Below are 53,828 nucleotides of genomic sequence, written 5' to 3'. Positions count from 1 at the left end.
GATAAGAAAGCATTTTCAGAATCGAGTTCACCAGGATCGCTGCCAACGGATCAAGCACTGATTTACCCGCCGCGGTTGTCTGACAACCAGAAGCTCTTGGCTGATCGCTATCTGGCAATGATCAACCCTGAAGATCGGCAATTGGTGTTGGATGAGTTGCAGGGGCGACTGTCATCGGAGCAGAAGGGCATGAAACCCGTCTATGACGAGCTGCGATTCCTGCACTCACTGTGCAAAGCCGCCCAGAAGGGCGAGTTCGTTCCCAACCTGGGGATCAAGGTCATCGAAGCCCGACAGGAGCGAGCCTCCCATGTGAGGCAGCCGGTAGATGAAGCACAGAAAGCCAAAACCGCCAAAGAGCGGGAACGCTCCCAGGCCTATGGTCGCGAACAGCTGGCCAAGTTGCGGGCCTCGTTGAACCTGGACAAGTGATCCCATCCCCTCGATTGCCATCCTGGCATTCGCGAGACTGCTGCACTGTTTCCAGTGGAACCACTCGATCGTACTCGGCGAAAAAGGAATGCGTTGGCCGGCTGGATATTCCGTGGTTAGGTTCAGCTGTTTGTGGATTCATAGACCCTGGCAAACAACCTCCAGGGGAGCAATATCCATGCAAGCAGATGCTGAACCCTTTCTTCAATCAGCCGATTCGAATCACCGTGAAAGTGGGCCTGGCGCCCTGCAGGGCGAGGTCTGGTTGACGATTCAAACGTATCAGGCGCAGAGCCTCATCCGGGGTCGGCGAGCCGGAGAGGGTAAGGCAGCCATCATCGGTCTGATCGGCTTCGCCGATCGACTGAAGTCACTCTGGCAGGCCATACGCTTTGACGATCCCTACGCGGACTGGTGGCTGCTCAAAGTGGAAGAGGGTATCGCCGATGTCCGCACACAGCTTCGCGAATTACAGCACCGCCTGGATGCATTGATGGCGCCGACCAACAGCGCACTGCAATTTTCGGTAGCGCAATCCAGTCGTCCGCAGCGTGTTTCACTGCAGTTCGCCAACCCCTACGCCTTTCGTGCCGCCCAGTTGCTGGGCGAATACGACCAGCTGATGTGCGCCGAGTTGACGTTGCATCACTTGGGTCTCGACATCGCCAAGGATCTCACCGAACAGCTATCGGGTAGCGGGCGTTGGGTGCGCCGGGTATTTGCGCTGCCCCAGGGGTATCACAGCCTGGATATTCGTCGTGCTGACATCCGACAAGGATCACCGGCAGCGCTCAAAGCCATCGAACGAATGGGCGAGATTCCTCTGGATATTCTGACTGGTGAAAGGCTACCCTCCTTGCGTCCCGTGGCATTTCAACCGACTGAGAAAAGCGTCCCTGTCGTCACAGGTGATGCCTAAACGCCATGGCTCCCAATGCGCTGCAGCAAATCTGCATTTTGCTGGATACGCGTATTCCGCTGGAAGCGATGGTGCTCCAGCGGCTGTACCGGTTACCCAAAGACCGGCAAAGCGAGTGGTTGCGGCAGCTGGTGTTGACTGCGTTTCGCAGCGAATGTCAGGTCCTCAAATCCGAACCACCGTTGTCGGCTCGTGCTTCGCTCAGGCGTTCCCCCGATCTGAACAGTCCGAAGCCAGGCAAACGTGCGTCTGACCAGGCCAGTCAGCAGACCAGTAAAGCCGTTGCCAGCCCGTCCAACGACTCACCCACGCACCGCATGGATCGCAGCTGTTCCACATCGATCGCCGATCCCGCCAAGCCCTTCACGCACCTGAGGCGAGTGATCGGTGAGTAAAAACACAAACCTGGAATAAAACGACATGACCGAATTGACTGACGAAAAATTTACCGATACCGATAGGCCTTCACTGTCGACCCATGCCATTGATGTGGGGCAGGCGGGCTTGGATGATGGCTACGCCTATACCAAAGTGGCTTTACCGGACGGACGGCTCGTCGCGGTCCCGTCACGGGCGCGCATGGGATCGGCTGGCGTTACCTGGATTCGTGACGACGAACAAAAGATTTTCGAGTACGAAACGGGCGGCACCGTCTATTCCGTCGGCGCCGTGGATGGCGAACCCACACAGTTCGATGAATACCCGGGTTCGGCATTGAACCGCGTGATCGTTCAGCATGCATTGCAGCAGGCAGGTTTTTCTGGTCGATCCGTCCATGTGGTGACGGGACTGCCGGTCTCTGCGTTTTACCGCAACGATGGCGAGCAGCGTCGACAGGTGATCCAGGCGAAAACGAATAGTCTGAAACTGACGGTCGAACCCGTTGTGTCTCACAAAGCAGCGCATCATATGCGCAAGGTGAGTATTGCGTTTCACGAAGTCATTCCGGAAGCCCTGGCCGCCTGGTACGACTTCGTCATCGTCATGACCAACGATGGCGTGACCCTGGATGCGGATCGCGTCAACGCGCCCATTGCCATCGTCGATATCGGCGGGCGCACGACCGATTATGTCGTCGTTCAGGATCAGGGCATCGTTCACGGATCCTCGGGCTCGCTCAATTGTGGCATGTTGAATGTCAAACAAAGCGTGGCCAATGGCATACAGCGACGGTTCGAACTCGGCGAACTGGGTGAGCAGAGTATCAGTCGCGCGGTCGAGACAAATCGATTGCGACTGCATGGCAAAGATCACGATGTCTCAACGATGGTGACAGACGCCAAACGCAAGTTGGTCGAGCGCCTCTATACCGAAACCCGCCGTAAGCTCGGTCTCGGGGTGGAGCTCGATCGGGTACTGTTTGTGGGTGGCGGTAGTGCCGCCCTGGCCAGCGATATCGCCAACTGGTTTCCCAACCAAACCATTGCCGACCATGCGGCCTTTGCCAATGCCCGGGGCATGCTCAAGTACCTGCAATTCGTTTGCGACAGCCCGGTAAAGGCGGGTTAACGACTTTGTACGTGGCCACTGCGGTCTCAGTGGCAAAGAAGATGTCTTCGGATTGTGCAATCGACATCGCGGATCGTCCGTCAATCCAACGTCAGGGCTTGCCCTGATTTTACTCACCCTGCCGGGAACACGATCCCGCCAGGGTATCGCAGTCTCCGGCATTTCATTTTGTTCAAGGAGATTGTGTTATGACCAGTAGACAAACTACCCCTGAAAAATCGAAGTATTTCGATCTTGATATCCACGGCATCGGATACCTCAACCGGGTTCGTGAAGTGACGCCTGAGAATGGTTTCCCCTTTCTCAGTGTCACGATCGCGGCGCTACGAGGATCCGCCGATAACGTCCAGCATACCCATTTTGAGTGTGTCGTGGTCGGTGAAGAAGCGAAGGATCTGGTACGCCAGCTGATGCCGGCTGTGGAAGCCGACTTCAAAGTGCTGGTGGGTTTTCACCTCAGTGATTTGCAGGCCGAATCCTTCACCTTCAAAAACGGGGATCGAGCCGGTACGACAGGCATCAGTCTGAAGTCCCGGTTACTCCGGTTCCACTGGATCAAGGTCGAAGGCCAGCCATTTCCGGCGCCCTCGTCTGAGAGCCGCGACGCCGTCGCCTGACGGTAACACCTGACCGCATCCACCGATGCGGTCAATCTTTCAACCCAGCGAGGGACACTTTCCCTTGCCGGGTGGGTTTCCTCGATTCTTTAAGGAGACCGCCCATGGCTTCCAAATCCTCACTGTCAAAAGTGAATCCTAAAAACCGTTTTACGTCGATTCGCGTGGCGTCGTTAAACGATCCTGAAAAACGATCGCTGCTGGAGCTGGCCTTTGCGGTATTGCAGGACCTGCACCAGCCGGGTGTCGAACTGCCAAGTCCCAATCACACGCGTGATTATTTGCGGATGTTGTTGGCTGAACGCAAAGCAGAGGTCTTTGGTTGTTTGTTCCTGGATAACCGGCATCGCGTCATCGAGGCCGCCGAGTTGTTTCAGGGAACCATCGATGGTGCTGCGGTGTACCCCCGTGTGGTGGTGCAACAGGCACTGAGCCTCAACGCAGCCGCGGTGATGTTTTTTCATAATCACCCGAGTGGCGTCGCCGAGCCCAGTCATGCGGACGAAGCGATCACCCGACGGCTGAAAGACGCGTTGGCAACTGTCGACATCCGCGTACTGGACCACTTTGTGGTCACCGTAGGCGAGTCGGTTTCGTTTGCCGAACGTGGATTGCTGTAGAGCTTTTCACTCAACCTATTGGGGAGTCCCTCTTCCCCAATGGGTAGGAGGTGCTCCCCGAACTTTGTTATTCATTTCTCCAGGGAGAACCCTTATGAAAAATTCAGAAACTCAATCGTTGGAAGACGTCTTTGGTCCTGTGATCGCGAGCTACAGCCGTGCGCAGGCGATCGATGACGGTGTGCTGATCGATGTCACCACTATGGCACAAGAAGCCGGATTCAAGTGGCCAGTCGCACTCACGCACACTGCGTGGTGTGATTGTGTTGCCTGGACTGAGCGGGATAACCGCTTTCAGGTCAACCAGGATGAATCCGGCCGCTTGTGGGATGTGCTGTTCATGGCGTTCTACGCCATACGAACAGCGACGACGCCGGGTGATCGGTTGCGATTTTCGTTGTATCGCGTGCCGAAAGACGGGCGGTCCACGGAAGCCCAGGAGGTGAGCTTGAAACTGATGGTCGGCCCCGGTGACGCCGGCGAACCGGTCGTTACTATCATGCTGCCCAATGAAGATTAAACTCGCCGGTGAGAATCGGCTCCTTGCCCTGGCCACTTGGGATAAAGTGGCACCTCCCCCGCATCAGCTTGTCTGTTTCCTTGATCGCGCTTCCCGTTTGAAGTGCCAACGCCTTTCTTACTCCTCCTTTTGGCTATGGTTCCACTGTAACCAAGGCTCGAACCACTTTGTTTCCTCGACGGCCATGACAGGTTGCAGACCTGGCGTGGGCGTTGATGCGTACGTAGCCCTCGTCACTGCTGAGCGCAGCGGAGTAGTGACGAGGGCGGCGGAGCCCCGAATGACAGCGGATGGCGCTCGAATTGATGCGTTCCACGTGAGTTTGGTCTGGTTATACTGCAGCTACGCATTGTAAAAGCTTCATACGCGGCCACGGCGGTAACGTGGATGAGGGGGTCGCCCTTGCCATCATAAATGGCACAAACGGCAATGGCGTCAAAAGAGCTACCCAGACGTCAGGCATTCACTGCCGCTCATCTTCAAGTACAGGACGATCGTCCACTCTCCAATCGGGCTGAGGCCCTCTTCAACCCAGGCTCGCAAGCAGCCAATCTTCAATCGGCCGTCTCGTTGACGGTTTCCTTCAACCCGTGGATCGATGGTTCCGTTCATTCAATAGGAGATCGTGTTCTCACCATCAACAAGCATCAAGCAGGGTGTTCACCCTGACTCAATTGCGGCGTTAGCCGCTTTCAATCCGGCTGGCAAGCAGCCGACCTTAAACATGCCGTCACTGTCTCGGCTTCTTTCAACCCTTGGACCGATGGTTCCAGACATTAAACAGGAGGAGCAGTACCCACCATCAACGCTGGCTCTTCGAGCCACTGGTTTACTTGGCACCATCTTCAACAGAAGAGCAGCCAGGCTGCCTGCGACCAGGCTTATCAGGTCGAACGGGAGTAGTGTCCCTTGACCCCTCCGCCTCGGCGGACCCGGTCAGGCTACGTGCCTGCTGGTTGGTCACAAACACTTACCAGACGGGAAAGTACACGATGAGAGACCTGAACTACCAACTGAAACAACTGTGTCAGCGCAACCGGGATGGGAGCTACAGCACTCAGGCGAATCGGGCGCGGATGCTCAATCAGATCGCCAATCAACTGCAGGACATGGGCTATCGGCGCATGACAACACACTCGCTGAAGCCCAAACATGTGGATGCGCTGGTCAAATACTGGCTGAGTGAGGGGATGGCGGCCGGCACCATCAAGAACCGCATGAACTGTCTGCGGTGGTGGGCCGCCAAAGTGGATCGCCGCAATGTGGTGGCGCGATCCAATGATTTTTACGGCATACCCGATCGCCAATTTGTCAGCAACGAGTCTAAAGCGGTAGCTGTTGATGATCAGACGCTGTCTGCCATTGCGGACGAGCATGTGCGCATGAGCCTGGAATTGCAGCGGTCTTTCGGGTTGCGCCGTGAAGAATCGATCAAATTTGCGCCCGCCTATGCGGATCAGGGCGATCATATTCGATTGAAAGCCGCCTGGACCAAAGGGGGCAAGGCACGGGTGATACCGATACTCACCCAGGAGCAGCGCAATGTGCTAAATCGTGCCCGTCGTTTGGCGGGTACCGAGTCGCTGATTCCAGCGCACAAAAGCTACATTCAGCAACTGCGAACCTATGAGCGCCATACCATTCAGGCGGGATTGTCCAAACTTCACGGTCTGCGCCATGCCTATGCCCAGACACGCTACCTGCATTTGACGGGATGGGCTTGCCCAGCAGCGGGAGGTCCGACAGCAAACCAGTTAAACGTGGAACAACGCAAGCAAGACTATCAGGCGCGACTCACTATCAGTCGCGAGCTGGGCCACGCCCGTGAGCAGATCAGTGCGGTTTATTTGGGGCGGTAGTGAATAGTCGATAAACACGACATCGAAAAGCTCGACAGTCATTGCAAGGATAAACCATTCATCTCAGCCGGTGGCTTGGCGATCATGCAGACACTCTTCATGATCGAGGCCTGCCCATGATCTTTTCCAAGCCCCAACCTATCCCGCGCCTGCTTGCGGCCCTGTTGTGCTGCTCCGGTTTGTCTGCTGTGAGCAATGTGGCCTCAGCGGCAATGCCGCCCGCGAAGAGCATTGGCTCGTTCACACAGATTGGCCGGTACACCGTTATCGCCGCAGGGCCGACCAGTGGGCAGCGAGACCTGTTATCGGTGACCACAGCCATCAACATACCGGGCGACCTGAAAACGGTAGGCGAGGCCTTGCACTGGTTATTGCGTGACTCTGGATATCGCCTGGCGGCTGACTCCGTTTTGTCTGACGAGGTGAAGGCCATGCTCAAGCTGCCGCTGCCGTCAGTACATCGGCGATTTGAGCCTATGCCGATCAAAACTGTAATAGCGATCATCGTCGGTCCTGCGTTTCATTTGGTTCAGGATCCCGTTCACCGTCTGATCGCCTTCGAGCGTTGTGGTGAAACACCGGAGCCTTCTACAAAAGGAGAGACACACTGATGGAAGCCTTTATCTTCGCTGTTGTTTTCGCAGTGGGCTTTATGCTGGGCGCTGAGCACGATTCTGCTGATAGCCAGGCTGATCATGCCGTTGAATTTGCCGATCATACATCCCTAAGGCATCCAGCCTCAAAGAAAGAACCGACGGTTGGACGGAAATTCGTTGTGCCAGTGTGTGATCCCACGCGTACTTCAATTAGCCAACGTGATCTCTCTGAGGCAATTGAGCAAGAGGTCAACCCCGATGATCGCTAAAGACCATCGTGGTCAGGGTCGTGTAAGCGTCTTCAGAATAGCCTTAGCAGTCAGTCTTTGTGTCGCGGCGCCTGTGATGGCTGAGGTCGGTCAGTCAAATGCGCATGGAACCTCCAGCGAACAACCCGTTGAGACGTCGGTGACAGAGCGTGCCGATCACCAGACGTTTCGTACCGAAACATTTCGAGCTAAAGAATGGGGGCTGGATGAACCGGAGTGGCAACGTTACCAATCACTGATGCAGGGAATCCGTGGCAGCGTGAGTCCCGCCACCCTGTCGCCGATTGAGGTACTGGGTATTCACGCGCGCAGTGCTGAAGAACGTCGGCGCTACGCTGAGCAGTGGGCAGTGATGATGCGGGATGATGCCGAGCGCATTCTGGCGTTTCAGCGGGCTTATGACGATGCCCAGCAGCGGTTGTTCCCCAACGTTTTTTTGATCGACCCGGGTGCCGTAGCGTCCACCAAGCAGGATCAAGGTTTAGCTGAAACATTTGTCTGGCAATCGTCTGACCGGGTGTTGTTTTTTACCGATACCCAATGCGCGACCTGCGATGCAGTGCTGGAGCGATTGGTCAGCCGGATCACACAGTTCTCCGGCATCGATCTGTACCTGATCGATGTGTTTGCCGGTGAGGAATCCCGCATACGTGAATGGGCGGCCTCGAAACAGATCGATCCCCACTGGGTGAGCGAGCACAAGATTACCCTGAACATCGATGCCGGTGTGCTCGGTAAGGTCGCCGCACACACGGGTTTACAGGGGCAAGAGTTGCCGGTGCTGATACTGCGGCGGGATGATCGCTTGATGCCCTTGCCGGTATCACGATTCTAGCGAGTGCTGATCATGGGGAGTTGGTCGATCCTACCTTGCGTCATCGGTTTGCTGTGGTGGTCGACGGCTGCGGCGTCGCAATCCATACCAGTGGGGTATCAGCAAGTCGCGAGCGAGTACGGCCTGCCTCCGGGTCTGCTCTACGCGGTGGCCTTGACCGAGAGCGGACAAAGCTCACTCAGCGATGGACAGTTTCGCCCCTGGCCCTGGGCTCTCAATATTGATGGGGAAGGGCACTATTTCCCGTCGCGTCAGGTGGCATGGCGAGCACTGCAGGCGGCGTTGACGGAAACCAAAACCTCGGTGGATATCGGGCTGATGCAAATCAGCTGGCGTTTTCACCGTTCGGCCTTGGGCTCATCCTGGCAGGCGCTGGATCCTTACCACAACCTGCGCGTGGCCGCTGCGATCCTGCGCGACTGCTTCGTCGAGCACGCTCAATGGATTCAAAGCGCCGGCTGCTATCACGCACCTAACGATCCTGCCCGAGCGGATCGCTATGGTCAGCGGGTCCAGGCGCATTGGATGCGGTTGACTGAGATACCACAGGAGGTACGCATTGAGAATCCATAAACAGCAATCGCTGCTAGGCCTCGTGCTGGGAATGGTCATGACCTCTTCTGTATTGGCTGAGTTGGCGGTGGTTTATGATAGTGGCCATACCCGCCCCTTAGCGCCGTTACTCCGCCCACTTTTGCCGAACAAGACTCAAGCAACCGCCCAGGGTGAATCGAGCAATCTGAATCTATCCTCAAAGGCCTTACTGGGTCCAGCGACGCTCAGCAATTTGTTGCCCATACGATCCCCTAGATTGTCCGTCGGCGATATCGCCGACCAGCAGTTGCAACCGGACGTTCTGGCGCGCCTGGCACAAGGCAATCCCCGCCCGTTCTTTTTGATTGGATCGGATGCGGTGTCGTTACAGTGGCTGATGCATCATCGGGACATACTCCAGTCTCTGGGAGCCGTAGGCTTGCTGGTGCAGGCCGACACCGCCGAGGATATCCGGCGGGTGGTGGCAGCGGCACAGGGTTTGTCCATGACGCTTGGCTCCGGTGACGACCTGGCCAGAGCGCTGGGGATTGATCGCTACCCGATCTTGATTACCCGCGATGGCATCCGCCAATGAGCGCGCATCCGATGGAGGCATTGCTGCGACCTCCGGTGGAGTTGTGGTCCACCTGCACGGCGTTTGCCGCTGGCACATTAGCCTGGTTAGCCCCCGGGGCGTTGATGATGCCGCCGGGGATTGCGGTGGCCACCGGTATGACTTTCTTTGGTTTTGGACTGTGGCGTGGCCGGCAGGCCTGGCGTGTGCTGCGCTATCAGCGTCACATGCGGCGCTTGCCCCTCTACCAATTGCGGGCCGAACAGATACCGGTCAGTCATCACAAGTTATTTCTGGGGCGGGGTTTCCGCTGGACCCAGCAACACACTCAACGCCTGCGCGATACGCTGAAACCGGACGTGCAGCGTTACGTGCAACCCGGCGCTCTCTACCAATGGGCCCGGCAGAAAGAGGTCGCCTGGGAAGCCATCCCACTACTAACTGTGTTAGCCAGGGGCCTACGCAGTCGCAGCCGCTGGAATCCGCTGGCACCGTTGCCGGCAGTCGGTGGCAAGCCCGCCCTGCATGCGGTGGAGCCCCATGAGCAATCGGTGTGGATGGATCTTGGTGAACGGGTAGGGCACACCCTGGTTTTGGGCACTACGCGGGTGGGCAAAACCCGTCTGGCCGAACTGCTGATTACTCAGGATATCCGCCGCGGTGACGTGGTTATCGTGTTCGACCCCAAAGGGGATGCCGACCTGTTGCGGCGCATCTACGCGGAGGCCAGGCGCGCTGGCCGCCTGGATGATTTTTACCTCTTTCATCTCGGGTATCCGGAGCTGTCGGCGCGCTATAACGCGATCGGGAATTTTTCCCGCATCACCGAAGTGGCCACCCGCATCGCCAATCAGTTGCCCAATGAAGGCAACTCAGCGGCCTTCAAGGAGTTTGCCTGGCGCTTTGTCAACATCATTGCGCGCGCCCTGGTGGCCCTAAAACGCCGCCCGGATTATCAGCAGGTGCGCAGATACATTAACGACATCGAACCCCTGTTCGTGGAATATGCGGGCCACTGCGCCGATGTCGCCGGTATCGAAAACTGGGCAACGCTGGTGGAAGAGTGCGCCGCAGACATTAAGGAGCGCAATCTGCCCCATGCGCTGCGTGGTCGTTCCATGGAGGCGATTGCCTGTATGCGCCTACTGCAGGAGAAGGCCATTTACGATCCCGTGTTGGACGGGCTGATTTCCGCCTTCAAATACGACAAGACCTATTTCGACAAGATCGTCAGCTCGGTGGGCCCACTGATGGAAAAGCTGACCACCGGCACCATCGCAGGGCTCATCTCGCCGGATTATCAGGACGAGCAGGATGCGCGGCCGATCTTCGAGTGGATGGAGGTGGTGCGTCGCAAAGGTATTGTCTATGTGGGGCTCGATGCCCTGACCGACACCACCGTGGCCAGCGCCGTCGGCAATTCCATGTTTGCGGACCTGGTCTCGGTGGCTGGCCAGATCTACAAGCATGGCGTGGATCCCGGCCAGGACCATGACCAAAGACAGGAAAACAGGGACACCGCCAAACGGCCCTTAACCCCGACCATTTCTCTGCACGCCGATGAGTTCAACGAGCTGATTGGAGATGAATTCGTGCCGCTGCTGAACAAAGCGGGGGGCGCCGGATTTCAGGTGACGGCCTACACCCAGACCTGGTCCGACGTCGAGGCGCGTTTGGGCAACCGGGCGAAAGCCGGGCAGGTGGCGGGTAACTTCAATACGATGTTGATGTTGCGGGTGAAAGAGCTGGATACCGCAGCCATGCTGACCGATCAGTTACCGCGGGTGGAGGTCTTCACCTTAATGAGTGTATCCGGGGTGGATGACTCCTCGGATCCCGGCTCCGGGGTCGACTTCAAATCCCGCAACGAAGACCGGATCAGCGTTTCGGAAGTGCCGATGTTAACGGCCGCCGATATGGTCACGCTGCCCAAAGGGCAGGCGTTCGCCCTGCTGGAGGGCGGCCAGCTCTGGAAAATCCGCATCCCGTTGCCGGACGATCGAGAGGATGCCGCTATGCCGGATAACTTTGAGGCGATAGCCGACGCCATGCGGCGCAGCTATGTCACCAACGATCACTGGTACCGGGTTACTGATCACTGGTGGCATGCCGTCACCGAGGCGGCAAGCCTTGCGCCAGATGCCAGTGAGCAGCCCTGAACATGGCGGAGGTTCGTGATCCGCGGCGCGCGGTAGCAGAGCCGGGCACAGTATCCCGGTTGCTGACAGGAATCGCCCAGTGCCTCAAGTGGCTGTTTCTCTCCCTGATCTTTTCCATTTTAGTGGAGTGGATTGGGATGATGTTCTGGTGGGAGGAGCAGGGGCTCGGCCACAGTCGCCAGATGTTGGTGGCGGAGTTGCGGTTCCTCGGCACTGACTTTCAACATAGCTGGTTAACCACCCAGCCCATGGCGTTCGCCAGCCACTTGTCGGATCGTATCTACCAGGTTGCCTTCGAGTGGACGGGGTTCGTAGATCTGATCCAGTGGATTACTCCGGTACCGGCTGCTGAGGAAACCGGTCTGAGGCCAATGCTCCATCGCCTCTACCGACCCGTGTCTGATTTCATCCTTGCCGCCATGCAAATCACTCAAGTGTTTGCTGTGCGACTGGCCATTCTGGCGCTGGCAACCCCGGTGTTTGGGTTATTCACCGTTGTGGCACTGGTGGATGGGCTGGTGCGGCGGGACCTTAGGCGCTGGGGAGGGGGCCGGGAGAGCTCTTTCGTGTACCACTACGCCAAAAAAGCCGCTATACCGCTTATTATCATGGCCTGGGTGGTGTACCTGGCCTTGCCCTTCAGTCTCCACCCGTCGTGGATCATTCTGCCGTTTGCGTTGGCGTTTTCCTTCGCGGTCACCATCACCGCGAGTACCTTCAAGAAGTATCTCTGATGCGGTTGACTGTAACAATACAGTTTGCTAGGCTGTATTCAATGACTGTAATAGTACAGTTTTTAAGGTAAAGAGATTGAGAGGAGGTAAGCATGATCGCGCAAGCTGAACAGCTGCTGCAACGTGGTTCCAGTGTCACCAGTTCGCTGCTGCCGGCCATTTTCAATATCTTCAGCCAATGGCGTCTGACGGGTGCTCAGCAGATGACCCTGTTGGGGCTCAGTAATGAGAAGACCCTCTACAACTGGAAGAGCCAGCCGGAAAAGGCCAAGTTGACACGGGATCTGTTGGAGCGGGCCAGCTATATCCTGGGGATCTACAAGTCCCTCGAAATTCTGCTGCCAGATCGGGTACTGGCGGACCAGTGGCTGGCAACGCCGAACGACAATCCGCTGTTCAACGGTACAGCACCGCTGGATCGCTTGCTGGCCGGCCAGGTGGTTGACCTAGCGGTGGTGAGGGATTTCCTCGATGCCCAGCGGGGTGGCTGGTGACCGCTATCGATAACTTACCGGTTAGCGAGGTCAACGAACCGGTCTACCGGGTCATCCTATCGCGCTATCCCCAGATCCACCTGTTCGAGCGCGTCTCCAATCCCGAGGATTGGGACGTGCTCTACGCCGTCGAATCGCTAACCAATCCCAGGTTGCGCGATGAAGTTGGCGATATTCGCCTAGTACCCCCGGAGGATCGCGTCTATGGCGATGGCGCCTCCTGGATCATGGCGGCGTTCACCCACCCTCCGGTTGATGGGCGGGGTGGTCGCTTCAACCGGGACTTTGGTATCTATTACTGCGCTGCCGATGAAGCGATTGCCATCGCCGAATCGTCCTACCATCGGGCGCGATTTCTGCGGGAATCCCGCATCGACAATACCACTCAGGAAATGCGCGTCATCCGCGCACAGTTGGGTCCGACAATGTTGCATGATGTCCGTCACCAGGTGGGAAATGGTATCTATGATCCAGAGAATTATGGCGAAGCCCAGCAGCTCGGTTATGCGTTACGTGATGCCAAGAGTTTCGGTGTTCACTACCAAAGCGTAAGGGCAAAAGGCGAGTGCTACGGGGTGATGCGCGCAAGAGCGCTGTCCGATGCGATCCATTGGCGGTATCTTCGCTACCACTATGACCAAGGGATGATCGTCAATGTCGAATCCCTCGATGGCAGTGGCAGGAGGTGAGGGTATGTACAGCGAACTGCTTTGGATCTTCACCCAACTGCCGGACGATTACATCGTTCTCGACACCGAAACCACTGGACTCCCCGATGAGAACGGCCCACCGGATATCGTGACACTTGGCATCACCGTGGTAAGAAATCGAAAGATAGCGGAATCCATCGAGTTTAAAACGCGGCCAAAAAAACACATTTCAGAAGAAGCGCAGTCGATACACGGCATTCGTAACGAACAGGCCGCTGAATTCGAATCCTTCGATTCTCAGTGGTGTCAGATCGCCGAATACCTGCAAGATCAGCTCATCGTCATTCACAATGCCAGTTTTGACTGGCCGATTATGCTGGATCACGTCTCCCGATACGCTTTATCAATGCCGCCAATTCAAGGCGTGTTTTGCAGTCAGAAAGCGACCATTCCTTGGGCGCAGGCAATCAATTTGCCGTGCAGCCACAGAGGTCCATCGTTAGATGCGCTGACGAAAGCGCTTGGCGTTGAAAATCTCAGGACAAAGTTCGGTGGAATACATGGAGCGGCAATAGACAGTCAGCAGACTGCTTTGGTGGTGGAAGCCATTAGAGATCAACAAAGTGTATCCGAATTAAGCGATTGACCCTGTATTAGATAACTCAACTAGAAGAAACAGATAAAGGCTGGATATGGAAGTTAAACTGTGGGAAGGCGGCTTGCAGTCGCAAGAAGTCAAGGCGATTAAATTGGATAATTTTGCTATTCCAGATCGTCTTAACCTAGTCGATAGCTCCAGGAGCCTTAGCGATACAATATCTTTTAGTATCCCGGTAGCCCATACTATTTTTCACAAGATAGGATCGGAGAAACGTCACGGATGGGTATCAGTAGGTCACAGATTTGATTTTCCATCGGCATTATAGAGTCCGAGGATTTGCTGGAAGACTTTGAACAGGTGCTTGGCTGACGTCGAAAGTAGATCAGCTTGATACCGTTGTCGGGTAGTTCGATTGTGAATTTATGCTAACAGAGTATCAGGTTTTGAAGAGAAGATAACCTCCTGTGGCAATCATGGCTCCACCAGCTAGTGGCTTGACCGTCACGTGTAAAGCCCGTGAAGTTCTAACTACTTTCCGAGCGCAAAGTACGTAGATGATTTTGACGCCACCAACAGCAAAAACAGTAATTCCCATGATCATTGTAATGTCAGTCAAGCCAAGAGCTGCGATATCGACATACGCTGGAAACAAACTGGCGTAAAACAGAATGGCCTTGATGTCGCCCAGGGTCAGGGTCAGCCCGGCAATATAACTGGCCATTGTTCCGCCCTCGGCAACCGCCGTGCGCCGAGAACTTGATTGCTTGGCGCTTCGCATCAGTGTGATGCCAAACCAGATCAGGTATCCGGCGGCGATATAGCGAATGATTGCAAAGAGTGCGCCCATGGTCTCTGCGAGGGCGCTGAGGCCCAGAATGGCTGTGAGTGTAAAAATCAAGTCGCCAGTCACAATGCCGCAGGACGCCGCGATACCGTTGCGCACATTCAGTGTGCTGGAACGCACTACCACCAGTGCCACGCTGGAGCTGGGAACCGCAGCAAGGCCTGCCATGATTAAAAAAAGAGATAAAACGTCGTAAACAGTCACTTCGATTTTCCCTCAAACCAGGTCTGCATAAATGCAATGCAGCTTAACAGCTTGGGCTGCACAAATTGGCGATTGGGATAAAGGGCATACAGGGTGAGTTCCGGGCGCTTTGCTTTAGGAAGAATCTCTTTTAGCTTGCCACTGCGCAGACCTTCTCTGGCAACAAAGCTGGGTAGGAAACCAACGCCCAGGCTGTCCTCAATGACCTGGCGCATAAACAAGGTACTGTTGACTTTGAGTGTGCCAGCAATCGAGATGCCGTCGTTCAATGGCCAGTGATTGCCTCCTCGAAAATAGCTGTAGATAAAACAGTTGTGGTGTTGAAGGTCAGCCACTTTGCTGATTCTAGCGTGCGTTGCCAGGTAATCCGGCGAGGCGCAAACCTGGTACTGGAAGCGGGTGAGGGGCTTGCCAATGTAGCTGGAGTCAAAACGCTGGCTCGATGCCCTGAAACCCAGGTCAAAACCGTGCTCGATCAGATCCAGGCTTTCGTCGCCCAGGTGAATATCCAGTTCAATATCCGGGTAGACCTTCATATAGGCCGAAAACATGCGTGGCAGGTCGGTAATGCCGAGTGCCATGGGGGCGTTGATGCGCAGTTTGCCCTTGGGATTTGACTGCATATGTTGGACGTAGGCGTCGGCGTCATCCATGGTGATTAGCAACTCGCGGCAGCGTTGCAGGTAGCCTTCGCCAATGGGGGTTAACTGTTGCCCACGGGTGGAACGGTGCAGCAGGCGGACACCCAGTTCTTCTTCCAGGCGGCGAATCTCTTTGCTGATCATTGACGTGGTGACGTTCAGTTCATCGGCTACGGCGGTAAAACTACCGGCGTCGACCGCCCGAACGAACAGTTTTATGGCGCGAAGCTTGTCCATAGCAGGTTATCCCGGGGTTACCTATACTGTAGTTTCCAATATGTTGATAGTGTATCAACATTATTGCCATTTATTAATATGTATGAACCATCCAAACTGACCTTGCAGTACGCACTTCAACCCAAAATATTGCGAGGCTTATATGTACACACTGTATTTTCTTCCTGGAGCCTGTTCTCTGGCGACACAAGCGATACTCCATGAGTTGGGGCAACCTGTTGAGCTGATCCATAAACAGGATGCCGATCACTACGAAACCCTGAATCCTTCCGGAACGGTACCGGTATTGATTGATCAGAACCGGGTGTTGAACGAAGGCGTGGCGATTTTGCTGCACTTGCTGGACAAGCACGACAATCAACTTATTGCCCGCGATGGAGAACAGCGGCACCGGGCTATCGAGCATATGATGTTTGCCAATGCCTCCATGCACCCGGCCTACGGCAGGCTGTTCTTTATCGAGCGTCATATCAGCCACGCCGAAGGCAAACAGCAGGCGTTCGCTGCCGCCGCCAGCGCCATCAACACGCTTTGGGCGGCGGCAGAGACAAAACTTAAGGGTAAATCCTACCTAGGCGGTGAATCGCCATCGCCTGCGGATTTTCTACTGGCGGTTTATTCCCGTTGGGGTCAGTTCTTTCCGGTGGATATTGTGATTGGCCCGAGTGCGCGGCGAATGATCGACAGCATCATTGCCCGCGATAGTTTCCAGAAAGCCTTGCAGCAGGAAAGTGCCTATAGCAGCGCCGCGGCCTGAAAGAGAGGTTTGCCATGAATGACGAAGCAGAAATACGGTCAATGGTGGATGCCTATTTTGCCGGCTTGCATTACGGCGATGCTGCCAGGTTGGCAACATTGTTTGACGACGATTGCGTATTGAAAGCACCAGGGCTGCGGCGAAGTTGTCAAACCTGGCTTACTGATGTCTCGAACAGGCCTGTCCCTCATGCCATCGGGCACCGCGAGGATTACCAGATCATCTGGCTGGAGCTCGAAGGCGAGCAGGCCATGGTCAAGGTGGATTGCCCGTTACCTCACGGGCATTTTATTGACTACCTGGGATTTTTGAAGGAAGAGGGTGCCTGGAAAGTTGTGAACAAAATGTATGCGCTAAAAGCAGGAGTGAGCAATGCAAACGCTGAAAATTGAAATGATTCATGATGTGGTCTGTTCCTGGTGTCATATTGGTTATCACAATATCAGCAAGGCGCTGGACAGACTTTCACACAGGGTGTCGGTGGACTTTCATTACCTGCCGTTTCAGCTCAACCCTGAGCTGGATCCTCAGGGTGTGGATATCACCGAGCACCTCTGCCAGCGCAACCAGTGGAGCCTGCCCGAGGCCATGGCGTACCGGGAAGATCTGGTGAAAAAGACCAAGGAGGTGGGTGTGATCATCGATTTCAGCAAGCGTACCCGCTACTACAATACGGCCATGGCGCACCGTTTGATACTCGCCGCCGGGAATCTCGGCATACAGCGGCAGATGCACGAGGCCCTGCTGCAGGCATATCATGTAGAAGGTGAAAATATCAGTGACAGGGCTGTGCTGAAAAAGGTCGCCAAATCTATTGGTTTTGCTGGAGAGGCTGTTGATCAGGCATTGCTATCTGATGCGGTTGGCCGACAGTTACTCGATTTGTCGGAGCGTGTTCGTCGCTATCAAGTCGGCTTGGTACCCGCGTTTATTTTTAATGAAAACCATTTGGTCAGAGGATCGAACTCAACGGAATTCTTCGAGCAGCTGATCCGATCAGATTTTCTGGCCGAAGACTCGGCTGGCAAGCCAGTAGAGGAGGCTATCTGATGCCTTATGTGAATATCAAAGTAACCGATGAACATGTCAGCATCGAACAAAAGCGGCAGCTAATTGAAGGCGCGACCCAATTGCTGGTGCAGGTGCTGAATAAAGACCCGGCAACCACCCATGTCGTGATTGATGTGGTGCCAACCGATAACTGGGGTGTGTCGGGTCAGTCGGTGACGACATTGCGTCAGCAGCAGGCACAGGAGTAACAAATGTTGAATATGGATTTCAGTCGACGGGTGGTGATTGATTCACACCAACAGGACTGGATTGCCAGCCCCATGCCCGGCGTATGGCGCAAACCCCTGGCACGGGAAGATACCGAGCGTGGTCACGCTACCAGTATTGTCCGTTATGAGTCCGGGGCCTCATTTTCGGCACACAATCATCCGAAGGGTGAGGAAATTCTGGTGCTGGAAGGTGTGTTTTCCGATGAGACCGGTGACTACCCGGCGGGGACGTATTTTCGCAATCCGGAAGGTTTTCGCCATGCACCGTTCAGCACAGAGGGCTGTGTGATCCTGGTAAAGCTGCACCAGTTTCAGCCGGATGATAATGCGCATGTTTGTATCGATACTAACACTGCACAGTGGTTGCCGGGGCAGGGAAGGCTTGAGGTACTGCCCCTGCATGATTTCAATGGCGAGCATGTGGCACTGGTGCGCTGGCCCGCAGGGGAGAGATTCCAACCTCATGTGCATGTGGGGGGCGAGGAAATCTATGTAATCAGAGGTGAGTTTATCGATGAGCAGGGCCGATACCCGGCAGGCAGCTGGATTCGAAGCCCGCATTTGAGCCGACATAACCCCCACGTTGAGCAGGAAACACTGATTTGGGTCAAGACCGGGCATTTGTGAAGGCGTGGAGACGCTCATCTGTTGGCACTAGCAGAGAGGATGAAAAGAAATGGTTATGAGACTTCAGGATCTGTTGGGTATTGAGCTGCCCGTCATTCAGGCGCCCATGGCGGGTGTGCAGGGCAGTGCATTGGCCATTGCGGTATCCAATGCCGGGGGGTTGGGTTCGCTGCCCTGTGCCATGCTGGATGGTGACAGCATGGCACAGGAAATCACAGCGATCCAATCACAAACATCAAAGCCGTTTAATGTGAATTTTTTCTGTCATACACCGCCGCAACCGGATGCAGGAAGGGAAGCCCGTTGGCGTGAATTGCTTGCCCCGTATTACCGGGAACTGGGGATTGATCAGCAGAGCATTAAATCCGGCGCGGGCCGATCTCCGTTCAGCCAGCAGGCGGTAGAGATTGTAGCTGAGTTGAAACCACCGGTAGTCAGCTTCCACTTTGGCCTGCCGGAACCGGATCTTCTGGGGAGTGTTAAAAGCACCGGCGCGAAAATCCTGGCCAGCGCCACCACGGTTGCGGAGGCGCTTTGGCTTGAGGCGCGCGGTGTCGATGCCATTATTGTCCAAGGTACGGAAGCAGGAGGGCATAGGGGTAGCTTTCTTTCGGACGACCTGAGTCTTCAGATGGGTACCTTTGCCCTGGTGCCGCAGGTCGTCGGCAGAGTGAAGGTGCCGGTAATTGCCGCCGGAGGCATTGCCTCTGCCGACGGCGTGGCGGCTGCCATGAAGCTGGGCGCGGTCGGCGTACAAGTGGGGACGGCCTATTTGTTGTGTCCTGAAGCTTCTACCAGCGCCATACATCGTGCGGCCCTGCGATCGACGCAGGCGCAGTATACCGCCATCACCAATCTGTTTACCGGACGACCGGCGCGGGGGATTGTCAACCGCTTGATTCGGGAGCTCGGACCCATGAATCCCGCTGCGCCACTGTTCCCTTTGGCGGCATCAGCTATTGCGCCACTGTTCCCTTTGGCGGCATCAGCTATTGCGCCATTGCGCGCCAAAGCAGAGAGCCAGGACATTAACGATTTCTCGCCATTATGGGCAGGACAAAACACGACAGGGTGTAAAGAGATTACGGCAGGAGAGTTAACCCGGCAATTGGCAGGGTGATTGAAGAGTGCTTTGTGAGAGATGCGCAATGCCCTGATTGGTGATCACATCAAGCAGGGACTATTGCAAAAATACGATTGCAAAAAGAATGACGCTCAATCCTCAATAAATTTACTGATTATCCCCGGAGCAAAAAGTTACTCCACCGCCAGCGTATATGTCGTGAACCTGTTCCCGAGTAGTTGGCTTTCGTGCACGCTCTGTGCAATTTTTGTGAGGAATTTATATGCCGGTCGGGTATGAAGGAAATGAATGGATATTGTTTGATGCCCCAGCTCCTTTGCCCAGGCCATGAGGTCCCGGAATATTTTTGGTCCCAGTCCCCAGTAGCTGTCATCCAACACAACGGCAATTTCATAGTCGTTATTGTCGTTCTGTATACCGCACCAGCCGATACACTGACCATCAACCACAATGGCCCGTACTCGACAGCCGGGAGTCGTGTCCATTTCGATTTTTGTCTTAATCCATAATTGTAACGATTCTCTGTCAAAGGGTTGGTGATTCATCAGATGAGCCCGGACTCGTTCCTTGTTTAACAGGGATAATAACGGGTCAGGATCGATCTGGTTTAATGTTCTATATTCAATGGGTTTCATATCGCATTCGACGGTTCAGTGGATCAAGTATTTTTGAATATCTTCACGGGTTAACTGAAAAGTGTAATGCAGCGGCGTAGTGCCGCCGATGACCAGATAACGCAAGTTTGCCTTGTATGTCAGGTTGCAGTGTACCTTCCAGTGTTCGACCGCCTTGTTGACGGCATTAACCAGTCGTTTTCTCGCAAGCTCATTTCCGACCAGGCTGACTTTAAGTTGTTGTTGTGCAGCCGAGATCACATGCTCGTATAACTTAGCATACGCTGGATGTTCAAGGACGTCTGGTTTTCCTGAAAGCCACTCGGGTACATTCTCCTCGGCAATTGCGTGGCAGCACAGCACTATCCACAGTACAAATAAAAGCGGTTTTGAAAGCTTATGGGGCATCGCTACACTCCTGTAGTTTTAGCGGGAAATGGTTGATGAAGCTCGGACAGCATTCCCTATCGATTCCCAGCGATAGGGAAGGGCATTGCCAATAACATAGCCCCCTTTTAGTGACAGTCGAATCACTCTGTCCTGGTCTGTGCAAAGGGTTGGGTCTTCCGTTTTCCAAATTACCTCGGCGGTCATGGTCAGGCTGATAATGTTTCCTCCTGAAAAATCTAGAAAGAGCAAGCCGGCCCGGGGGTCTACAGTCAGGTTGCCAATGGTGTTGAAAAACGAATTGCCAGGGTAGTCGGGGATGATCAGTCGATGGTGATCGTCAAAATTAATGAACCCGGGTCGGCCTCCCCGATGGGAAACATCCATGCCGGAGCTTTTGTCGGCGCGCTCGCTTGAATAGGCGCTGGCAATAAAGCAGGTGTCGGCCCTGATGATGAATTCGTGCAACTTGCTGCTCCAGTTGTTGAAGCATTCGGAGGAGGGTTTGCCCTCACGCGGTTTGGCCTGTAGCCGACGTTGCTGAATATATTGGGGGCAATTGCCGAAACTCTGTTGAACATCGATGGCGACCTGATGCTGATCTCTTTTGACAACAATGCCGTTCAGTCGATTGCGGCGACGAGTTTCAAGGTCAATGCCGAGCAATCCCACCTGACAGTTGATGTGCAGGTGCGGAAGAATAGTATCCGAGTGGCTGCCTGATGTATCAATAGTGAGCCGTTGGGGGGAGGGTGACCGGATAAAACCAGGGTTGCCGAATAGCGGGCTGGCCCACAGGTGACTGTGTTTATCTTCACCGCCGACAATCACCATGGGGAGGCTGGCGAAGAATTCCCGGTGCTGATCCGGCATGTAATCACGGATGAGCCGTGGGCCGAGGTCGGCCATTTTTTCCTCAACACCGGCCCGGGCTTGTACCGTGAGTTCTCCACTGTGCCATATGTTCTGGGTATTGGTGGTCATGATACTGCCTCAGCTGGCGGTAATAAACTCGACCCGGATGCCCCCCGGTATAGTACACATCATATGCATGATGTCGGTTTGCCCCAGGGGTTCAGGCTTGAATTCAATGTTGACGCCACCATGCTCTACGAGTTGGCCGTACAGCACTGCAAGCGTCTCGCGAGTCGCTACCTTGAGTGCAAAGTGATGAAGCCCAATATTGTGGTGGCGATCAAACGAGATCGCTGAGCGATCGCCCATGGCCTGCCAGAGAGTCAACATTACCGTGCCGTCGCTGACAAATATTGCCGGGTAATCCGGCTTTTCGCCGACGATTTCAAAGCCTAGTTGATCGCAAAAGAATTGGGATGTTGCGTGGATGTCTTTTACCGTTAGTCCCAGGTGGTGAATGCCTTGAGTAGGTTGGTGCATGGTTGTGCCCTCCAATAATGGGTTCTGGCAAGAGGTGAACAGATCTGTCTATATCTGGGTGAGAGGTTAGGTGAACAGATCTGTTCATGTCAAGCGCTTTTCTGTATCCTGTGGCCAGCTTTGCCATTCAGGTAACCACCGAACATGCAGACACGAAAACAGCACCTCATCGACATCGCCTATAGGCTTTTCAATGAATATGGCTACCATGCCACCGGTATCGACCGGATATTGGCGGAGTCGGGGGTTTCAAAAGCGACGCTGTATAAGCACTTTCGTTCCAAGGACGAGCTGGTCGTTGCCGTATTGCAGCAACGGCATGAGCAGCTGATGCAGTCAGTGGGTGAGGCCATTGAACAGGTGGAGCTGCGAGGAGAGTCGCCGGCGCTGGTGATCTTTGATGTATTGAACGAGTGGTTTCACAGCGATCACTTCTTTGGCTGTAATTTTATCAACGCCAGCGCCGAATATGCTGAAGAAGGGCATGTGATATACATCCTGGCCGCTGAGCACAAAGCCGCGATGCAGGATTTGATTGAACATAGCCTGGTGGAAATTTCTGGCAGACGGAAAAGACAGCAAATGGCGGCGCAGTTGGCACTATTGGTCGATGGCGCCATTGTGCGCGCGCACACCCGAGGTGATCACGATGCCGCGCAGCTGGCCAAAAAAATGGCGACGCAGTTGCTGCATCAACAGTAAACAGAGGATTGTACGGGCATGGTTGCCATCAGTATCCGGCCGTGAGCAGCCGCAGTAGCCGGATACTTTTTCTTGCGCGTAGCGCTGTGGTCATTCAGCCATTCTGGATGATTTACCTATCGCAATGTGTTGGTGGGTAGGGATGGTGGTCGTTAGGCCACCGCATAATTCTGTGGAAACATTGCGCGCAGAGCTTCTTCATCCATCTCTGTTTTGAATATAAGGTCCTTACCCACCTGACGAGCCCTGCTGACTGCCGGGCGGCTATTCACCCTCTGATACCAGCGTTTAAGATTGGGGTAGACCTCCAGTGCATTATCACCAAGCACGCCCGGAGCCCGGTCTATCCAGCCCCAGGCTGCTATATCGGCAATCGTGTATTCATTTCCCGCAAGATAGTCCTGATTGTTTAACTGTTGGTCCAGTACCTGGTAATGTCGCTGGGCCTCCCGTTGATAGCGGTTGATGGCATAGGGCAGTTTTTCTGGTGCGTAGTGCGTGAAGTGCACTGCTTGCCCGGAATAGGGGCCGAGCCCGGTGGCGACAAACATCAACCACGAAAGCAGTTCACCTCGGTTTGCAGTTTGCCCGATGAACTGACCGGTCTTGTCGCCCAGATAGAGCAGAATGGCATTGGAGTCAAAGACGCGTACACCGTCATCTTCGATCGCCGGCATTTTTCCATTGGGGTTTATTGCGCGAAAGGCCGGATCATGTTGTTCGCCTCTGAATACATCGATGGGAACAAGCTGATAGGGCAGTGCGGTTTCCTCAAGAAATAGCGCCACTTTCATGGGGTTCGGGGTGTGATGGAAGTAAAACTTGATCATGGGTTGGTCCTGTGTGGGTGGGTTGAAAAACGTTCTTAGACTGCGGCTGGCGGACATGGCTGGCGTTTCGTGTCTATCAGGTGGGTTTTCGGAAGCGTTTGCGACTACTTTCCACTTTCGCCCGTATGGCACACGCTTCGAGGTGGTCATTCAACAGTCCCATTGCCTGCATGAAGGCATACACCGTGGTGGGGCCGACAAATTTCCATCCGCGCTTTTTCAGTTCTTTTGACAGGGCTATGGATTCTAGGGACGTAGATGCGCTTTGCGGTTCAAGACGTTGCTGGGCATCGGGTTCGTAGCGCCAGATAAAAGCGGCGAGGGAGCCCTCTCGATCAACCAATTCCCTGGCCCGTTTCGCGTTGTTGATGGTGGCTTCTATTTTTCCGCGATGCCGGACGATACCCTCGTCCTTAAGCAGGTGATTGACATCCCGCTGGGTAAAATTAGCCACTTTATAAAAATCAAAGTGATGAAAGGCGCGCCGGAAGTTCTCGCGTTTGGCAAGAATAGTGCGCCAGCTCAACCCTGATTGAAATCCTTCCAGGCACAGTTTTTCAAATAATCGCTGATCGTCACTGACGGGAAAGCCCCATTCCGTATCGTGGTAAGTGAGAAATTCAGGCGCTGCGCTGCACCATCCGCAGCGTGGCCGCCCATCGGGGCCTGTGATTGTTGTTGTCATAAATCAGTACCTTGCTGCCAGGTGTTCATTGCTTAGTTGTCTATGAGAAAAGCGAGGCGATTATCGGCAAGACCTGGTGTGATTTGGATAATCTCCACATTGACTATTTTGTTCACCACGAAAGGGTCTTGATTAACCCGGCTTTGAAGATCCGGCAGGGAAATGTTGTGCGCGAAAACCGCGCCGCCCGCACGGGAATGCAGGCCGCCGGACAGCAAAAAAACACCGTCATCAAAGCCACGCTTGAGCCAGTTGTTATGCGCCTCCATATGCTGGCTGGCTTGCGATGGGTTTCCTGAAAATTTAAGCAGTACAACGAACATTTTTTTATCCTTTCTGGTGGTTTTCCATAGTCTTTATCAAGGCTGTTCAACGGGTAGGGTATCCATCCAGTCGCACATTTTCTTCACTTCCCGCCTGACATATTTAACGTCGTTAAAGGTGTTTCCCATTGTTGCCACGCCTTGGCTCCAGGAGAGAACCTGCATGGCCAGTGCATCGGCATTTTTTTTATGTCCCAGCAAGCTGAACTGTTGTTTTAGCCATATCCGAAAGAGAGCAAATACGTTGCTGGCGTGTTCCCTTGATGGATGATTTAATTTCGCCATTTCAGTACACAGCGTGCCCACGGGGCATCCGTAGTCCTTGATCATGGTCCAGTTGGTCAAAAGGATGTTGATATAGCTTTTGATGCGTTCCCTGGGTGAATCCTGTTCATTCCATCCTTCAAGCATTTGCTCTGTCGTACCTATACGAACGCGTATTACGGCATCAAGAATGTCATCTTTTGTTTTGAAGTGATGATAAAAATTTCCACGGGATATATTGACCGCTTTTGCGATGTCGGCGAATGAGGTGTGCGAGAAACCCTGTCGATAAAACAAGTCATCGGCTGCCTCGATGATCTGGGCTCGGGTAGTGGCATTGTTCATAACGTATTCTCTGAATCAGCGCTTGTTTGGGTTGCTAAATACCAATCGGTATTTTTATCTTTCGGTGTAGGACAAATGTCCTATGTGTTAAAAGTAGGGCAAGTGTCCTAGTGGTGTCAAGTGTTAGATTAATAGCGACCACAATTAGAAACAGTTAAGAAATGGTAAGGTGCTTTCCTTATGGACAGTTCTTTAGCGCTGAAATCACTTTTGAGGAGAATCGGAACCGGTTTGACTCTAGCTGCCAAACCTTACTTTGTACGGAAAGATAAATTCGATAGATCCTGAATCAACTAATACGCAGAGAGATACGTAGTCTTGCTGATTTTCAAAGGGTTTTGGAAATGGATTTACTCAACGATATTCTCAGTACTCTTAACCTGAAAGGCACGCTGTATTTTCGTACCGAGTTTAGTGGTAAATGGGCAGTGACTGTACCCACCCTGGCTGAAGCGGCCAGGTTTCATTTGGTGGTAAAAGGTCGTTGCCATGTCAGGATTGCTGAAGACCAATACCAGGCCTTATCACCTGGGGATATTATTCTGGTGCCGAAGGGACGGTCTCACATCCTTTCAGATGCGCCGCAAAAAACCGCACCACCCCTTGAAAAAATCATCAGCCAGTCAGGTTACAAAGGTGATGGTTTACTGGTTTATGGCTGTAAATCGGCCGGCCTGCAAACCCAAATGGTCTGTGGGCATTTTTCTTTCCGCCCCGGTGCTGACCACCCGATTCTGCGTCACCTGCCGGATTTTATTACTGTGACTGCCGCAGGCCGAAAAAAACTCCCTTTGCTTGATGAGGCATTGCGCCTGATAGCGGAGCGGGTTTTTTCCGAAAGCCTGGGTTCTACAGCAGCGGTAACCCGGTTGTCTGAAATTGTTTTTATGGAAATACTGCAATCGGCCATGAGTACTGGCGAAAAGCACACCTCCATGATGGATGCACTACGGGATACACGGATTGCCAAATCATTACAGTTAATTCACCGCAACCCCGATAAACCCTGGACGGTGGATTCCCTTGCCTGCGAAGTCGCCATGTCGAGAAGCCGGTTTTCAGAAAGGTTCAGGAACCTGGTTGGGGAAACGCCCATGACCTACCTAGCGGAGTGGCGTTTACAAAAATCACTGGAATTACTGGGTGATACCCGGCGTCCTATTCAGCAGGTGGCCACTGAAACCGGCTATCAATCACCTGCAGCATTTACCCGCGCCTTTCAGGGGAAATTCGGTGTTTCGCCAAGGGCTTACCGGACACAAAAACTCGCTTAAATCAGCCTCCCAGGATGCCTGAAGCAAGCTGATTTTGCAGCGCGTACCAAAATGTTTGCACAGGGTTTCAATATCGAGTCTTGCTGTTGTTGATGCGGATGGCTTGCACAAAAATCCTCTACACCAGCCTAGGTTGCTGGTTACCCATTAAACCCAATATATGAGGATTTTTACAATGAAAAAGCAAACCAAATTAGCAACTGTAGTTTCCGCCACCCTGATGATTCTTGGCGCTTCCCAGGCAACACTGGCAGCAGATGAATACAACACCGCAACAGGTCTGACCGCTGCTGGCGCACCCCTGGCTTTCCACGGTGTTGACCCCGTTGCCTTTATTGATATCGAAAACCGCATCACCGGCACTGCAAAATATACTGCCGTACACGATGGTGTTGCTTACTATTTTTCTTCCCAAGAAAACGCCGTCAAGTTTGAGAAAAACCCTTCTCGTTACCAGCCCCAAAACGGCGGCTTCTGCACCTTTGGTGTTTCAGTGGGCAAGAAGTTTGACGGCAATCCCCAGTATGCCGATATCGTCGATGACAAGCTGTATGTCTTCCTGAACGAAGATATTTACAAGGAGTATCTGAAAGACCGCAAGGGCACTATCCGGAAAGCAGAAAAGAACTGGAAAAAGATTCGCCACACCGCAGCGGCTGAACTTTAGTCTCCCTACACCTTTCAAGAATCCAAGGAGTTCCATGATGAATATTATTGACCATTTAAGTGTTGGCGTGCCCTCTATTGCAGAGGGCACCGATTTCTACAACGAGGTGATGGCAGCACTGGGCTATGACCTGATTGTCGCAACCGATGGCTTTGCCGCTTACGGCAAAGGTGCACCGCAGTTTCTGCTAATGACACCTTACGACGGCAAGCCGTACAGCGCGGGGAATGGTGTACACATTGCCTTTACCGCACTGTCAGAGCAGGCCGTGGACAGCTTTCATCAACAGGCCTGTGCGCGGGGCGGACGCTGTGAGGGAAAACCGGGCGATCGCCCATCTTATCCCAAGGCTGGTGTTTACGCGGCCTTTGTGCGAGACCCTTTCGGCAATAAGCTGGAAGCTATCTGCAATGGCTTTTCCGCCTAAATCACGCAGGTACTGATTTTAAGTCATCCTTATGGGTGGCTTTCTTCTCATGCTTTTTGTCATTTGTACTTCAGGTAAAAAAGTTTAGACCTTCCATCATCTGAAGCCCGTTGTTTTTAGTCATTATCACTTTGCAATTTATGGAGTTGGCTGTTGTTTATGGGTTGATAGTGACTTTTAACCCACATGCATCAAGGAGAAAACCATGAAAAAGAAAATGATAGTTTTAATCCTGCTTTTAAGCGGTTTGTCGATTGTCAGCCTGGCGGATGAAATTCAAACGCCTATCGGGGCCGCTGTATTCAATAGCAAAGGCGAATTGCTGCAACCCAGAAACTTCAAGCAATGGGTGTTTATCGGCGCACCCCTCACGCCCAATGGACTTAACAATGGCCAGGCGGCTTTCCCTGAATTTCACCATGTTTATATCAACCCGGGTGCCTATGCCGTGTATCAGCAGACTGGAATATTCCCAGAAGGAACAGTCATAGCCAAGGAGCTGGTGTTGTTGCAAAAACCAGATCACAAAGATGGCTCAAAAAATGCGCCTTCAGGTCGTGGCTTTTTTGCCGGTGAATTCCAGGGAATGGATGTGATGGTGAAGGACTCCACCCGTTTTGCCAAAACCAATGGCTGGGGGTTTTTCAACTTTGGTCACCATGCGCCGCCCTACAAGGCATCTGCAAAGGCCGCTCAGGAAGAAGCCTGTGCAGCCTGTCATACCGCTAATGCCCATGAAGATATGGTGTTCACCCATTTTTACCCGGTTCTGGATTTTTAGAGGAATAACGTTATGAAAAAACTGTTTGGATTTATTGCTGTTGCCCTGCTGTCTGCGGCCCTATCGAGTCATGCGGATACGGTTGTTAAAGAGTTACCCGATGTTAAGCCGGGTCAGTTTTTTGGTGGGGTTTTTGGCTTTATGGTGGGTTCACTTGGTGGGCCTGTTGGAGCACTCGCTGGGGGCAGCATAAGCTGGTTTGCCGGTGGAAAAATACAGGAGGCTTCCGGCGTTACCGGCAGGGCCTATGAAGTGGAAAAAGATGATGGCTCACTAACTGTTGTTAGGTCTCCCAACCAGCAGTGGCAACCTGGCGACAAAGTTCGCATTGAAAACGCTCGGTTGGTGGCAATAGTGCCATGAATTAAGAACTTTCTTTGATGCTTCCCTGATTACCTGTGGGGAAGCTTTTTTCTGATTTCAACTGCGCTCTATATTTTGTTCCCAATTTTTTACTTTAATTTCAACATCCAATTTTTTAGAGATGCTGCAAAATGTCAGCAATAGACTTTACACAACAGCCTTTTACAAACGCACACTGCCTATCTCTTGGCCAGGGTTTGAAGGCCAGTGTATTCAAAGTGGTTTTAGATGATCAGCAAATTATCCTAAAGGATTTTTCTAAGGCTCCTGTCTATCTGAAACCTGTAGTGAAAATACTGATGCGGCGTGAAGTTCGTGTGCTTAAATACCTCCAGGGTTCACCCCATGTACCCGCTTTGGTAAAAGTCATTGATCCTTACCGGTTTGCGATGGAATACATTGAGGGCGCTCATCCGGACAAGGCGCATCCTAGGCCACATTTCGGTTTGTACCAGCAGGCCATGAACTTCCTACTTGCCATGCACAAAGCCGGGGTGATTCATAATGACCTGCGTCGGAAAAACCTGATTCTTCACCCAGAGCGCGGGCTGGTATTTATTGACTTTGGAGCAGCCTTGCTAATGCCTCGATGTCTCGGTGAAAAAAGACTATCCGGCTTCTCTCCCCTTTGTTGGTTAACCACTAAACTACAACTTGCAGATCGGTATCATCTGATCCGTCTTAAACGCCACCTGAGCTGCGAGCCATCAACAGAGCAGGAGCTGAATGTATTGCAGAGGGGCCGCCCCTTTCGCAGGACCACCCTGGTATGGAAATTACTGTTCCGGGATAAAAAGCTGGCTTGCGGGTCAACAAGAGGCTTAGGACCACTTACTACCAGGCCGCCTTCGCCCATGCGCTGGGAGTCTGACCAAAACGCCCGGCAAAAGCACGGGTAAAAGCCGCAGGACTGCTGTAGCCTACCTGATCGGAAACCAGTGATACAGGCCGCCCTTTTTTAAGCAGGGATTTTGCAACGCCCAATCGCCAGTGGCTAAGGTAATCACCGGGTGTCATGCCCAGAGTTTCACGAAATTTCACAGCAAAACTGGCACGGGACATTCCTGCCTTGCTGGCAAGCTGCTCCAGGGTCCATGCCTTTTCCGGCTCTTTGTGAATACTGGTCAATGCCTTGGCCAAACGTTGATCCGCCAGACCTGCCAACAAACCAATATCGTTGCTGTCGTTTTCCATGCTGATTCGCAGCAGTTGAATCACCAGTAATTCACAAATTCTGTTCAATGCAGCCTGTCGCCCACAGGCCGGATTGAAGGCCTCCTCAAACAATAAATTGAGAATAGCCAAGAGATGCGGATTACTATCCAGCTCGACAGGAATCAGCCCCGGCATCACTTGAGTAACCGGGTTTTCCAGACCATCGCCAAAATCGATTTCGCCACATACGGTAATGACCTCGCCTTCTTCGGTCAGGGGCACCAGTCGGTGGGTTACCGGCTTCATATAGAACAGCAGGAAAGGTGCGCGAATCACCTCAGAAGGTTTGGTGGGCGTTTCAACCCGTATAGCACCCTGCTTCAGCACATGGATGTGCCCGCGTCCGGCTTCATGGCGATAGCTGGATGCCCCACACAGTGGTCCGGTATTGAACACATGGGCACGCAGGGAGAACCGTTCAAAAATACTGGCCAGACGATCTAACGTATTAGTAGTCACCAGACACCTATTTTTAGACTAATTGATAAATTATATAAACGAAATGCGTCTTTAAGTCCAATAAAAATACCTATTATTTCCCTGCATTCCAAACAATCCCTGCACAAAGGAGATATTCAATGCCACGTATTAACCCCCTTGAAAAACACGAAGTTGATGCCGCCACAGCCACAACTCTGGATGCCGTTGGCAAAAAACTGGGCATGATCCCCAACCTGTTCGCCACTCTGGCTCATGCACCCGCTGCACTAAACAGCTACCTGGGCCTTAGCGATAACCTGGGTAAAGGCGCATTGACCGCCAAGCAACGGGAGATCGTCGCCCTGGCCGTTGCCCAGTACAACCAGTGCCAGTATTGCCTGAGTGCTCACAACCTGATGGGTAAAGGTGCTGGGCTTTCGGAAGATGACATCACCAAAGCCCGCAACGGCAGTGCGACTGATCCGCTCAACCACACCATTGCTGCCTTTGCCCGCGATGTCACCCAGTCCCGGGGTGTTATTCCGGATGATGCATTTAATGTTTACGTTGGACAGGGACTGGCCCCGAGCATGATGGTGGAAATTGTCGCCAATGTGGCTCTGAATCTGTTAACTAACTATATCAATCACCTGGCAGATACTGAAATCGACTTTCCGGTAGTTGATGTTGTCAACAGAACAGCTGCTTGATTTAAAAATGTAGCCCAACGTTGCCGTTAATCGAATGAGGGGTTAACGGCAACTGCAAACCGGAGTTTTACCATGGTAATCATTTATATCCTGTTAATCCTATTTTCCTTTTCCAGCACTGCCCATGCCGATGAAGTGGAACCCGATGCATACCGGACCATTGTTGATCAATCAGGCAACATCACCCTGCCGCAAAATTATCGTCATCAGTGGAGTCATATTGGCTCATGGTTGATTGAAGACCCAGAAGCTCCGGGACATGGCTTCCACGATGTCTATCTGCAATCAGATGCAGTAACTCACTATCGTAAAACCGGGCAGTTTCCCGATGGTGCAGTGATTGTCAAGGAAGTGCGAAAAATTGAGCAAGGTTCTAAAACCACCGGCCAGGCTCAATGGGCAGGTGATATCAAGATCTGGTTTGTGATGATTAAGGACAGCAAAGGCCGTTTTAAAGGAAACCCACATTGGGCAAACAGCTGGGGTTGGGCATTGTTTGAAGCTAATAGTGGTGATGGAAATACCGCTGAGAAAACACTCCCACAGAAAAATGTTTCCATGGGGTTTGCTCCTTCATGCCAAGGTTGTCACACCCCGGCAATGGCAAAGGATTGGGTGTTTATCGAAGGGTATCCCACGTTGAAATAAAAGGGGAGCATCAGATTTTTTGTATTAACGGCGTCCTCTAATGAGTAGCGTTTCTCCTTGAGTAAACACTATGACGTCCAGCTCTGGTTTTGAGATGTATCCTTAGGACCAAACCGAAAAGTATGCGCAAATAGCGGAGATAGACTACATGAACCCTCAACTGAACCTGGTCAGTCATATCTTATGCCCCTATGTCCAGCGCGTGGCAATAGTGATGGCAGAGAAAGGCATAGCCCATAAGCGCCGTGATGTCGATCTCGCCAACAAGCCGCAATGGTTCTTGGATATTTCCCCGCTCGGAAAAACACCGGTCCTGGATGTAGGTGGGCAGGCGTTGTTTGAATCCACGGTGATTTGTGAATATCTGGAAGAAACATACCCCCCCTCTCTCCACCCGGAAGACCCTTTGGAGCGGGCAAGTCATCGATCCTGGATGGAGTTCAGTTCCAATATTCTCAGTAATATAGCGGGATTTTATTCGGCGAGTAATAGCGAACTGTTGAATCAGAAGCGTGATGCGTTGGCATCGCAATTTCGACGCCTGGAAAGTGAGTTATCTATCGCGCCGTATTTCGCTGGTGAAAGGTTTTCCATGGTCGATGCATTCCTTGGCCCGGTTTTTCGTTATTTCGATGTGTTCGAGCAGATCGATGAATTCGGCTTTTTCGAGCATTGTCCAAAGGTACTTGAATGGAGACGATATTTGTCAGCACGGGAGTCAGTGCGAATGGCTGTCATGCCGGACTATCCAGCTCGGCTGTATGATTTTCTACGGAATAAAAATTCCGCGCTGAGTTTGAAAATAGCAAGTCAAAAAAGATGAGGATGTGGTTGTGATCAATAGTTCCCAAACTAAAGAAATGATACTCAGGAAGTTCAGGTGACTGACATTCGGCTGGTCGACGTCATCAATGACGCACGTAACTGCCAGTTGTGTGCCAGGCATTTGCCGCATTCCCCTCGACCTGTTGTCCGGGCAGCTGAGGGAGCGCGCCTGTTGATTATCGGTCAGGCCCCGGGAGCACGGGTGCATACGAGTGGAATCCCCTGGAATGACCCCAGTGGTGAGCGGCTGAGAGATTGGTTGGGTGTAAGCAGGGAGGTTTTTTACGACGAAAACCAAGTGGCGATTGTGCCTATGGGGTTTTGTTATCCGGGCAAGGGGCGTTCGGGCGACCTGCCGCCGCGCCCGGAATGCGCACCGCGGTGGCATGCCGAATTACTGTCCTGCCTGCCAGAAATCCGGTTGACGTTGCTGATTGGCCGATACGCCCAGCAATATTATTTAGCAGACAAGGACATGACCTTGACTGATACGGTGAAAAACTGGCGCGCTAATCTGCCGCAATATTTCCCACTGCCGCACCCATCGCCGCGCAATTATTCCTGGCTGGCGCGTAACCCCTGGTTTGATGCGGATGTTCTGCCGGACTTGAAGCGTTTGACAAAACAATGCTTGCACAGCTGATCAATTACTCTCTGTGAAAAAATTGATGACAAAGGCTTTTGGTGTGAAGAAGACAAACACAAACACAACCACAAAGTGATAGCGTTTATGAGCCAGTACACGATTGAACCTGCACGTGAAGAAGATATCGAACAACTGGCATTCATCGAGCGTTCCGCCGCTGCACTATTTCCTGATGATGTGATTTCGCCTGAAGAAAGGGCTAGTGTCGTTCCGCTGGAGCAGCTGGTTGAGGCAAGGCTCCAGGGCCGCCTTTGGGTTGCGTTGACACAGCTGAATGAACCTGTTGGATTTATCATTGTGGAGCCGGAGGCCGACGCAGGATTTATTGTCGAAGTAGATGTGTTGCCTGAGCATCAGGGCAGGGGATTGGGGCGTGCGCTGATACAGTGTGTCGTTAGATGGGCCCGAAAAGAAGGTTTGTCTCGAATAACATTGACAACATTTAGCGAAGTTCCCTGGAATGCCTCATTTTATGAGCGTTTGGGGTTTAGCCGGGTAGAGAGAAGCCAAATGACAGAGGGGTTAATCAGAAAACTTGACGACGAAATGCACAGAGGATTGCACGGGCGCGTTGCGATGGAGCTTCTGATTGACTCGATTTCCGTAAAAACGATCTGAAGAGATTGTCATCATCATTCTCTTTTTAAAAATTGCCCGAAAAGGATCCGCCATCGCACTCGTGCGGAGCAAACTTACAACGTGGTCTGCCCTGCTTGCAAAACGTTTTTGTAGTCTCAGGCGAATAGTAAAACCACACCACCCACCGAATAGATTTCCCATCGTTCTTCTCAGCTAATTCTCGCACTATGCCCCGTAACAACTCACGGGAGCAGCAGTGTCATGAAACGCCATCTCTGGCTACCTTCTTTTCTGGTTATCGGGTTATTAAGCCCGCCGATCACATTGGCGGATACCGGTGCCGAGCGCGAAGCGCTGGCAAAAATTGTCCACGATCTGAATACCCTTGAGGCAGCCATAAAACAGGCCGAGGCGAATGCCAATCCGGACTCCCGAATTCACCTTCGTTATGACTGGCTGCGTCAGGACCTGAAGCAAATCAAGGATGGTATTCAGTCACACATCGATTCTCCCCGTGCACAGCCACGCACATTCCCGCCGTTGCGCGGCGATTACCGTCGGTAGGTTTTGCTCATGACCGCTGCACAGCAAGCCGCATTCCAAGCTGGATCTGGCATCACTGCAGCAACCCTGTTAACCGCGGTCGCATCGATCGTTCTGCTACTTGCGTTTGTCTGGGTTATCTGGGTTGCCATCGGCACGTTTCGCGCCTGGCAGGAAGGCCAGGCCACGGTGTTCGACCTGACCTGGAGCACGCTGCGAGCGTGCATCGTGTTGATGGTATTGGGTTTCTATCTGCGGTGAGTCGTTCGAGCCAGGACCGAAAAAAGTCCGCTCAGGGCAGGCGGCGTGCCGCAATAGGAGAGGGGGGCGATCCCCATTTTTATCAGCGTTATACAAGAGGACATTGGCTATGGGTACATCAAATACACAACACGGTTTTAGTCAAAGGAACGGGATTGCCCGGTATCTATTGCTGGCGACCACGGCAGCAATATTCCCGTTACCGCTCTGGGCGGCATTGCCGACACCCGTCGCGCCGAGTACTGCGCCGCCAGCGGGCGACTGGATTGGCTTGATTCAGGGCTACATCAAAGATGGCGGTCTCGTACTGGGGCTGGCGATTGCGGTACTGGGCTTTCTTTGGATTGCTTACCTTGGCTTCGCCAAGTTTAACGAAGCCCGCCAAGGCAAGGCGGAATGGGCTGAAGTGGGTGTGCTGGGCATTGTCGGAGCGATTGTGCTGATCTTTGCCAGTTACCTGCTTACAGAAGCCGCAGGCGTCATCTGAGGTGCTACACACCGAGCGCGGGAGAGGAAAAGCCTATGTCTAACGACCATGAAGTCCTGGCGGATCGGCTCAATGCCGAACCCGCCATTTTTAAGGGTTGCTCATCTTCAGAACTGGGCACGATTGTAGGACTGGCCATTGCCGTGTGGTTGCCCCTCAGTTTGTTGCTGGCTTGGCTGCTCGGTGCCATCACCATGGGTTTTGGCATTGCCGGTGTCGGTGTGGTGGCCACGGTGGTTGCCTTGGCGACGCTGTTTCAGCGCATCAAGCGGGGCCGACCTGAAGGGTATTACCAACAATGGTTACGTATTCGCTTGCAGGCAACGGGATTTTATCGGGCACCCTGGGTACTACGTTCGGGCGCTTGGGACATTGGGAGGACGCAGCATGCGCCGTTACCGTCTCGAAATCGATAATGTCCGTGCGCATCTTCGCTCCCTGTGGATCGTCATTGGTTTGCAAGGGCTGATTATCCTCGCACTCTGGATTGGCTGGAGCCAGGCGCCCAAGCAGTTACGTGTCTACGTGCCGCCAGATCTGCGCTCCGGTGCAGTACTGGCGGCAGAGGAGGTGCCTCCGGCCAATGTCTATGCCTTCGCGTTCTACATCTTTCAGCAGCTCAATCGCTGGCCTGAAAACGGCGCAACGGATTATGGTAGCGCGATTTTCCGTATCTCGCCTTATCTCACACCGCGCTATCGCAATGACCTGATCGCCGATATGGAGCTCAAGGCGCGGCGTGGTGAGTTGGCGTATCGGGTGCGGGGTATGCACGAAGTGCCTGGGCACAGTTTTGAGGAGCGCCGCGTTGATGTGTTGTCCCCCGACGTCTGGGTGGTGTGGCTGGATCTGGACTTGCTGGAATCCGTGAAAGGCATGACCGTCAAACAAACCAGTATTCGCTATCCCATTCGCGTGGTGCGCCAGGCGATTGATCCGGAAACCAATCCCTGGGGCCTGGCGCTGGATGGTTATGGCGCTGATGGCCCCCGACGACTCAGCGAATCCGAGCTGTCGGCGCCGAATACAGCCAGCGCCAAGGTCAACAAGGAGCCTTCCTGATGTCTGCCACGCAACTTTCTACGCTTAAACAATGGGCCACACTGGTTTTGCTTTTGGTTCTCTCTGGCGCCAATGCCCATGCGGCTAATCCAGACGCTGCTACATCAGAAACCCATCCAGCCCACGTCGAGGAAATCGACTCACGTGGCCCTGAGCGCGTGGTGTGGCGCAAAACACCCATTGCCATCCCATTGGTTGTTGGCGAGGAGCGGCTGATCCATTTTCCGGAATCGGTGAGTATTGGCCTACCACAGTCGTTGACCGCGAGGCTGCGAAGCCAAAGCATCAACGGCACACTCTATCTTCTGGCTCGGCAGTCTTTTGAATCTACCCGAGTGATGGTGCGCTCAGAAAATGGCGGGCCGTTGTTTGTCCTTGATCTTTCCGCAGCGTTGAGTAGCGAAAAAAGACCGCCACTCTCCGATGTCCAGGTTGTGCTGGAAACGTCCAAGGTGGCGGCGGGCAGTGATGGCTCAGATACTGATAGTACTGAGACAACCACTGGCAATCGATTCTCACCATGGGGCTACGTTGCGTTAACCCGCTACGCGGCGCAACAGCTGTATGCACCAGAAAGACTTGTACCCAATACGCTGGGCGTGGTCGCCATTCCTGTCCAGGTTGCACCGGTCGGTCTGCTTCGTGGCGGTGGCGTGGAAGCAGTGCCAGTGGCGGCCTGGAAGGCGGGTTTGCACTACGTCACTGCGGTCAGGCTGACTAACCACTCCGCCAAGGCGGTCATTCTGGATCCCCGCGAGCTGCGCGGTGCCTGGTTGGCGGCCACGTTTCAGCACAACCGTCTACTGCCGTCGGGAACAGACGAAGATACCACGGCCGTGTATCTGATCTCCGACCGGCCATTCGATGTGGCATTTTGATGAGCAGAGGTCATTAGCATGTCGATGGTTACCAGCAATCGTTTATTACCCATTCTCGCCGGCACCGTGCTGCTTTTGACGGTGTTTGTGGCGATCAAGTCCTGTTCGCCCGATGAAGCGCAGCCACACCTCTTGGATGCTGTACCACAGGCTCCCAAACCGGATGCCGATACACCCGCTGACACGATCAAAACCTTAACGGCGAATGTCAGCGCCATGACGTCGGAGCTCAATGCTCTGCGAAGAGATAACACCACGCTCAAGCAGGAAAATCGGGATCTGATCGAAGACCGTCAGCAGATTGAAAACAATGTGTTGTCCCGGTTGCAGCAATCGCTTGAATCCAAGCGCACTGATGAGAACTCTCAGGCCTCGACGTCAGCGATCGCTGCATTGACCGCCAGGGTGGACGCTCTGGCAAATCGCTACGGTACACCTGCACAACCGTCGATCGCTGCCGGTTCTGATATTCCGATCGGTCTTGGTCTGGATGGTGTGAGATCTTCGGCCCCGGAATCGGATGCGCTCGTGTGGCTCGGCCCGCTGGAGCTCACCCCATCACCTGACAGCGATAAGGAGACGTTGCTCAACCGTTTCAGTCGCACAGGGCGCACCGCATTAGATCAAGCGAGTCCGTCGGTGCAGTCGCTGGTGGACAAAGGTGGCGCAGCGATCAATAGCTCATTGCCGGTCTATACCGTGCCGCGCAACGCGACGCTAATTGGCTCCATCGGCATGACCGCCCTGGTGGGCCGGGTACCGATTCAGGGACAGGTGCGCGATCCCATGCCTTTCAAGGTCATTACCGGCAAGGAAAACCTGGCCGCCAACGGACTGCGCATACCCGGTATCGAAGGCATGATCTGGAGCGGCACCGCCGTCGGTGACTGGACGCTCTCCTGCGTGACCGGAAAATTGGAGTCGGTGACCTTCGTGTTTGAGGACGGCACCATCCAAACCATTTCGTCTGATGAAAAGTCTGGTGGTAGCAACCAACTGGGTGGTTCCAGTGGAAGCAGTAATAAACCACTGGGCTGGATTTCGGATGCACGGGGTATCCCCTGTATTACCGGCGAGCGCAAGACCAATGCCCCGGCATTCCTCACTCAACGCATTGGCATAATGGCACTTGAAGCCGCCGGCGATGCCGCCGCGCAAGCCGAAACCACCACCTTGATCAGCGATTCGGGTAACGCCACCAGCGTGGTCTCCGGTGAGACCGGCAAATATGTGCTGGGCAAAACCCTGAGTGGCGGCAGCGACGAGGTGGCGAAGTGGTTACGGGAGCGCCAGGCGCAAAGTTTCGATGCGGTCTTTGTACCCGCGGGCGTCGAGCTGGCAATCCATGTCGACCATGAACTTCCCATCGATTTCCATTCCAACGGCAGGAAACTCCATCATGAAACGAATCTATTCCAACACGCGACAACTACCACTGGTTCTGGTCTGGATTAGCCTGGTGATGGTCGGCTGCGCCAGCACCAAAGAGACTGTGTTGCCCCAGGACGGCCCGACCATGAAGTCCATTTACGACCAGCACATGGTGGACGTTCAGAAGCCCGACCATCGGCGCGCAATCGGTGGTCAGCCATTACCGCAATCGGGTATCGAGCACTATCGTGGCTTTGTGCGGGAAGCCGCCAATGAGATCGATACCGTGTTTCCGCGCCTGCCCAACCCCACGCTAGTGATGTACATCTTTCCCCACCTGTCAGTCCGCGAGCGCACACCCGTGCCAGGTTATGTCACCACGTTTCCCTTTTACGAATCAGTGGAGTACGCACTGCCTGGGGAAATGCCCGGGGAAGTGTCCGGGGAGCTGTCCCCAGAGCCGCAATCGGCAGCGGACCGCACTCAGTCAGACCGATAGGAATTCCCGATGCCAGCAAAAAAAACCGATCAGCGCGATGGCGCGCCAATAACCAGCGCTTCGATCAAGCAGCAGTATGAACGACCGCCTTCCTTTACCGATCTGTTGCCCTGGATGGAATACATTCCCGAGAGCAAAGCCTTTCTGTTAGAGGATGGTCTCAGCATGGGGGCGTTGTTCGAGATCACCCCGGTCGGCTGTGAAGCCAGAACACCGGTGTTTATGTCGCAACTGCGAGATGCGATCCAGATCGCGATCAACGAATCCATACCCGAACGTGATGATGCGCCCTGGGTACTGCAGGTCTATGTGCAGGATGAGCCTCGGCTTCATCGCTTCAATGCGTTATTGGAGCACTATCCATCCCAAGCGGTCCGCGATTCTGTCTATTCGCAGCATTACCAGTCGGTGATGGCGGACCACCTGCGGGCGATCTCTCGCCCCGGGGGACTGTTTGATGACACGACCGTCACCGGGTCTCGCTGGCAGGGGCAGCAGCGACGCATTCGTGTGGTGCTCTACCGTCGCCTTAAACACGGTGGTAAAACACCCGATGCCATTGAAATGGAAGAGGCGCTCAACGATGTGGCCATTAAATGGTTAGCCTCGTTGGCCTCGGTAGGTATCAGTGGTAATCGGATCGACGGTCAGGCTTTTTATGAGTGGTTGTTACCCTGGTTCAACCCTCGGCCGGACATGGCACATTGTGATCCGCAAACCTTGTTGCAGATGGCACCTTACCCCGGGGATGAGCACCTGCCGTTCGGCTATGATTTTGCCGAGCAACTGACCCTGTCGATGCCGCGCTCAGACGAGGCTACGGCGAGCTGGCTGTTCGACAACATGCCGCATACCGTGGTGACGGTTCAAAGTTTGCGGCGCACACCGGACATCGGCCATTTCACCGCCGAGCGCCAGGCGGGGGATCAGGTGTTTTCGCTGTTCGATCGCTTGCCTGAGCATACGGTCATGGCCATGACCATCACCATCAAACCCCAAGACACCACCCGCAATCACATTGCCCAGATCAAACGCGCCTCCGTGGGGGATTCGGCGGAAGCCTCCATCACCCGTGAAGACGCTGAACAGGTGGAGCGGGAGATGGCCCAAGGTAACAAACTCTACCCTGTGAACCTGGCGTTCTACGTGCGCGGGGAGGATCAAAAAGCCCTGCGCGCCAACCTGAATCGACTCAATGCGCTGTTGCTGCCCAACGGCCTGCAGCCGATCACCCAGGAAGCGGATTTGTTGGCACTGGACAGTTACATCCGCAACCTGCCCATGGCCTTTGATGTGGAGCTGGACAAGTCGCGGCAGCGATCGCGTCTGATTTTCTCGCGACATATCGCCAATCTGGTGCCGTTCTACGGACGCTCTCGTGGGACAGGACATCCAGGCCTGGTGTTCTATAACCGCGGTGCCGAACCACTGGTGTTTGACCCGCTGCACCGGGATGATCGCAAAAAGAATGCCCACATGCTGATTTTGGGACCGACCGGGGCGGGCAAGTCGGCGCTGCTGGTGTATCTCCTGCAACAGATGATGGCGCGTCACAGACCCCGCATCTTCATTATCGAAGCTGGGGGCTCGTTTTCCCTGTTGGGGCAGCACTTCGCCGGCCACGACTTATCGGTCAATCAGATCACCCTCAACCCCAATGTCGATGTCAGCCTGCCGCCGTTTGCCGATGCCCTGCGCCTGCTGGAGCGACGTCAGGCATTTAGCCCACTGGAGGTTGATGATGCGGCCTTGGAAGCGTCGCTGGACGATGAGGATGTGGAGGATGAGGGAGGCAGTCGGGACATTCTCGGTGAAATGGAGATTGCCGCACGCATCATGATCACCGGCGGCGATGAGCGCGAGGACACCCGCTTGACCCGAGCGGATCGTCTGCTCATCCGCAATGCCATCTTCCTTGCCGCTAAAACGCTGAAGGAGACCAGTCGAACGCAGGTGATTACCCAGGACGTGGTCGATGCTTTTCAGGCCATCGCCACGAACCGGGAGTTGCCCGAGCACCGGCGTAACCGGGCGTTGGAGATGGGAGACGGCATGGCACTGTTCTGCTCGGGCCTGGCTGGGCATTTTTTTAACCGGCCGGGGCAATCCTGGCCGGAAGCCGATGTCACCATCCTCGAAATGGGCATGCTGGCGCGCGAGGGCTACGAGGATCAGCTGACCGTTGCCTACCTGTCCATGATGAGCCATATCAACGACCTGGTGGAACGCCACCAACACGATGATCGTCCCACACTGGTGGTCACCGACGAAGGTCACATCATCACCACCAATCCGCTGCTGGCCCGTTACGTTGTGAAGATCACCAAGATGTGGCGCAAGCTCGGGGCCTGGTTCTGGATCGCCACACAGAATCTGGAAGACTTCCCGGACGCCAGTCGCAAGATGCTCAACATGATGGAGTGGTGGCTGTGTCTGGTGATGCCGAAAGAGGAGGTGGAGCAGATCGCCCGCTTCAAGGATCTGAATGATGAACAGCGCAACCTGCTACTGTCGGCTCGCAAGGAACCGGGGAAATATGTGGAGGGCGTGGTGCTGGCCGACAAGGTCGAAGCCCTGTTTCGCAACGTTCCACCGGCCCTGTCACTGGCGCTGGCCATGACGGAAAAACACGAAAAGGCCGAGCGCGCCGCCATTATGCGTGAAAAGAACTGTTCCGAACTGGAGGCTGTCTACGAGATTGCCCGGCGTATTGAGCAGGCGCGCGCCTAGCGATCAATTGCTCAGGAGTGCTTCACAACACCACGGCAGGCCGGGTAGGTTACGCATCCCCAAAATTGATTGCCGGCATTCTGGCCTTTACGGGCCGTTCTCAGCACCATGTCACTGCCGCAATTGGGGCACTGTATTGGGTGTTGAAATGTCGTTGATGCCGGAGTAGTTGGCGGCGTTGCAGGGGGCACGGGGTTTGATGTGGCAGTTCTACTCCGCAGATGATTGACGTGTTGCCGGTTGGTGGAAAACCCTCGCTGTAATCTCAGCTGTTCGATGTGTGCCGTCACGGTCTCCACGTCGGCCTGACTGAGTATCACTTCGCGCCGCGCCTTGATGTAGCGGATATACCCACCGGCATAAACCACATTGGTCGGCATCTCCGTTTTGAACGTCGAATCACCGACAAACACCACCAGTGAGAAAATGGCAGAAGCCGGAATATCCAGAAGGGCTTCCAGCGTTTTGATGTGTTTATAGTTCTGGTGCAGTGGATTTTGAAACTTATTGGTGTGCTTATAGATCTTCTGCGTCCAGGTTTTCTGGTTAGCTGAGCCGAATATCCATCCCTTCATGTTTTTGGTTTCAATCACGAACACCCCGTAACGTGACACGATGATGTGATCGATCTGTGTGGTACCACCATCGGTCGGTAACGTGACATCCTTGATCAGGTGGTACTCGTCCTTGGGCAGAAATAGCCGCGCGGCGGTATTTACCAGAAATTCACCGGCCAGGCCTTTGAACCACGGTGATTTGAGGATGCCAGCGAGAATGGCTAAGGGTATGAGATACCACAGGGCGCCGAAGACCTGTTGGATGATGGGACTGAAATCCATTCCTGTTTAATTCCGTTATGAATGTCCCGCCATTATAGAAACCTCGTATCCCTCCGGCCAGAAACATCGACACATCGCGTCTGGATTAACCGTATATCCGCCATTGGCCATCCTCCACCATAAGCACCTTTCCACAGCTATTTGGATCTGGATGACCACCCGTGAATATTGTAAAAAGCCATCGTCTATTTCCCATTATTCTCGCCGGCGTACTCTGCGAACCGATATTGGCCGACGAACCACTGACCGCCATCGAAGTATTTACCGATGCCATGAGTCCGGTCGCGGGTAGCGCAGTCATGATAACCGTGTACCACATAGACCGTATTGCCCGACTTCAGCAAGCACTCTCCAAGGATCTGCCCTCTGATCCGGAAGCGGCCAAACAAACGGTGCTGCAGCGCTTTCAGCGCATGGACAGACAGCTCAGCGGCGAACTGGAAAATGCCGCTAACGGATTACTTAAGGCGACGCAGTACGGCATTGATCGCTACCCGGCCATTGTCTTCGATGGTAGAGCGGTGGTGTACGGCATCACCGACATTCAGGCAGCAACTCAATGGTATCGGCAGTGGCAGGCGGGAGCGCCAAGATCATGATGCGCTCCCTCCGCCGTTGTGGACTTCTCCTGCTGATGTTGCTCTCCATTGTGAGCCACGCTGGCACCATCTCCACGACGGAGATTGTCTCCCAGACCACCAGTGCAGCACTCAGCTGCATGCGCTGGATGCCGGTGGGAATGTGTTTTTGGTTACGCTGCTCCATCTACGAATGCGATGTCGAGACCTCCATCAAAGTCGGTCATTACCAGCCGGATGCGGTGGTGAGCAGCTACAACGAACTTGGTGCTAATCCCTGGGCAGAGATCCGCAGCATTCTCGGCGCCGCTCAAAGTTCCGCGGCGAACGGGCTTCTCGGTAGCCTGCTGGCCGTGCCCATTGAGAGCGCGGGCAATCGAACAGAGGGCGGGCAGGGCAACAAGGATCACCGCAACCTGATCTTCCGCGAGACCGATGTGATCGGCCATCCTTTAGGTTCGCTGTCTGGTGTCCTGGCCGGTACCGGCTATCTGTGTGAGTCGGAAACCACCTCCTTCTACCCCTATTTCATGTCGAGCCTGGATGCCCTCTCGTGGCGGATGGAAATCCCCGAGATGTTCTACACCGCCAGCCTGATCCCCGGTCTGCGGGAAATCGGTAACTGGCCGGCACAAACCTGGGGTGGTGTGTACCCCAGAACCGGCTGGACCACTCAAGCGGAGGAGCCCAAGGCCGCGGCGATCAATGCGCAGCGGGCTGGGGATATCGTGACCCGGAGCGGTCAGCCGCATATTTACGACCAGATCGAATCCTCTTCCAGCTCCGATCAACGGATCTGGTCGCCGGGCCCATTGGTGGAAGACGATCCAGCCACCGGTGAGTGGCAGATGCTGCTGCCCAAGCCCGAATCCACCTGCGCTGTGTTTGGCACCAACGACCTGGCCAGTGCCACGGGGTGGGGTGGTGGCCGGGTGGATGAGGAGGGGGATTACGCCTGGAACCTGTGGAGGCCTTACCAGTGTTGTGAGAAGGAAGGCCAGTTTTTTCTGTTCGACATCAATTGGATCAACTATCCGCCATGAGCAAACGCAACCCTATTCACTGTCTGCTGATCGCATTGGCTGTCTCCAGTGCTCCCGGCGCTTATGCCGCCCAGGCGCCCACGGAAGACGGACTGTGGTATTACGAGATCGGTGGGGCCGAGCCGGTGTCGGTACCGGCCAATCCCGCCGTGGTCTCCACCACGCTGGGAGGCTCAGCCCAACTGGGCTTGGGCTACAGCTGCGGTAAGTTTGATCCAGTGGCGGCGGTGACCAATACCCTGAATGACATTGGTGCCGGCGTCGACAACATGATGAATGCCATGACGGCTGCAGCCACCAGTGCCATTGCCTCGCTACCGGCGCTGATTCTGCAACGGGCCAACCCCGGTCTGTACGATCTTTTTCAGAATGCCCTGATCAAGGCCGAGGAGACCATGCAGCTGGCCACCAAATCCTGCGAGCAGATGGAAGCGGAGATCGCCCAGGGCAAGAACCCTTACGCTGACCTGATCACATTGTCCAAAGGTAACGACTGGAAAGTGCAGATGGGGATTGGTGGCAATGATGCCGTCACCGCCAAGGACACGGTGGAAACCTCCAATGGCGATAACGGTGTGCCCTGGATCGGCGGACAGGCAGGCGGCACCGGCCAACCGGTGCTGGAGTTCACCGGTGATATCGTCGAGGCCGGTTACAACATCAATATGAATCGCGCCGTCACGGATACCACGCCAGTGCCGGCGGCATCGGCCACGCGCCTGTCGGAAATCTGGTCATCACCGGCTGAGGCCCGCAACTGGACGGTGGATGTGGTGGGGGAAAATATCGTCACCACCTGTGACACCTGCCGCAAGGACAGTATTCCCGGCACCGGGCTGCTGCCCAAGCTCTATCAGGAGTCCGCCACGGTCACCACCGAAATTCAGAATCTGGTCAGCGGTACGACACCGCCGACGCTGGCCAATCTTGATCAGATCACCGCCCCCGGCGTGGCCATCACCCTTCAGGTCATCGAAGCGATCCGTGAGATGCCGGCCTCCGAGCAGAGCCTGATCATGGGCCGCCTGGTCTCTGAAATCAGTACCGCACGCACGGTCGAAAAAGCACTGTATGCCCGGCGCCTGCTGTTGTCCGGGCGACAGGTGCCGGAAGTCTATGCCACCGAGGTGGCCCGCGAACACGCAGACAACTCCATCGCCGAGCTAGATAAAGAGATCGAAAACCTGCTGTTCGAAACCCGTGTGCGCAAAGAAGTGGTTTCCGACACTGTCGCCACATTGCTCCAGCGCGCGGCGGCTAAACGGCAGAGTTCATTGACGGTACCAGAGGTGCCGACACTCGACCCCAACCCATTGCGAGGTGGTCGTGTACAGTAGTATCCGTGCAAGACGTAAAGGCTTTCTGCTGTGCATGGCCGCGGCCGTGTTGTTAACGGCAGGGGTGGGTTATCTGCTCATGGTTCGGTTGCAGACCGACTCTGTGCAGTCCATCCAACAGCATCTCGACCGCTGGCGAATAACACTAACGCTAGGCCGCTGGACGGTTATCGCACTGGTGGCATTCGGCTGGCACTACGCGGTTCAGCGTTTTACTGCTGCCAGCAAGATGAGCGCCGTCCAGGCAGAGCACCTGCACGGAATGCGGTGGCGAGCGGTTACCTGGCTGATCTTGCTTGAGTTGGTGCTGGGGCAGGGGATGGTGGTGAAGTTCCTCGCACTCCTAACAGGGACGAACGGCTGATGAGCGTCGACAGTTACCTGGAGCTCTTCACCTCACTCTTTGGCTGGGCCTTCTACGGCATTCTGTGGGACGTGCTGGTCAGTACCGGTATCGTCTATCTGCCATTCCTGGGGATCTTGATCGATAACTGGCGTGAACCGGCGCAGGGCGGTGAAGTCGGCCACGCCAGCGGCCTGTCGCTACGGCGGATGGAGATCGAGCTGTTTATTGCGCTATTGGTGGTCGTGCTTGCGGGCCAGCCCGCTGCCCTGACACCGCTCAATGCGGCAACCCTGTCCTACTCGCCACCACCGACCTTGCTAAACCCAACACCTGCGACAGCAACAGTGGCGTCCCCCCAGAGCACCTATGGCGCGACGGGTTTTACCGGCTCTGCCGCAACGGTGAATGTGCCGGTGTGGTGGTACGGTGTCATTGCCCTCAGTTCAGGCCTGAATCACGCCATTGTCGAAGGCCTGCCAACGGTGGCGGATATGCGCACCTTCGAGCAGCAAGCGCATTTGGCCACCATTGCCGATCCGCGCCTTCGGCAGGAGGTCAGCGATTTCTTCAGCCAGTGCTATGTACCAGCGCGCTCCAAATATCAGGCCGAGCGGCCCGATACCCTGGCGATCAACGCCATTCTCGCCACCTACGGCTCCGATGACCCTGACTGGATGGGCTCCCACGTATACCGCGATACTGCAGGCTTCTACGATACCTTGCGCCCGGCCAACCAAATTACCGGCTGGGCTTACAACGCGATCAGGGATACCGAATACGATCCCGCGACACCGCCCACCTGGGGCAAACCCTACTGCAAACAGTGGTGGGAGGATGGAGCCATCGGCTTGCGGGAAAAGCTGATCAACGAGGCGGACGCGACCTCTGCCGGCTTCTCCGGTCTGGTGGTCGCTATCGCACCGGCGCTGGCCAGTGAACAGCAAAATGATGCTGTCGCCAAAACCGTGCTTACCAATGCGCCGCCTTCCTGGTCGAGCAACGAACTGATCGCCAATAATGCCTCCGGCTCGGGCTTGTTTAATACGGCAGGGAATATCGTCAAAGGCGGCCTGGCGACCGGTGGTGTGGTCACCGCATCGGCCCTGTTTTCTGTCACCATGACCGCCGTGCTGCAGTCACTGCCCATGGTGCAGGCCATTATGCTGCTGGGCATCTATGCGTTGCTGCCGCTGGTCGTGGTGTTATCCCGCTACTCGATTGCCATGATGGTGATTGGTGGCATGGCCATCTTCACCATCAAATTCTGGACGGTACTATGGTATCTGGCCATGTGGGTAGATCAGAACCTGATTCTTTCGATGTACCCCGACGTCAATGTCTTCCTGCAGATCTTCGCCAACCCCGGCGAACACGACGCCAAGCGCATGCTGCTGAACATGATCACCACCAGTCTCTATCTGGGATTGCCGCTGCTGTGGAGCGGGATGATGGCGTGGGCAGGGGTGAATATTGGTCGTTCTATCACTGCAGCTACTTCGCCGCTTGCGAGACCGGCTGATGATGCAGGAAGGCAGGGTGGCAGTTTGGGTAAAATGGCCGTGTCGAAAGGAATGAAGAAGAAATAGGGGTTGTTACAAGTCTTCCTCATACCAGCCGTCAGGATCAGCTCCAGAATCCATGCGCCCAGTACGAAAATTGTGTTCGCCAAATCGATCGGAGCCATCGCCTAAGGGGCGGTCTTCGTTTTCGTCATCATCGGCGATGAACAGAATGCCGACAGCGGTTACGAACAAAGCGGCACTAGCTTTGAGCATATGGGCAATACGAGTGATAGTATTCATCTGCAGACTCCATCTGCGGTTACCCCGACTCAGCTTGAGTATAACGCCATTGGGCTAAAACGCTTGGCTCTGCCGCTTACAGTTTGCCGATAATTGGCAGTGATCTGGCGGTTAAAGCATCCAGCGCCAAATGGCTGAGATACGCGGCCCCGCCCAGCAACAATAATCCTCGTAGCATTTTATCGAGATTGTTCTGCGGATCCCAGTGATAAACCTTGTACACACCGGTTCCCAGTAAGCTCAACACAGCGACACTGTGAAAAAACTGCCGATGGTTAGGGTTTCCCAATGATGGCTCGATCATATCGGGTAACCGGCCAAGAAATGCCCCTAGTGGTATCGCTGCTGCCGGGTGATGCAACATTGAGGTTTTATCCTCCGCATCACTTTGTGTAATAGCCAGTGCTGCAATTGCACCGGCGAACTGGTGTGTTGGTCCGTTCATATTTATCCAATACCTATTTCAGTTTCTTCTTTACGGTTTCAATCAATTGGTCGCAACATCCGGAAACCTCGAAGCTCAGAGAGTCTAGTTTGCGTCCCTTTACTTTAATCTTCGGAGCCTGACCATGAGTGGGGCATCGTGCTGAGCCGACGGACTTTTTGATATATTCCTGTACAGACTGTAAAACTGCGGCTTCCAGGGCATTACCGATGTTGCGTGGCGAAACCTTCCTGCCATTTATTTCAAAAGAAATATCGATCATCACAGTATCCTCAGCTGAATGTATATTCTTTCCAAGGGATTCGACTCGGATGGACGTTCCTTAGAAAATTCACAATATCCCGACGACCCCAGTAGCTTGGAGTGCCGCGTGAATCCTGTCCCATCAGCACAATGGGCATACCCGGGAACAGGGGTTGAAAGGATTGAGCAGCCTGCTGACACTGTAACTGCGAATTTAAGATGTGCTGTTTCACGATCGTGATCGCAAACGTTACACCTTGCTCTTTGACGACCGCACCTTGGATTTTCACCATTGCCAAGTCTCCGCTATCCACTGTTTGATGAGGCCCCTGAAGCGCTGGGGCCGCCCACTACTTTTCCTTCCTGACACCCTTGAATGGGTCTTTGCTGGAAGTCTTTACGTCCATAAAGCGCCCGGTCTCGGTATCTCGCTTCACATAGTGACCGGATGGCGTTTTGGTTTGGGAGCGGCCACGAACTGCGCCATTGCGGTGGCCGTCGCCCTTGGGAGGATTTGTTGCCATGGATATGTTCTCCGTAGAAGTGGGAGGATCAAAGCCAGTCTCTGATCTTGGTTGTAGAATATACAGATCAAAATGATGATGTCAACAGGTATAATATATCACCACATGATAAAGTATTACCATTTGGCGTCAAAATGGTGCAAAATCTCCAGTGTCTTGATTAGGGGGGGGATAAGCCAGAGTGGAGCTATCAGGCATTAGTCAGGCGCAAAAAGAGCGCCTGTCACATATCGATTTTCGAACCTACTTCCTGGGCGAAATTGGGCGTAGTGATCTGGTAACTCGCTTCGGAATCGGGGAGGCGGCAGCGACGCGCGATATCACCTTATACCGAGAGTTGGCCCCCTCTAATCTTGACTACGACACCAAGTTGAAGTCCTACGTCAAATCAGAATCCTTCAAGCCTCTGTTCGAATACTCGCCGCCACAGGTGTTAGCGGCCCTCTCGCAAGGGTTTGGTGAGGACTTTATCGGTAGCCACAAACCCATGGTGCGGTGTGAAACGCCGGCGGAGCTCAATCGGCCATCGCTACCGGTGTTAGCCGTTCTTACCAGGGCCATCTATCACAAGAAAGTGGTGAAGATTCAGTATCGCTCCATCGGTTCAGGCTTGAGTGAGCGTGAAATCGTTCCGTTTGTTCTGGTCGATAACGGGCTGCGTTGGCATGTCCGTGCCTTTGATCGCAATCGCCAGGCCTTCATTGACTTTGTGGTTACGCGAATTGCACATCCAGTCATTGTCGAGGATCAGCCTAAAGACCATGAAACAAGTGAGGCTGACATTCAGTGGAACCGAATTGTTGAAATGAATTTAGTGGCACATCCCAACCTTCCCCATCCAGAAACCATCGAGATGGATTATGCGATGAAGGATGGCGTACTCAAGGTGAATGTGCGCGCTGCCGCTGCAGGCTATGTACTCAGACGGTGGAATGTGGACTGTACTGAAAACCATAGTTTGAAAGGGGCCGAGTACCATTTATGGCTCAAGAATTGGCAAGCCCTTTATGGTGTAGAAAATCTGGTTATAGCACCGGGATATGACTTGAATAAGGACATAAACTAATGGAAAACGTATTCAATTTTAGGGACGAATTGATCGAAGAATACAGTTCGTTTTCCAGAAGTTTTGTGTCAATCGCAGCTAGCGACATAAAAAATGTCGTTGAGCAAGAATATGCGGAAGGCCGATATTGGCCGCAACCGCTCATACAGATTAATCCTAACTACCAACGTAAGGGGACGGTACAGGAACTCGCCACCGATGGAGTCCTTCATCCACTATGTGGTGATGTTTTTCGTACAGGAAAAATAGAGGGTAAGTCAGATCCTCTTTTTCTGTACAAGCATCAGCTTGAAGCACTGGCAAAGGGACAACAAAAGCAAAGCTATGTAGTTACTACGGGTACAGGTTCAGGGAAGTCTCTTTCATTTTTTATTCCCGTTGTTGATGCCATTCTTAAAGGTAAAGATGCGGATCCAACACCAAGAACCAGAGCTATCGTCATTTATCCAATGAACGCGTTGGCAAATAGCCAACTTGAAGAGCTGGATAAATTTCTGGTTGACTTCCCTGCTGATGGTAAGCCTTTTACTGTTGCGCGTTATACCGGACAAGAAAGCCGGACACAGAGAGATTATATAGCGGATAACCCGCCGGATATTTTATTAACCAACTTTATGATGCTGGAGCTTATCCTGACGCGTTATGAAGATGTTGATCGGCGTGTCGTAGAAAACTGCCGCGGATTGGAATTCCTTATCCTCGATGAGCTCCATACTTATCGGGGTCGCCAGGGGGCAGATGTTGCTGTACTGGTAAGGCGACTCAGAGAGCGTTTAGCTACGGAGAATATGACCTGTATTGGTACCTCTGCAACCATGTCCAGCACAGGTAAGCAGGTTGATCGCAATCGTGTGGTCGCTGAAGTTGCCACTAAGCTCTTCGGAGCCAAAATAACCGAGCACGATGTTATTGGCGAGACCCTTGAAAGGGTCACTACTCCTTCGAAAGGCGTTGATGCGATCAGGCCTCTACTAAAAGCCGAGATTCAAAAGGCTGGCTATTCCTGGGAAAATTTTGAGGCTTTTAAAGATTCGCCATTAGCTATCTGGGTGGAGTTGAATCTTGGTATTGAGATACCCGACGACGAGCCTCCAAAACGCGCAAAGCCGAAAACCCTTGATTCCGCTTCCGAGCTTCTGGCAGATGATGCAGGTGTAACGCAGCAGGAGGCCTCTGTAGCGCTTCAGAAATTTTTGGTTGCGGCTCACGACGTGAAAACACCTCAAGGTCGTGCTCCTTTTGCTTTCAAATTGCATCAGTTCATTAGCGGTCCGGGCAAGGTTCTGGCAACGCTTGAACCCGGTGGTTTCAGAGCTATTACGCTGGATGCACAGCGTTTTGCTCCGGGCAGGCAAGATCAATCCGTTCAGTTGTATCCTACCCATTTCTGTAGGGATTGTGGTCAAGAGTACCACCCGGTTTGGAAAACTGTGCATGGTCAAGTCAGATTTGACCCGAGAGATATCGGTGAAATCACAACAGCAGATAATGAAGAGCTTAATTTCGGATTCCTCTGTCCTGTTCACCCACAATTGGACTTCAGGGGTGGTTTGGAAGATCTACCAGAATCGTGGATTGATTTCTCAAAAGCTGAGCCAAAACTCAAGTCCAATTATAAAAATGCTCGTCCAATAGAATTTAGCATTGACCCCCAAGGTGTGGAGGGTCGGGGCGAGCGCTATTGGTATATTCCAGGAAAGTTTCGCTTTTGCTTGAATTGCAGCCAGCTTCATGAGGCCCATGGAAAAGATATAAACCGACTTGCCAGTTTGTCTGGTGAAGGTCGTTCGTCCGCAACAACAGTACTAACACTGTCGGCACTACGACAACTCTTTTCGATTCAGGATTTGCCAGAGGGCGTTCCAGATCCAAGAAAGCTGTTAGGGTTTTCAGACAATCGACAAGACGCTGCACTGCAGGCGGGGCATTTTAACGATTTCATTTTCTTGCTGACACTTCGGGCAGGTTTGATCGGCGCGCTACAAGATAATCAAGGCTTGTTAGATGAAGAAAAACTCTCCGAAGAGGTCTTCAAATCTCTTGGCTTTAGCGGTGTTGATGAAGCCACCTTGGCCGAATACTTAAAAACACCGAAATTAATGGGGCTGGCCAGGCAAGAAGCGCAGCGAACACTACGATACATTATTGGCTATCGCCTCATTCGCGACCTTCGCAGGGGGTGGCGCTTTAACAACCCGAATCTTGACCAACTGGCCTTACTGAAGATCGACTATCGTGGCCTGAATGAATTCTGTGCTGAAGATGAGCTCTTTAAAAGCAGTAAAAACTCTGTATTAGCAAAACTCAATCCGTTCAATAGGGCGAACCTGTGCAGAGTCCTGTTCGATGAAATGCGTCGAGCATTATGCCTTGAAACACGCTACCTGGATTCTGTTGAGCAAGATAAGGCACGAAATAGTGCCTTTAATTATCTGAATGAACGCTGGGCATTTGCCTCTGACGAGAAGCTGGAAACCTCCAAGTTTCTAATTTTAACGAAACGCCCGGAATACAAAGGTAAGCCAAGAAGTGATCTTGTTTCAGCGGCAGAGAGATCGCGCGTATTAAAAATTATCAAGAATGCAGACTTCTGGAAGTCTACTGCATATGCAGGTCAAGTCAGTAGCTGGAAGGATACAGAGTGGGTCGAAATCATCTCCGCGCTGCTGGAAATAGCAGTCCTCTACGGGTACGTACAAAAACACAGTGTTGAAAAAGGTTTGGCAGGTTTTCGGCTGAACGCATCTGCACTGGAGTGGCTACTTACCGACACCGGCATCGAAGAGGATAATTCCTCCAACCAATATTTTCGTCAGCTCTACCTGAATTTGGCTGAACTGCTAAAGCAGCCCAGTCACCCCTTATTCTATTTCGAAGCTCAAGAGCATACCGCACAAGTTGATGCCGCCCGTCGTCAGTTACTGGAGCAGCGATTTCGTTATACCGAAAAGGATCAAAAGGAGTGGCTGGAAGAGCCTGGCCATGAAACACCGTTGGAGCGCCTGCCGGTGATGTTTTGTTCGCCAACCATGGAGCTCGGTGTAGACATTTCAGCGTTGAACACTGTGTACCTGCGGAACGTACCCCCGACGCCTGCCAACTATGCACAGCGCAGTGGTCGCGCCGGTCGGTCTGGACAGCAGGCCTTGGTGATTACCTATTGCGCCTCACTTAGCCCCCATGACCAGTGGTTTTTTCACAATGCCAATGAAATGGTGCACGGCGTAGTAAAGGCGCCAACCCTGGACTTGGGTAACCGAGAGCTCATTGAAAGCCACTTGCATGCAGTTTGGCTGGCTTCGGCCGAGGTCGAGCTTGATAGCAGCATTGCGCCACTGGTGAATCTCGAAGAACAAGCCAAACCACTGCAGACAGCGTTGATGCAAAAGCTGTCTGATCCTGAGGTGATAGAAAAAGCTCGCTCTGCAGCGCAAGGAGTAATAAAGCAGCTGGAAAATGAATTGAATACCAGTCACTGGTTTACGGCCGATTACATTGATTCAGTTATTAGTCAGGCTCCGCAGAACTTTTCAGGTGCACTAGATCGTTGGCGTGCTCTGTTTGATGCGACTCGTAAACAGATGGATATGGCAGAGGCTGTCGCCAAGAGCCACACTGCGACGGATTTGGAAAGAACTAACGCGAAGCGCCGCTGGGGTGATGCCGCCAACCAATACGGAATATTGCTAAAAACCGGTAACACCCAAAATTCAGACTTTTACACCTACCGTTATTTGGCGAGTCAAGGTTTTCTGCCAGGCTATAACTTCCCGCGTCTGCCATTGATGGCATGGATCCCGGCCCGAGGTGGACAGGCTTCTGGTAAAGATGATGAGGGTAGTATGGTCAGCCGGCCGCGTTTTCTGGCTCTGTCCGAATTTGGCCCGCGCAGCCTTATTTATCATCAGGGTAGAATGTATCGTGTTGTCCGCGCCAAACTCAATGTTGGCAACAGCGAACACATATCGGGTAACAGCACTTTGGCAACCATCACATCCCGCGTTTGCAGCCAATGTGGCTATGGCCATTTGGGGCAACCTGGAGGTGAAGAGCCTTTGGTGGAACGCTGCGAAAACTG

67 protein-coding genes (2 of these 67 running past the window's edge) are annotated in these 53,828 nt (G+C 53.7%); 52 read left to right on the top strand and 15 right to left on the bottom strand.

Features of this window, described 5'->3' with window-relative positions:
• From ACZ5NB_RS17275 to ACZ5NB_RS17190, 18 genes are all read left to right on the top strand, one after another.
• Window positions 1-432, top strand: the end of a protein-coding gene (locus ACZ5NB_RS17275; protein WP_464107689.1) for an STY4528 family pathogenicity island replication protein. It extends 837 nt beyond the left edge of the window; the window shows 432 of its 1,269 coding nt (coding positions 838-1,269); its start codon lies beyond the left edge, outside the window; the stop codon is at window positions 430-432.
• A gap of 178 nt (window positions 433-610) precedes the next feature.
• Window positions 611-1,351, top strand: a complete 741-nt coding sequence (locus tag ACZ5NB_RS17270; RefSeq protein WP_464107688.1) for a PFL_4669 family integrating conjugative element protein — start codon at window positions 611-613, stop codon at window positions 1,349-1,351.
• A gap of 5 nt (window positions 1,352-1,356) precedes the next feature.
• Entirely contained in the window at window positions 1,357-1,746 is a 390-nt protein-coding gene (locus ACZ5NB_RS17265) for a hypothetical protein (protein WP_464107687.1), read from the top strand.
• Window positions 1,747-1,771: 25 nt separating this feature from the next.
• Window positions 1,772-2,860, top strand: coding sequence for a plasmid segregation protein ParM domain-containing protein (parM, locus tag ACZ5NB_RS17260; RefSeq protein WP_464107686.1), 1,089 nt, complete (start codon window positions 1,772-1,774; stop codon window positions 2,858-2,860).
• Window positions 2,861-3,048: 188 nt separating this feature from the next.
• Entirely contained in the window at window positions 3,049-3,477 is a 429-nt protein-coding gene (locus ACZ5NB_RS17255; protein WP_464107685.1) for a DUF3577 domain-containing protein, read from the top strand.
• 104 nt (window positions 3,478-3,581) lie between these two features.
• Window positions 3,582-4,097 carry a JAB domain-containing protein gene (locus tag ACZ5NB_RS17250; protein WP_464107684.1) on the top strand — a complete coding sequence of 172 codons (516 nt, stop codon included), beginning with the start codon at window positions 3,582-3,584 and terminating at the stop codon, window positions 4,095-4,097.
• A 94-nt stretch (window positions 4,098-4,191) separates the two neighbouring features.
• Window positions 4,192-4,617 carry a DUF6573 family protein gene (locus ACZ5NB_RS17245; RefSeq protein WP_464107683.1) on the top strand — a complete coding sequence of 142 codons (426 nt, stop codon included), beginning with the start codon at window positions 4,192-4,194 and terminating at the stop codon, window positions 4,615-4,617.
• A gap of 992 nt (window positions 4,618-5,609) precedes the next feature.
• Window positions 5,610-6,476, top strand: a complete 867-nt coding sequence (locus tag ACZ5NB_RS17240; RefSeq protein WP_464107682.1) for a phage integrase N-terminal domain-containing protein — start codon at window positions 5,610-5,612, stop codon at window positions 6,474-6,476.
• A gap of 116 nt (window positions 6,477-6,592) precedes the next feature.
• Complete coding sequence (gene pilL2, locus ACZ5NB_RS17235; protein ID WP_464107681.1) at window positions 6,593-7,087, top strand: PFGI-1 class ICE element type IV pilus protein PilL2; 495 nt, start codon at window positions 6,593-6,595, stop codon at window positions 7,085-7,087.
• Window positions 7,087-7,341 (top strand): hypothetical protein, encoded by a 255-nt coding sequence (locus tag ACZ5NB_RS17230; RefSeq protein WP_464107680.1) that lies wholly within the window; start codon window positions 7,087-7,089, stop codon window positions 7,339-7,341. The genes pilL2 and ACZ5NB_RS17230 overlap by 1 nt, the downstream gene beginning before the upstream one ends.
• Window positions 7,331-8,176, top strand: a complete 846-nt coding sequence (locus ACZ5NB_RS17225) for a TIGR03759 family integrating conjugative element protein (protein WP_464107679.1) — start codon at window positions 7,331-7,333, stop codon at window positions 8,174-8,176. The genes ACZ5NB_RS17230 and ACZ5NB_RS17225 overlap by 11 nt, the downstream gene beginning before the upstream one ends.
• Before the next feature lie 12 nt (window positions 8,177-8,188).
• Window positions 8,189-8,749: a lytic transglycosylase domain-containing protein gene (locus ACZ5NB_RS17220; protein WP_464107949.1), complete on the top strand. Its 561-nt coding sequence runs from the start codon at window positions 8,189-8,191 to the stop codon at window positions 8,747-8,749.
• Entirely contained in the window at window positions 8,736-9,305 is a 570-nt protein-coding gene (locus ACZ5NB_RS17215; RefSeq protein WP_464107678.1) for an integrating conjugative element protein, read from the top strand. Before ACZ5NB_RS17220 ends, ACZ5NB_RS17215 begins: the two co-directional genes overlap by 14 nt.
• Window positions 9,302-11,443, top strand: coding sequence for a type IV conjugative transfer system coupling protein TraD (traD, locus tag ACZ5NB_RS17210; protein WP_464107677.1), 2,142 nt, complete (start codon window positions 9,302-9,304; stop codon window positions 11,441-11,443). The genes ACZ5NB_RS17215 and traD overlap by 4 nt, the downstream gene beginning before the upstream one ends.
• Before the next feature lie 2 nt (window positions 11,444-11,445).
• The gene (locus tag ACZ5NB_RS17205) at window positions 11,446-12,177 is read left to right on the top strand and encodes a TIGR03747 family integrating conjugative element membrane protein (RefSeq protein WP_464107676.1); all 732 of its coding nucleotides are present in this window, start codon (window positions 11,446-11,448) and stop codon (window positions 12,175-12,177) included.
• Between the two features lie 92 nt (window positions 12,178-12,269).
• On the top strand, window positions 12,270-12,671 hold the full coding sequence (locus tag ACZ5NB_RS17200; protein WP_464107675.1) for an MbcA/ParS/Xre antitoxin family protein: 402 nt from the start codon (window positions 12,270-12,272) through the stop codon (window positions 12,669-12,671).
• A complete protein-coding gene (locus ACZ5NB_RS17195) occupies window positions 12,668-13,360 on the top strand; it encodes an RES family NAD+ phosphorylase (protein ID WP_464107674.1) in 693 nt (230 codons plus the stop codon). Before ACZ5NB_RS17200 ends, ACZ5NB_RS17195 begins: the two co-directional genes overlap by 4 nt.
• Window positions 13,326-13,967, top strand: coding sequence for a 3'-5' exonuclease (locus ACZ5NB_RS17190; RefSeq protein ID WP_464107673.1), 642 nt, complete (start codon window positions 13,326-13,328; stop codon window positions 13,965-13,967). Before ACZ5NB_RS17195 ends, ACZ5NB_RS17190 begins: the two co-directional genes overlap by 35 nt.
• Window positions 13,968-14,358: 391 nt before the next feature.
• Here ACZ5NB_RS17190 and ACZ5NB_RS17185 read toward each other — a convergent pair whose 3' ends face one another.
• Window positions 14,359-14,970: a LysE family translocator gene (locus ACZ5NB_RS17185; RefSeq protein WP_464107672.1), complete on the bottom strand. Its 612-nt coding sequence runs from the start codon at window positions 14,968-14,970 to the stop codon at window positions 14,359-14,361.
• Entirely contained in the window at window positions 14,967-15,848 is an 882-nt protein-coding gene (locus ACZ5NB_RS17180) for a LysR family transcriptional regulator (RefSeq protein WP_464107671.1), read from the bottom strand. The genes ACZ5NB_RS17185 and ACZ5NB_RS17180 overlap by 4 nt, the downstream gene beginning before the upstream one ends.
• A 142-nt stretch (window positions 15,849-15,990) precedes the next feature.
• Here ACZ5NB_RS17180 and ACZ5NB_RS17175 point away from each other — a divergent pair, with 142 nt between their 5' ends.
• The 6 genes from ACZ5NB_RS17175 to ACZ5NB_RS17150 are packed head-to-tail and all read left to right on the top strand — an operon-like array spanning window position 15,991 to window position 19,632.
• Window positions 15,991-16,605 (top strand): glutathione S-transferase family protein, encoded by a 615-nt coding sequence (locus ACZ5NB_RS17175; protein ID WP_464107670.1) that lies wholly within the window; start codon window positions 15,991-15,993, stop codon window positions 16,603-16,605.
• A 14-nt stretch (window positions 16,606-16,619) separates the two neighbouring features.
• Window positions 16,620-16,997, top strand: a complete 378-nt coding sequence (locus ACZ5NB_RS17170) for a nuclear transport factor 2 family protein (RefSeq protein ID WP_464107669.1) — start codon at window positions 16,620-16,622, stop codon at window positions 16,995-16,997.
• Window positions 16,978-17,655, top strand: coding sequence for a DsbA family oxidoreductase (locus ACZ5NB_RS17165; RefSeq protein WP_464107668.1), 678 nt, complete (start codon window positions 16,978-16,980; stop codon window positions 17,653-17,655). Before ACZ5NB_RS17170 ends, ACZ5NB_RS17165 begins: the two co-directional genes overlap by 20 nt.
• On the top strand, window positions 17,655-17,864 hold the full coding sequence (locus tag ACZ5NB_RS17160; RefSeq protein WP_464107667.1) for a 2-hydroxymuconate tautomerase family protein: 210 nt from the start codon (window positions 17,655-17,657) through the stop codon (window positions 17,862-17,864). The genes ACZ5NB_RS17165 and ACZ5NB_RS17160 overlap by 1 nt, the downstream gene beginning before the upstream one ends.
• Window positions 17,865-17,867: 3 nt before the next feature.
• The gene (locus ACZ5NB_RS17155) at window positions 17,868-18,512 is read left to right on the top strand and encodes a cupin domain-containing protein (protein WP_464107666.1); all 645 of its coding nucleotides are present in this window, start codon (window positions 17,868-17,870) and stop codon (window positions 18,510-18,512) included.
• A 55-nt stretch (window positions 18,513-18,567) separates the two neighbouring features.
• The gene (locus ACZ5NB_RS17150; protein WP_464107665.1) at window positions 18,568-19,632 is read left to right on the top strand and encodes an NAD(P)H-dependent flavin oxidoreductase; all 1,065 of its coding nucleotides are present in this window, start codon (window positions 18,568-18,570) and stop codon (window positions 19,630-19,632) included.
• Between the two features lie 137 nt (window positions 19,633-19,769).
• Here ACZ5NB_RS17150 and ACZ5NB_RS17145 read toward each other — a convergent pair whose 3' ends face one another.
• The 4 genes from ACZ5NB_RS17145 to ACZ5NB_RS17130 are packed head-to-tail and all read right to left on the bottom strand — an operon-like array spanning window position 19,770 to window position 21,992.
• Entirely contained in the window at window positions 19,770-20,231 is a 462-nt protein-coding gene (locus ACZ5NB_RS17145) for a GNAT family N-acetyltransferase (RefSeq protein ID WP_464107664.1), read from the bottom strand.
• Window positions 20,232-20,246: 15 nt separating this feature from the next.
• Window positions 20,247-20,618, bottom strand: coding sequence for a hypothetical protein (locus ACZ5NB_RS17140; protein ID WP_464107663.1), 372 nt, complete (start codon window positions 20,616-20,618; stop codon window positions 20,247-20,249).
• 18 nt (window positions 20,619-20,636) lie between these two features.
• Entirely contained in the window at window positions 20,637-21,581 is a 945-nt protein-coding gene (locus tag ACZ5NB_RS17135; RefSeq protein WP_464107662.1) for a hypothetical protein, read from the bottom strand.
• A 9-nt stretch (window positions 21,582-21,590) separates the two neighbouring features.
• On the bottom strand, window positions 21,591-21,992 hold the full coding sequence (locus ACZ5NB_RS17130; RefSeq protein ID WP_464107661.1) for a VOC family protein: 402 nt from the start codon (window positions 21,990-21,992) through the stop codon (window positions 21,591-21,593).
• Between the two features lie 144 nt (window positions 21,993-22,136).
• On the opposite strand from ACZ5NB_RS17130, the gene ACZ5NB_RS17125 reads away from it, so the two are divergent.
• Complete coding sequence (locus tag ACZ5NB_RS17125; RefSeq protein ID WP_464107660.1) at window positions 22,137-22,694, top strand: TetR/AcrR family transcriptional regulator; 558 nt, start codon at window positions 22,137-22,139, stop codon at window positions 22,692-22,694.
• Between the two features lie 152 nt (window positions 22,695-22,846).
• On the opposite strand, the gene ACZ5NB_RS17120 is transcribed toward ACZ5NB_RS17125, so the two are convergent.
• From ACZ5NB_RS17120 to ACZ5NB_RS17105, 4 genes are all read right to left on the bottom strand, one after another.
• Window positions 22,847-23,524: a glutathione S-transferase family protein gene (locus tag ACZ5NB_RS17120; protein ID WP_464107659.1), complete on the bottom strand. Its 678-nt coding sequence runs from the start codon at window positions 23,522-23,524 to the stop codon at window positions 22,847-22,849.
• Between the two features lie 76 nt (window positions 23,525-23,600).
• Window positions 23,601-24,209 carry a DNA-3-methyladenine glycosylase I gene (locus tag ACZ5NB_RS17115; RefSeq protein ID WP_464107658.1) on the bottom strand — a complete coding sequence of 203 codons (609 nt, stop codon included), beginning with the start codon at window positions 24,207-24,209 and terminating at the stop codon, window positions 23,601-23,603.
• A 32-nt stretch (window positions 24,210-24,241) separates the two neighbouring features.
• The gene (locus ACZ5NB_RS17110) at window positions 24,242-24,532 is read right to left on the bottom strand and encodes a YciI family protein (RefSeq protein WP_464107657.1); all 291 of its coding nucleotides are present in this window, start codon (window positions 24,530-24,532) and stop codon (window positions 24,242-24,244) included.
• 36 nt (window positions 24,533-24,568) lie between these two features.
• Entirely contained in the window at window positions 24,569-25,141 is a 573-nt protein-coding gene (locus ACZ5NB_RS17105) for a TetR/AcrR family transcriptional regulator (RefSeq protein WP_464107656.1), read from the bottom strand.
• Between the two features lie 344 nt (window positions 25,142-25,485).
• Here ACZ5NB_RS17105 and ACZ5NB_RS17100 point away from each other — a divergent pair, with 344 nt between their 5' ends.
• From ACZ5NB_RS17100 to ACZ5NB_RS17075, 6 genes are all read left to right on the top strand, one after another.
• Complete coding sequence (locus ACZ5NB_RS17100) at window positions 25,486-26,415, top strand: cupin domain-containing protein (RefSeq protein ID WP_464107655.1); 930 nt, start codon at window positions 25,486-25,488, stop codon at window positions 26,413-26,415.
• Window positions 26,416-26,590: 175 nt separating this feature from the next.
• On the top strand, window positions 26,591-27,082 hold the full coding sequence (locus ACZ5NB_RS17095; RefSeq protein WP_464107654.1) for a YHS domain-containing (seleno)protein: 492 nt from the start codon (window positions 26,591-26,593) through the stop codon (window positions 27,080-27,082).
• 34 nt (window positions 27,083-27,116) lie between these two features.
• Window positions 27,117-27,509 (top strand): VOC family protein, encoded by a 393-nt coding sequence (locus ACZ5NB_RS17090; protein ID WP_464107653.1) that lies wholly within the window; start codon window positions 27,117-27,119, stop codon window positions 27,507-27,509.
• A gap of 205 nt (window positions 27,510-27,714) precedes the next feature.
• Window positions 27,715-28,290 carry a cytochrome P460 family protein gene (locus tag ACZ5NB_RS17085; protein WP_464107652.1) on the top strand — a complete coding sequence of 192 codons (576 nt, stop codon included), beginning with the start codon at window positions 27,715-27,717 and terminating at the stop codon, window positions 28,288-28,290.
• Between the two features lie 12 nt (window positions 28,291-28,302).
• Window positions 28,303-28,653 carry a hypothetical protein gene (locus ACZ5NB_RS17080; RefSeq protein ID WP_464107651.1) on the top strand — a complete coding sequence of 117 codons (351 nt, stop codon included), beginning with the start codon at window positions 28,303-28,305 and terminating at the stop codon, window positions 28,651-28,653.
• 131 nt (window positions 28,654-28,784) lie between these two features.
• A complete protein-coding gene (locus ACZ5NB_RS17075) occupies window positions 28,785-29,552 on the top strand; it encodes a phosphotransferase (RefSeq protein ID WP_464107650.1) in 768 nt (255 codons plus the stop codon).
• On the opposite strand, the gene ACZ5NB_RS17070 is transcribed toward ACZ5NB_RS17075, so the two are convergent.
• On the bottom strand, window positions 29,488-30,327 hold the full coding sequence (locus tag ACZ5NB_RS17070) for an AraC family transcriptional regulator (protein ID WP_464107649.1): 840 nt from the start codon (window positions 30,325-30,327) through the stop codon (window positions 29,488-29,490). The genes ACZ5NB_RS17075 and ACZ5NB_RS17070 overlap by 65 nt on opposite strands.
• Window positions 30,328-30,446: 119 nt before the next feature.
• On the opposite strand from ACZ5NB_RS17070, the gene ACZ5NB_RS17065 reads away from it, so the two are divergent.
• The 14 genes from ACZ5NB_RS17065 to ACZ5NB_RS17000 all read left to right on the top strand — a co-directional run bounded on the left by ACZ5NB_RS17065 (window position 30,447) and on the right by ACZ5NB_RS17000 (window position 41,527).
• Window positions 30,447-30,998, top strand: coding sequence for a carboxymuconolactone decarboxylase family protein (locus ACZ5NB_RS17065; RefSeq protein WP_464107648.1), 552 nt, complete (start codon window positions 30,447-30,449; stop codon window positions 30,996-30,998).
• Window positions 30,999-31,070: 72 nt separating this feature from the next.
• A complete protein-coding gene (locus ACZ5NB_RS17060) occupies window positions 31,071-31,646 on the top strand; it encodes a cytochrome P460 family protein (protein WP_464107647.1) in 576 nt (191 codons plus the stop codon).
• Between the two features lie 148 nt (window positions 31,647-31,794).
• Entirely contained in the window at window positions 31,795-32,469 is a 675-nt protein-coding gene (locus ACZ5NB_RS17055; RefSeq protein WP_464107646.1) for a glutathione S-transferase family protein, read from the top strand.
• Between the two features lie 57 nt (window positions 32,470-32,526).
• Window positions 32,527-33,114, top strand: coding sequence for a uracil-DNA glycosylase family protein (locus tag ACZ5NB_RS17050; protein ID WP_464107645.1), 588 nt, complete (start codon window positions 32,527-32,529; stop codon window positions 33,112-33,114).
• A gap of 87 nt (window positions 33,115-33,201) precedes the next feature.
• Entirely contained in the window at window positions 33,202-33,735 is a 534-nt protein-coding gene (locus tag ACZ5NB_RS17045) for a GNAT family N-acetyltransferase (protein ID WP_464107644.1), read from the top strand.
• Between the two features lie 222 nt (window positions 33,736-33,957).
• Window positions 33,958-34,260 carry an integrative conjugative element protein, RAQPRD family gene (locus ACZ5NB_RS17040; RefSeq protein WP_464107643.1) on the top strand — a complete coding sequence of 101 codons (303 nt, stop codon included), beginning with the start codon at window positions 33,958-33,960 and terminating at the stop codon, window positions 34,258-34,260.
• Window positions 34,261-34,269: 9 nt separating this feature from the next.
• A complete protein-coding gene (locus ACZ5NB_RS17035; protein WP_464107642.1) occupies window positions 34,270-34,500 on the top strand; it encodes a TIGR03758 family integrating conjugative element protein in 231 nt (76 codons plus the stop codon).
• 109 nt (window positions 34,501-34,609) lie between these two features.
• Complete coding sequence (locus tag ACZ5NB_RS17030) at window positions 34,610-34,987, top strand: TIGR03745 family integrating conjugative element membrane protein (protein ID WP_464107948.1); 378 nt, start codon at window positions 34,610-34,612, stop codon at window positions 34,985-34,987.
• 35 nt (window positions 34,988-35,022) lie between these two features.
• Window positions 35,023-35,403 carry a TIGR03750 family conjugal transfer protein gene (locus tag ACZ5NB_RS17025; protein WP_464107641.1) on the top strand — a complete coding sequence of 127 codons (381 nt, stop codon included), beginning with the start codon at window positions 35,023-35,025 and terminating at the stop codon, window positions 35,401-35,403.
• A complete protein-coding gene (locus tag ACZ5NB_RS17020; RefSeq protein ID WP_464107640.1) occupies window positions 35,375-36,049 on the top strand; it encodes a PFL_4703 family integrating conjugative element protein in 675 nt (224 codons plus the stop codon). The genes ACZ5NB_RS17025 and ACZ5NB_RS17020 overlap by 29 nt, the downstream gene beginning before the upstream one ends.
• Window positions 36,049-36,927 carry a TIGR03749 family integrating conjugative element protein gene (locus ACZ5NB_RS17015; RefSeq protein WP_464107639.1) on the top strand — a complete coding sequence of 293 codons (879 nt, stop codon included), beginning with the start codon at window positions 36,049-36,051 and terminating at the stop codon, window positions 36,925-36,927. The genes ACZ5NB_RS17020 and ACZ5NB_RS17015 overlap by 1 nt, the downstream gene beginning before the upstream one ends.
• Before the next feature lie 18 nt (window positions 36,928-36,945).
• Window positions 36,946-38,382 (top strand): TIGR03752 family integrating conjugative element protein, encoded by a 1,437-nt coding sequence (locus ACZ5NB_RS17010; protein WP_464107638.1) that lies wholly within the window; start codon window positions 36,946-36,948, stop codon window positions 38,380-38,382.
• Window positions 38,273-38,797, top strand: a complete 525-nt coding sequence (locus tag ACZ5NB_RS17005) for a TIGR03751 family conjugal transfer lipoprotein (protein WP_464107637.1) — start codon at window positions 38,273-38,275, stop codon at window positions 38,795-38,797. Before ACZ5NB_RS17010 ends, ACZ5NB_RS17005 begins: the two co-directional genes overlap by 110 nt.
• A 9-nt stretch (window positions 38,798-38,806) precedes the next feature.
• The gene (locus tag ACZ5NB_RS17000; RefSeq protein ID WP_464107636.1) at window positions 38,807-41,527 is read left to right on the top strand and encodes a conjugative transfer ATPase; all 2,721 of its coding nucleotides are present in this window, start codon (window positions 38,807-38,809) and stop codon (window positions 41,525-41,527) included.
• A gap of 11 nt (window positions 41,528-41,538) precedes the next feature.
• Here ACZ5NB_RS17000 and ACZ5NB_RS16995 read toward each other — a convergent pair whose 3' ends face one another.
• A complete protein-coding gene (locus ACZ5NB_RS16995; protein ID WP_464107635.1) occupies window positions 41,539-42,366 on the bottom strand; it encodes a nuclease-related domain-containing protein in 828 nt (275 codons plus the stop codon).
• A gap of 161 nt (window positions 42,367-42,527) precedes the next feature.
• Between ACZ5NB_RS16995 and ACZ5NB_RS16990 the strand changes: the two genes are divergently transcribed.
• From ACZ5NB_RS16990 to ACZ5NB_RS16970, 5 genes are read left to right on the top strand one after another with little or no spacing between them, the layout of a single operon-like run.
• Window positions 42,528-42,965 carry a TIGR03757 family integrating conjugative element protein gene (locus ACZ5NB_RS16990; protein WP_464107634.1) on the top strand — a complete coding sequence of 146 codons (438 nt, stop codon included), beginning with the start codon at window positions 42,528-42,530 and terminating at the stop codon, window positions 42,963-42,965.
• Window positions 42,962-43,987, top strand: coding sequence for a TIGR03756 family integrating conjugative element protein (locus ACZ5NB_RS16985; protein ID WP_464107633.1), 1,026 nt, complete (start codon window positions 42,962-42,964; stop codon window positions 43,985-43,987). Before ACZ5NB_RS16990 ends, ACZ5NB_RS16985 begins: the two co-directional genes overlap by 4 nt.
• Window positions 43,984-45,324: an integrating conjugative element protein gene (locus tag ACZ5NB_RS16980; protein ID WP_464107632.1), complete on the top strand. Its 1,341-nt coding sequence runs from the start codon at window positions 43,984-43,986 to the stop codon at window positions 45,322-45,324. Before ACZ5NB_RS16985 ends, ACZ5NB_RS16980 begins: the two co-directional genes overlap by 4 nt.
• Window positions 45,314-45,688: a hypothetical protein gene (locus ACZ5NB_RS16975; RefSeq protein ID WP_464107631.1), complete on the top strand. Its 375-nt coding sequence runs from the start codon at window positions 45,314-45,316 to the stop codon at window positions 45,686-45,688. Before ACZ5NB_RS16980 ends, ACZ5NB_RS16975 begins: the two co-directional genes overlap by 11 nt.
• Window positions 45,688-47,256 (top strand): conjugal transfer protein TraG N-terminal domain-containing protein, encoded by a 1,569-nt coding sequence (locus ACZ5NB_RS16970; RefSeq protein WP_464107630.1) that lies wholly within the window; start codon window positions 45,688-45,690, stop codon window positions 47,254-47,256. The genes ACZ5NB_RS16975 and ACZ5NB_RS16970 overlap by 1 nt, the downstream gene beginning before the upstream one ends.
• A 6-nt stretch (window positions 47,257-47,262) precedes the next feature.
• Here ACZ5NB_RS16970 and ACZ5NB_RS16965 read toward each other — a convergent pair whose 3' ends face one another.
• The 3 genes from ACZ5NB_RS16965 to ACZ5NB_RS16955 all read right to left on the bottom strand — a co-directional run bounded on the left by ACZ5NB_RS16965 (window position 47,263) and on the right by ACZ5NB_RS16955 (window position 48,179).
• Window positions 47,263-47,472 (bottom strand): hypothetical protein, encoded by a 210-nt coding sequence (locus tag ACZ5NB_RS16965; protein WP_464107629.1) that lies wholly within the window; start codon window positions 47,470-47,472, stop codon window positions 47,263-47,265.
• 76 nt (window positions 47,473-47,548) lie between these two features.
• Window positions 47,549-47,917 (bottom strand): metal-dependent hydrolase, encoded by a 369-nt coding sequence (locus ACZ5NB_RS16960; protein WP_464107628.1) that lies wholly within the window; start codon window positions 47,915-47,917, stop codon window positions 47,549-47,551.
• A gap of 13 nt (window positions 47,918-47,930) precedes the next feature.
• Window positions 47,931-48,179 carry a hypothetical protein gene (locus tag ACZ5NB_RS16955; protein ID WP_464107627.1) on the bottom strand — a complete coding sequence of 83 codons (249 nt, stop codon included), beginning with the start codon at window positions 48,177-48,179 and terminating at the stop codon, window positions 47,931-47,933.
• 686 nt (window positions 48,180-48,865) lie between these two features.
• Here ACZ5NB_RS16955 and ACZ5NB_RS16950 point away from each other — a divergent pair.
• Window positions 48,866-49,750, top strand: a complete 885-nt coding sequence (locus ACZ5NB_RS16950; RefSeq protein WP_464107626.1) for a helix-turn-helix transcriptional regulator — start codon at window positions 48,866-48,868, stop codon at window positions 49,748-49,750.
• Window positions 49,750-53,828, top strand: the 5' portion of a protein-coding gene (locus tag ACZ5NB_RS16945) for a DEAD/DEAH box helicase (protein WP_464107625.1). The gene runs 1,207 nt beyond the window's last position; the window shows 4,079 of its 5,286 coding nt (coding positions 1-4,079); it begins with the start codon at window positions 49,750-49,752; its stop codon lies off the right edge, out of view. Before ACZ5NB_RS16950 ends, ACZ5NB_RS16945 begins: the two co-directional genes overlap by 1 nt.

The organism is Aurantivibrio plasticivorans (assembly GCF_055392955.1).
This window is presented reverse-complemented; position numbering and strand designations above follow the sequence as displayed.

Coding starts and splice junctions, on each gene's coding strand:
- ACZ5NB_RS17270 (WP_464107688.1), top strand. CDS start 611: ATGCAAGCAGATGCTGAACCCTTTCTTCAATCAGCCGATTCGAATCAC.
- ACZ5NB_RS17265 (WP_464107687.1), top strand. CDS start 1,357: ATGGCTCCCAATGCGCTGCAGCAAATCTGCATTTTGCTGGATACGCGT.
- parM (WP_464107686.1), top strand. CDS start 1,772: ATGACCGAATTGACTGACGAAAAATTTACCGATACCGATAGGCCTTCA.
- ACZ5NB_RS17255 (WP_464107685.1), top strand. CDS start 3,049: ATGACCAGTAGACAAACTACCCCTGAAAAATCGAAGTATTTCGATCTT.
- ACZ5NB_RS17250 (WP_464107684.1), top strand. CDS start 3,582: ATGGCTTCCAAATCCTCACTGTCAAAAGTGAATCCTAAAAACCGTTTT.
- ACZ5NB_RS17245 (WP_464107683.1), top strand. CDS start 4,192: ATGAAAAATTCAGAAACTCAATCGTTGGAAGACGTCTTTGGTCCTGTG.
- ACZ5NB_RS17240 (WP_464107682.1), top strand. CDS start 5,610: ATGAGAGACCTGAACTACCAACTGAAACAACTGTGTCAGCGCAACCGG.
- pilL2 (WP_464107681.1), top strand. CDS start 6,593: ATGATCTTTTCCAAGCCCCAACCTATCCCGCGCCTGCTTGCGGCCCTG.
- ACZ5NB_RS17230 (WP_464107680.1), top strand. CDS start 7,087: ATGGAAGCCTTTATCTTCGCTGTTGTTTTCGCAGTGGGCTTTATGCTG.
- ACZ5NB_RS17225 (WP_464107679.1), top strand. CDS start 7,331: ATGATCGCTAAAGACCATCGTGGTCAGGGTCGTGTAAGCGTCTTCAGA.
- ACZ5NB_RS17220 (WP_464107949.1), top strand. CDS start 8,189: ATGGGGAGTTGGTCGATCCTACCTTGCGTCATCGGTTTGCTGTGGTGG.
- traD (WP_464107677.1), top strand. CDS start 9,302: ATGAGCGCGCATCCGATGGAGGCATTGCTGCGACCTCCGGTGGAGTTG.
- ACZ5NB_RS17205 (WP_464107676.1), top strand. CDS start 11,446: ATGGCGGAGGTTCGTGATCCGCGGCGCGCGGTAGCAGAGCCGGGCACA.
- ACZ5NB_RS17200 (WP_464107675.1), top strand. CDS start 12,270: ATGATCGCGCAAGCTGAACAGCTGCTGCAACGTGGTTCCAGTGTCACC.
- ACZ5NB_RS17190 (WP_464107673.1), top strand. CDS start 13,326: ATGTCGAATCCCTCGATGGCAGTGGCAGGAGGTGAGGGTATGTACAGC.
- ACZ5NB_RS17180 (WP_464107671.1), bottom strand. CDS start 15,848: ATGGACAAGCTTCGCGCCATAAAACTGTTCGTTCGGGCGGTCGACGCC.
- ACZ5NB_RS17175 (WP_464107670.1), top strand. CDS start 15,991: ATGTACACACTGTATTTTCTTCCTGGAGCCTGTTCTCTGGCGACACAA.
- ACZ5NB_RS17170 (WP_464107669.1), top strand. CDS start 16,620: ATGAATGACGAAGCAGAAATACGGTCAATGGTGGATGCCTATTTTGCC.
- ACZ5NB_RS17165 (WP_464107668.1), top strand. CDS start 16,978: ATGCAAACGCTGAAAATTGAAATGATTCATGATGTGGTCTGTTCCTGG.
- ACZ5NB_RS17160 (WP_464107667.1), top strand. CDS start 17,655: ATGCCTTATGTGAATATCAAAGTAACCGATGAACATGTCAGCATCGAA.
- ACZ5NB_RS17155 (WP_464107666.1), top strand. CDS start 17,868: ATGTTGAATATGGATTTCAGTCGACGGGTGGTGATTGATTCACACCAA.
- ACZ5NB_RS17150 (WP_464107665.1), top strand. CDS start 18,568: ATGAGACTTCAGGATCTGTTGGGTATTGAGCTGCCCGTCATTCAGGCG.
- ACZ5NB_RS17145 (WP_464107664.1), bottom strand. CDS start 20,231: ATGAAACCCATTGAATATAGAACATTAAACCAGATCGATCCTGACCCG.
- ACZ5NB_RS17140 (WP_464107663.1), bottom strand. CDS start 20,618: ATGCCCCATAAGCTTTCAAAACCGCTTTTATTTGTACTGTGGATAGTG.
- ACZ5NB_RS17135 (WP_464107662.1), bottom strand. CDS start 21,581: ATGACCACCAATACCCAGAACATATGGCACAGTGGAGAACTCACGGTA.
- ACZ5NB_RS17130 (WP_464107661.1), bottom strand. CDS start 21,992: ATGCACCAACCTACTCAAGGCATTCACCACCTGGGACTAACGGTAAAA.
- ACZ5NB_RS17125 (WP_464107660.1), top strand. CDS start 22,137: ATGCAGACACGAAAACAGCACCTCATCGACATCGCCTATAGGCTTTTC.
- ACZ5NB_RS17120 (WP_464107659.1), bottom strand. CDS start 23,524: ATGATCAAGTTTTACTTCCATCACACCCCGAACCCCATGAAAGTGGCG.
- ACZ5NB_RS17115 (WP_464107658.1), bottom strand. CDS start 24,209: ATGACAACAACAATCACAGGCCCCGATGGGCGGCCACGCTGCGGATGG.
- ACZ5NB_RS17110 (WP_464107657.1), bottom strand. CDS start 24,532: ATGTTCGTTGTACTGCTTAAATTTTCAGGAAACCCATCGCAAGCCAGC.
- ACZ5NB_RS17105 (WP_464107656.1), bottom strand. CDS start 25,141: ATGAACAATGCCACTACCCGAGCCCAGATCATCGAGGCAGCCGATGAC.
- ACZ5NB_RS17100 (WP_464107655.1), top strand. CDS start 25,486: ATGGATTTACTCAACGATATTCTCAGTACTCTTAACCTGAAAGGCACG.
- ACZ5NB_RS17095 (WP_464107654.1), top strand. CDS start 26,591: ATGAAAAAGCAAACCAAATTAGCAACTGTAGTTTCCGCCACCCTGATG.
- ACZ5NB_RS17090 (WP_464107653.1), top strand. CDS start 27,117: ATGATGAATATTATTGACCATTTAAGTGTTGGCGTGCCCTCTATTGCA.
- ACZ5NB_RS17085 (WP_464107652.1), top strand. CDS start 27,715: ATGAAAAAGAAAATGATAGTTTTAATCCTGCTTTTAAGCGGTTTGTCG.
- ACZ5NB_RS17080 (WP_464107651.1), top strand. CDS start 28,303: ATGAAAAAACTGTTTGGATTTATTGCTGTTGCCCTGCTGTCTGCGGCC.
- ACZ5NB_RS17075 (WP_464107650.1), top strand. CDS start 28,785: ATGTCAGCAATAGACTTTACACAACAGCCTTTTACAAACGCACACTGC.
- ACZ5NB_RS17065 (WP_464107648.1), top strand. CDS start 30,447: ATGCCACGTATTAACCCCCTTGAAAAACACGAAGTTGATGCCGCCACA.
- ACZ5NB_RS17060 (WP_464107647.1), top strand. CDS start 31,071: ATGGTAATCATTTATATCCTGTTAATCCTATTTTCCTTTTCCAGCACT.
- ACZ5NB_RS17055 (WP_464107646.1), top strand. CDS start 31,795: ATGAACCCTCAACTGAACCTGGTCAGTCATATCTTATGCCCCTATGTC.
- ACZ5NB_RS17045 (WP_464107644.1), top strand. CDS start 33,202: ATGAGCCAGTACACGATTGAACCTGCACGTGAAGAAGATATCGAACAA.
- ACZ5NB_RS17040 (WP_464107643.1), top strand. CDS start 33,958: ATGAAACGCCATCTCTGGCTACCTTCTTTTCTGGTTATCGGGTTATTA.
- ACZ5NB_RS17035 (WP_464107642.1), top strand. CDS start 34,270: ATGACCGCTGCACAGCAAGCCGCATTCCAAGCTGGATCTGGCATCACT.
- ACZ5NB_RS17030 (WP_464107948.1), top strand. CDS start 34,610: ATGGGTACATCAAATACACAACACGGTTTTAGTCAAAGGAACGGGATT.
- ACZ5NB_RS17025 (WP_464107641.1), top strand. CDS start 35,023: ATGTCTAACGACCATGAAGTCCTGGCGGATCGGCTCAATGCCGAACCC.
- ACZ5NB_RS17020 (WP_464107640.1), top strand. CDS start 35,375: ATGCGCCGTTACCGTCTCGAAATCGATAATGTCCGTGCGCATCTTCGC.
- ACZ5NB_RS17015 (WP_464107639.1), top strand. CDS start 36,049: ATGTCTGCCACGCAACTTTCTACGCTTAAACAATGGGCCACACTGGTT.
- ACZ5NB_RS17010 (WP_464107638.1), top strand. CDS start 36,946: ATGTCGATGGTTACCAGCAATCGTTTATTACCCATTCTCGCCGGCACC.
- ACZ5NB_RS17005 (WP_464107637.1), top strand. CDS start 38,273: ATGTCGACCATGAACTTCCCATCGATTTCCATTCCAACGGCAGGAAAC.
- ACZ5NB_RS17000 (WP_464107636.1), top strand. CDS start 38,807: ATGCCAGCAAAAAAAACCGATCAGCGCGATGGCGCGCCAATAACCAGC.
- ACZ5NB_RS16995 (WP_464107635.1), bottom strand. CDS start 42,366: ATGGATTTCAGTCCCATCATCCAACAGGTCTTCGGCGCCCTGTGGTAT.
- ACZ5NB_RS16985 (WP_464107633.1), top strand. CDS start 42,962: ATGATGCGCTCCCTCCGCCGTTGTGGACTTCTCCTGCTGATGTTGCTC.
- ACZ5NB_RS16980 (WP_464107632.1), top strand. CDS start 43,984: ATGAGCAAACGCAACCCTATTCACTGTCTGCTGATCGCATTGGCTGTC.
- ACZ5NB_RS16970 (WP_464107630.1), top strand. CDS start 45,688: ATGAGCGTCGACAGTTACCTGGAGCTCTTCACCTCACTCTTTGGCTGG.
- ACZ5NB_RS16965 (WP_464107629.1), bottom strand. CDS start 47,472: ATGAATACTATCACTCGTATTGCCCATATGCTCAAAGCTAGTGCCGCT.
- ACZ5NB_RS16960 (WP_464107628.1), bottom strand. CDS start 47,917: ATGAACGGACCAACACACCAGTTCGCCGGTGCAATTGCAGCACTGGCT.
- ACZ5NB_RS16955 (WP_464107627.1), bottom strand. CDS start 48,179: ATGATCGATATTTCTTTTGAAATAAATGGCAGGAAGGTTTCGCCACGC.